The 57,671-nt window shown below is 45.3% G+C and carries 42 protein-coding genes, 1 other RNA gene and 4 pseudogenes; 29 read left to right on the top strand and 18 right to left on the bottom strand.

What is annotated here, in order from left to right:
• Nucleotides 1-419: 419 nt before the first annotated feature.
• Nucleotides 420-1,235: a pentapeptide repeat-containing protein gene (locus RIG27_RS14465; protein WP_446346194.1), complete on the bottom strand. Its 816-nt coding sequence runs from the start codon at nucleotides 1,233-1,235 to the stop codon at nucleotides 420-422.
• 529 nt (nucleotides 1,236-1,764) lie between these two features.
• On the opposite strand from RIG27_RS14465, the gene RIG27_RS14470 reads away from it, so the two are divergent.
• The 3 genes from RIG27_RS14470 to RIG27_RS14480 all read left to right on the top strand — a co-directional run bounded on the left by RIG27_RS14470 (nucleotide 1,765) and on the right by RIG27_RS14480 (nucleotide 4,505).
• Nucleotides 1,765-2,637, top strand: a complete 873-nt coding sequence (locus tag RIG27_RS14470) for a lysophospholipid acyltransferase family protein (protein ID WP_446346196.1) — start codon at nucleotides 1,765-1,767, stop codon at nucleotides 2,635-2,637.
• A gap of 125 nt (nucleotides 2,638-2,762) precedes the next feature.
• Nucleotides 2,763-4,028, top strand: coding sequence for an RNA-guided endonuclease InsQ/TnpB family protein (locus RIG27_RS14475; RefSeq protein WP_446346198.1), 1,266 nt, complete (start codon nucleotides 2,763-2,765; stop codon nucleotides 4,026-4,028).
• 273 nt (nucleotides 4,029-4,301) lie between these two features.
• Entirely contained in the window at nucleotides 4,302-4,505 is a 204-nt protein-coding gene (locus tag RIG27_RS14480; RefSeq protein WP_446346200.1) for a hypothetical protein, read from the top strand.
• Between the two features lie 756 nt (nucleotides 4,506-5,261).
• On the opposite strand, the gene acsF is transcribed toward RIG27_RS14480, so the two are convergent.
• Both acsF and psbO read right to left on the bottom strand, forming a co-directional pair.
• Complete coding sequence (acsF, locus tag RIG27_RS14485; RefSeq protein WP_446346201.1) at nucleotides 5,262-6,338, bottom strand: magnesium-protoporphyrin IX monomethyl ester (oxidative) cyclase; 1,077 nt, start codon at nucleotides 6,336-6,338, stop codon at nucleotides 5,262-5,264.
• Between the two features lie 269 nt (nucleotides 6,339-6,607).
• Nucleotides 6,608-7,441: a photosystem II manganese-stabilizing polypeptide gene (psbO, locus tag RIG27_RS14490; protein ID WP_446346203.1), complete on the bottom strand. Its 834-nt coding sequence runs from the start codon at nucleotides 7,439-7,441 to the stop codon at nucleotides 6,608-6,610.
• A 370-nt stretch (nucleotides 7,442-7,811) separates the two neighbouring features.
• Here psbO and RIG27_RS14495 point away from each other — a divergent pair, with 370 nt between their 5' ends.
• The 6 genes from RIG27_RS14495 (at nucleotide 7,812) to RIG27_RS14520 (ending at nucleotide 13,901) form a co-directional block, all read left to right on the top strand.
• Nucleotides 7,812-8,141: a hypothetical protein gene (locus RIG27_RS14495; RefSeq protein ID WP_446346205.1), complete on the top strand. Its 330-nt coding sequence runs from the start codon at nucleotides 7,812-7,814 to the stop codon at nucleotides 8,139-8,141.
• 143 nt (nucleotides 8,142-8,284) lie between these two features.
• Complete coding sequence (locus RIG27_RS14500) at nucleotides 8,285-9,721, top strand: phosphoglucomutase/phosphomannomutase family protein (protein WP_446346207.1); 1,437 nt, start codon at nucleotides 8,285-8,287, stop codon at nucleotides 9,719-9,721.
• Nucleotides 9,722-9,881: 160 nt separating this feature from the next.
• Nucleotides 9,882-10,451 (top strand): RdgB/HAM1 family non-canonical purine NTP pyrophosphatase, encoded by a 570-nt coding sequence (gene rdgB, locus RIG27_RS14505; RefSeq protein WP_446346209.1) that lies wholly within the window; start codon nucleotides 9,882-9,884, stop codon nucleotides 10,449-10,451.
• 229 nt (nucleotides 10,452-10,680) lie between these two features.
• Nucleotides 10,681-11,430, top strand: a complete 750-nt coding sequence (locus tag RIG27_RS14510; RefSeq protein WP_446346211.1) for a TauD/TfdA family dioxygenase — start codon at nucleotides 10,681-10,683, stop codon at nucleotides 11,428-11,430.
• A gap of 133 nt (nucleotides 11,431-11,563) precedes the next feature.
• Nucleotides 11,564-12,823: a diaminobutyrate--2-oxoglutarate transaminase gene (gene ectB, locus RIG27_RS14515; RefSeq protein WP_446346213.1), complete on the top strand. Its 1,260-nt coding sequence runs from the start codon at nucleotides 11,564-11,566 to the stop codon at nucleotides 12,821-12,823.
• Nucleotides 12,824-12,941: 118 nt separating this feature from the next.
• Entirely contained in the window at nucleotides 12,942-13,901 is a 960-nt protein-coding gene (locus RIG27_RS14520) for a glutamate cyclase domain-containing protein (protein ID WP_446346215.1), read from the top strand.
• On the opposite strand, the gene ectB (RIG27_RS14525) is transcribed toward RIG27_RS14520, so the two are convergent.
• Entirely contained in the window at nucleotides 13,893-15,146 is a 1,254-nt protein-coding gene (gene ectB, locus RIG27_RS14525) for a diaminobutyrate--2-oxoglutarate transaminase (protein ID WP_446346217.1), read from the bottom strand. The genes RIG27_RS14520 and ectB (RIG27_RS14525) overlap by 9 nt on opposite strands.
• Nucleotides 15,147-15,444: 298 nt before the next feature.
• Here ectB (RIG27_RS14525) and RIG27_RS14530 point away from each other — a divergent pair, with 298 nt between their 5' ends.
• The 7 genes and pseudogenes from RIG27_RS14530 (at nucleotide 15,445) to RIG27_RS14560 (ending at nucleotide 24,562) form a co-directional block, all read left to right on the top strand.
• The gene (locus tag RIG27_RS14530; protein ID WP_446346219.1) at nucleotides 15,445-16,257 is read left to right on the top strand and encodes a class I SAM-dependent methyltransferase; all 813 of its coding nucleotides are present in this window, start codon (nucleotides 15,445-15,447) and stop codon (nucleotides 16,255-16,257) included.
• Between the two features lie 93 nt (nucleotides 16,258-16,350).
• A pseudogene (locus tag RIG27_RS14535) lies at nucleotides 16,351-16,647 on the top strand (non-canonical purine NTP pyrophosphatase); the annotation flags it as partial.
• A 420-nt stretch (nucleotides 16,648-17,067) separates the two neighbouring features.
• Nucleotides 17,068-18,963 (top strand): peroxidase family protein, encoded by a 1,896-nt coding sequence (locus RIG27_RS14540; RefSeq protein ID WP_446346221.1) that lies wholly within the window; start codon nucleotides 17,068-17,070, stop codon nucleotides 18,961-18,963.
• A gap of 271 nt (nucleotides 18,964-19,234) precedes the next feature.
• Nucleotides 19,235-21,748, top strand: coding sequence for a galactose oxidase-like domain-containing protein (locus RIG27_RS14545; RefSeq protein ID WP_446346223.1), 2,514 nt, complete (start codon nucleotides 19,235-19,237; stop codon nucleotides 21,746-21,748).
• Nucleotides 21,749-21,833: 85 nt separating this feature from the next.
• Nucleotides 21,834-23,228 (top strand): annotated as a pseudogene (locus RIG27_RS14550) (Dyp-type peroxidase); the annotation flags it as partial.
• Nucleotides 23,229-23,276: 48 nt separating this feature from the next.
• Nucleotides 23,277-23,876, top strand: coding sequence for a LamG domain-containing protein (locus tag RIG27_RS14555; RefSeq protein ID WP_446346309.1), 600 nt, complete (start codon nucleotides 23,277-23,279; stop codon nucleotides 23,874-23,876).
• Between the two features lie 260 nt (nucleotides 23,877-24,136).
• Nucleotides 24,137-24,562 carry a cysteine dioxygenase gene (locus RIG27_RS14560; RefSeq protein ID WP_446346225.1) on the top strand — a complete coding sequence of 142 codons (426 nt, stop codon included), beginning with the start codon at nucleotides 24,137-24,139 and terminating at the stop codon, nucleotides 24,560-24,562.
• A 77-nt stretch (nucleotides 24,563-24,639) separates the two neighbouring features.
• Here RIG27_RS14560 and RIG27_RS14565 read toward each other — a convergent pair.
• Together RIG27_RS14565 and RIG27_RS14570 are read right to left on the bottom strand one after the other, a co-directional pair.
• A pseudogene (locus RIG27_RS14565) lies at nucleotides 24,640-24,774 on the bottom strand (glycine cleavage T C-terminal barrel domain-containing protein); the annotation flags it as partial.
• Nucleotides 24,775-25,069: 295 nt separating this feature from the next.
• Entirely contained in the window at nucleotides 25,070-25,408 is a 339-nt protein-coding gene (locus RIG27_RS14570; RefSeq protein WP_446346227.1) for a P-II family nitrogen regulator, read from the bottom strand.
• A 352-nt stretch (nucleotides 25,409-25,760) separates the two neighbouring features.
• Here RIG27_RS14570 and ssrA point away from each other — a divergent pair.
• The 3 genes from ssrA (at nucleotide 25,761) to RIG27_RS14585 (ending at nucleotide 29,650) form a co-directional block, all read left to right on the top strand.
• Nucleotides 25,761-26,152, top strand: a transfer-messenger RNA (tmRNA) gene (ssrA, locus tag RIG27_RS14575).
• 481 nt (nucleotides 26,153-26,633) lie between these two features.
• Nucleotides 26,634-27,671 (top strand): helix-turn-helix domain-containing protein, encoded by a 1,038-nt coding sequence (locus RIG27_RS14580; protein WP_446346229.1) that lies wholly within the window; start codon nucleotides 26,634-26,636, stop codon nucleotides 27,669-27,671.
• A 317-nt stretch (nucleotides 27,672-27,988) separates the two neighbouring features.
• Complete coding sequence (locus RIG27_RS14585; protein ID WP_446346231.1) at nucleotides 27,989-29,650, top strand: adenylate/guanylate cyclase domain-containing protein; 1,662 nt, start codon at nucleotides 27,989-27,991, stop codon at nucleotides 29,648-29,650.
• A 141-nt stretch (nucleotides 29,651-29,791) separates the two neighbouring features.
• Here RIG27_RS14585 and RIG27_RS14590 read toward each other — a convergent pair whose 3' ends face one another.
• Nucleotides 29,792-30,826 (bottom strand): glutathione S-transferase family protein, encoded by a 1,035-nt coding sequence (locus tag RIG27_RS14590; protein WP_446346233.1) that lies wholly within the window; start codon nucleotides 30,824-30,826, stop codon nucleotides 29,792-29,794.
• 243 nt (nucleotides 30,827-31,069) lie between these two features.
• On the opposite strand from RIG27_RS14590, the gene RIG27_RS14595 reads away from it, so the two are divergent.
• Entirely contained in the window at nucleotides 31,070-31,360 is a 291-nt protein-coding gene (locus RIG27_RS14595) for a hypothetical protein (RefSeq protein ID WP_446346235.1), read from the top strand.
• Here the strand turns inward: RIG27_RS14595 and RIG27_RS14600 are convergent.
• Entirely contained in the window at nucleotides 31,357-31,497 is a 141-nt protein-coding gene (locus RIG27_RS14600; protein WP_446346237.1) for a hypothetical protein, read from the bottom strand. The genes RIG27_RS14595 and RIG27_RS14600 overlap by 4 nt on opposite strands.
• Before the next feature lie 392 nt (nucleotides 31,498-31,889).
• Between RIG27_RS14600 and RIG27_RS14605 the strand changes: the two genes are divergently transcribed.
• The 5 genes and pseudogenes from RIG27_RS14605 to RIG27_RS14625 all read left to right on the top strand — a co-directional run bounded on the left by RIG27_RS14605 (nucleotide 31,890) and on the right by RIG27_RS14625 (nucleotide 41,634).
• Nucleotides 31,890-33,608, top strand: coding sequence for a diflavin flavoprotein (locus RIG27_RS14605; protein WP_446346239.1), 1,719 nt, complete (start codon nucleotides 31,890-31,892; stop codon nucleotides 33,606-33,608).
• A 277-nt stretch (nucleotides 33,609-33,885) separates the two neighbouring features.
• Complete coding sequence (locus RIG27_RS14610) at nucleotides 33,886-35,610, top strand: diflavin flavoprotein (protein ID WP_446346241.1); 1,725 nt, start codon at nucleotides 33,886-33,888, stop codon at nucleotides 35,608-35,610.
• 410 nt (nucleotides 35,611-36,020) lie between these two features.
• A pseudogene (locus tag RIG27_RS14615) lies at nucleotides 36,021-37,360 on the top strand (RNA-guided endonuclease InsQ/TnpB family protein).
• A gap of 226 nt (nucleotides 37,361-37,586) precedes the next feature.
• Nucleotides 37,587-39,476: an ATP-binding protein gene (locus tag RIG27_RS14620; RefSeq protein ID WP_446346243.1), complete on the top strand. Its 1,890-nt coding sequence runs from the start codon at nucleotides 37,587-37,589 to the stop codon at nucleotides 39,474-39,476.
• Nucleotides 39,477-39,567: 91 nt separating this feature from the next.
• Nucleotides 39,568-41,634 (top strand): WD40 repeat domain-containing protein, encoded by a 2,067-nt coding sequence (locus RIG27_RS14625; protein ID WP_446346245.1) that lies wholly within the window; start codon nucleotides 39,568-39,570, stop codon nucleotides 41,632-41,634.
• A gap of 146 nt (nucleotides 41,635-41,780) precedes the next feature.
• Here the strand turns inward: RIG27_RS14625 and RIG27_RS14630 are convergent, their stop codons facing one another.
• From RIG27_RS14630 to RIG27_RS14650, 5 genes are all read right to left on the bottom strand, one after another.
• Nucleotides 41,781-42,368, bottom strand: a complete 588-nt coding sequence (locus RIG27_RS14630; RefSeq protein ID WP_446346247.1) for a Uma2 family endonuclease — start codon at nucleotides 42,366-42,368, stop codon at nucleotides 41,781-41,783.
• A gap of 125 nt (nucleotides 42,369-42,493) precedes the next feature.
• The gene (locus RIG27_RS14635) at nucleotides 42,494-44,086 is read right to left on the bottom strand and encodes a vanadium-dependent haloperoxidase (RefSeq protein WP_446346249.1); all 1,593 of its coding nucleotides are present in this window, start codon (nucleotides 44,084-44,086) and stop codon (nucleotides 42,494-42,496) included.
• A 191-nt stretch (nucleotides 44,087-44,277) separates the two neighbouring features.
• Nucleotides 44,278-44,535, bottom strand: coding sequence for a hypothetical protein (locus RIG27_RS14640; protein WP_446346251.1), 258 nt, complete (start codon nucleotides 44,533-44,535; stop codon nucleotides 44,278-44,280).
• Nucleotides 44,536-44,689: 154 nt separating this feature from the next.
• Nucleotides 44,690-45,139, bottom strand: a complete 450-nt coding sequence (locus RIG27_RS14645; RefSeq protein ID WP_446346311.1) for a ferritin-like domain-containing protein — start codon at nucleotides 45,137-45,139, stop codon at nucleotides 44,690-44,692.
• A gap of 237 nt (nucleotides 45,140-45,376) precedes the next feature.
• Entirely contained in the window at nucleotides 45,377-46,132 is a 756-nt protein-coding gene (locus RIG27_RS14650) for a pentapeptide repeat-containing protein (protein ID WP_446346253.1), read from the bottom strand.
• A gap of 448 nt (nucleotides 46,133-46,580) precedes the next feature.
• Here RIG27_RS14650 and ispF point away from each other — a divergent pair, with 448 nt between their 5' ends.
• Entirely contained in the window at nucleotides 46,581-47,063 is a 483-nt protein-coding gene (gene ispF, locus RIG27_RS14655) for a 2-C-methyl-D-erythritol 2,4-cyclodiphosphate synthase (RefSeq protein WP_446346255.1), read from the top strand.
• A 37-nt stretch (nucleotides 47,064-47,100) separates the two neighbouring features.
• On the opposite strand, the gene RIG27_RS14660 is transcribed toward ispF, so the two are convergent.
• Nucleotides 47,101-49,179: a PAS domain S-box protein gene (locus RIG27_RS14660; RefSeq protein ID WP_446346257.1), complete on the bottom strand. Its 2,079-nt coding sequence runs from the start codon at nucleotides 49,177-49,179 to the stop codon at nucleotides 47,101-47,103.
• Nucleotides 49,180-49,400: 221 nt separating this feature from the next.
• Here RIG27_RS14660 and trpD point away from each other — a divergent pair, with 221 nt between their 5' ends.
• Both trpD and RIG27_RS14670 read left to right on the top strand, forming a co-directional pair.
• A complete protein-coding gene (gene trpD / locus RIG27_RS14665; protein ID WP_446346259.1) occupies nucleotides 49,401-50,444 on the top strand; it encodes an anthranilate phosphoribosyltransferase in 1,044 nt (347 codons plus the stop codon).
• A gap of 83 nt (nucleotides 50,445-50,527) precedes the next feature.
• Nucleotides 50,528-50,974, top strand: a complete 447-nt coding sequence (locus RIG27_RS14670) for a GNAT family N-acetyltransferase (RefSeq protein WP_446346261.1) — start codon at nucleotides 50,528-50,530, stop codon at nucleotides 50,972-50,974.
• A 147-nt stretch (nucleotides 50,975-51,121) separates the two neighbouring features.
• On the opposite strand, the gene RIG27_RS14675 is transcribed toward RIG27_RS14670, so the two are convergent.
• The 4 genes from RIG27_RS14675 to RIG27_RS14690 form a co-directional block, all read right to left on the bottom strand.
• Nucleotides 51,122-51,496 (bottom strand): HepT-like ribonuclease domain-containing protein, encoded by a 375-nt coding sequence (locus RIG27_RS14675; protein WP_446346263.1) that lies wholly within the window; start codon nucleotides 51,494-51,496, stop codon nucleotides 51,122-51,124.
• A complete protein-coding gene (locus tag RIG27_RS14680; RefSeq protein WP_446346265.1) occupies nucleotides 51,486-51,776 on the bottom strand; it encodes a nucleotidyltransferase family protein in 291 nt (96 codons plus the stop codon). Before RIG27_RS14680 ends, RIG27_RS14675 begins: the two co-directional genes overlap by 11 nt.
• Before the next feature lie 65 nt (nucleotides 51,777-51,841).
• The gene (locus RIG27_RS14685) at nucleotides 51,842-53,266 is read right to left on the bottom strand and encodes a protein kinase domain-containing protein (protein WP_446346267.1); all 1,425 of its coding nucleotides are present in this window, start codon (nucleotides 53,264-53,266) and stop codon (nucleotides 51,842-51,844) included.
• Between the two features lie 147 nt (nucleotides 53,267-53,413).
• Nucleotides 53,414-54,559 (bottom strand): serine/threonine protein kinase, encoded by a 1,146-nt coding sequence (locus RIG27_RS14690; RefSeq protein ID WP_446346313.1) that lies wholly within the window; start codon nucleotides 54,557-54,559, stop codon nucleotides 53,414-53,416.
• A 204-nt stretch (nucleotides 54,560-54,763) separates the two neighbouring features.
• On the opposite strand from RIG27_RS14690, the gene RIG27_RS14695 reads away from it, so the two are divergent.
• Complete coding sequence (locus tag RIG27_RS14695; RefSeq protein WP_446346269.1) at nucleotides 54,764-57,643, top strand: tetratricopeptide repeat protein; 2,880 nt, start codon at nucleotides 54,764-54,766, stop codon at nucleotides 57,641-57,643.
• Nucleotides 57,644-57,671 lie beyond the last annotated feature (28 nt).

Consider the following 57,671-nt stretch of genomic DNA (forward strand, 5'->3'; position numbering starts at 1 on the left):
TAAAACGGCTCCAAATTCAGTTATACCGTGATTTTATGCCTCCACAGTCTAAGTTAACTCGAAATAACGCCCAAAATCCTTGCTAAGCAAGGATTTTGGGCGTATTCTGATGCAATTTAGCATAACAGGTACGGAAGAGCCGGTTTTGTGGGCATTAATGGACGCCCGTCAGGTGAAATTACTGGTACTCGTTGCATTTTGGAGATAATCCAATAAATGTGACTTGCTCCTTACCACCATCTGACACAAGATGTCCTGTCTTAAAGCGACCCAAGCCAGGGGTCTTACAGCAGGCTGGACTAGGAGAACATCCCGCCGTGTGTGCCAGTGTCAGACTAATCGTGGTAGACAACTGTTATTGAAATCTGGCTCTTTCAAGCTCAGGGTTCAACGAAGTAACCCTGAGTAGTTGACCATCCCTAAGAACCTGGCATTCCCCCCACACTAAAACTCGTCATTTCCCAGATTGCCCCGCGTCGCTGCAAATCAAACTGGTTGGTTTCAGAGAGTCCCTCATTCTCTCCAAATCGAGCGTTCTCTACGTCGGTAATCTTCAGATCAACTTCTGTGAGATTAGTATTACTCAGATTGCTATAGCTTAAGTTCGCCCGATTCAAAGTAGCCTGAGTCAGATTAGCACCACTCAGATTCACACCGAACAGATCAGCACCACTGAGGTTAACCCGACTGAGATTGCTTCCTCTCAAATCAGCACCGCTGAGATTAGCGCCACTTAAGTTGGTATCGCTTAAGTCAGCACCAATTAAAAAAGCACCACTCAGATCAGCGCCCACCATAATGGCTTCCTTTAGGATGGCTCCAAATAAGTTCGCACTACTTAAGTTAGCTCGGCTGAGATTAACTTGAGTGAGATTAACTCGGCTGAGATTAACATCCGCTAAGTCAGCATCCATGAGGTTCGCCTCAATCAAAGTCGCGCCTCTGAGATCGGCATGCATCAAGAAAGTGCGGCTCAGGTTAGCTGCATTTAAATTGACACCGCTTAAGTTAGCCTGTTTCAGGTTAGCGCCACTGAGATTAACTCGGCTGAGATCCGTGTTGCTTAAATCGGCGTCAATCAGTTGAGTACCCCTGAGATCAGCACCACTCAAATCAGCACCAATCAAGTCAGCACCGTTAAGATCAGCACCCATAAGATTGATCTTCCTGAGATTAGCACCCTGAAAATTCCGTTCCCTGGCTAGATAACGCCGCAGGAGTTCGTTAGTATCCATAATGTTTGGGGAAAACTGGAGTTGTACTATCAATTTCCCAAGGATTTCCCCAAGCATTGTGATGGGTGCTACCCCTCACCCCCACTAGAGCAAAATGTGATATGAGTTACTTGATCAGGCAAAAATTCATCAAATCTTTACACGCTTTTCATCATAGCTAAACATAAAAAGCCGTTCGGGGGTGCAAACTAGGTAAGTAAGGGAGCTTAAACGCATTCCAACGTGGTCGTTATTCTCCTGTTTAGTGTTTAGGTTGTTTGGGAATCCCCTAGCGGTGTCTTCGAGGCTCACCTAGGGGGTTTTTTTTCGACTGAGAATACTGCAAGTAGAGCCTTATGCATTGAGTTCCGTTAATATTTATCAAGGATGCAAGTCATCCTGTTTCTCGAAGAAAGTCACTCAGGTTGTGCCTCTTATACTCCGAGCAGGAGAGAGGTTTGGAGAGATGTTTTCCAGATCCCGTGAAAAGTAAGCTTATACTCTTCTGCTTTTGGTCAGAATCCGCCCAACCCAACATTTTGTTTCGTTCATGAATGGTAACTCAATCCCAAACGACCAACCCGGGTGGTCACTCGATGAACGTGATCCCCAAACCATCCAATCTTTCATGCCCTTATGGGGATGGTTTTACCACTACTACTTTCGGGTGAAAACCGATGGCTGGCATCACATTCGGGATCAGGGTAACGCCTTATTTGTGGGGTCTCACAACGGCGGACTTGTCGCACCGGATATGATCATGGTCATGTATGACTGGTTTCGGCGTTTTGGTACCGAACATCCAGTTTATGGTCTGATGCACCCCAATGGCTGGAAAATTGACCCAAACACGGCACGACTAGCGGCTAAGACGGGGGCAATCAGGACTCATCCCAAAATGGCGATCGCGGCTTTGCGTCGAGGTGCTAGTGTCCTCGTCTACCCTGGGGGGGCACAGGATGTCTTTCGTCCCCATACCATGCGGAATCAAATCCATTTAGCGGGGCGTCAAGGGTTTATTAAGCTGGCATTACGGGAAGGTGTGCCGATTATACCCGTTATTTCTCATGGCGCTCATGATACATTGATTGTCCTGGCTGATTTTTACGACCAGATTCGACAATTGCACGATTGGGGACTTTTTCCCTGGTTATTTGGTCTTGATCCGGAAGTGTTTCCAGTTTATTTAGGTCTACCGTGGGGATTGGCGATTGGACCACTACCCAATATTCCCTTGCCTGTCCAGATTTACACTCGTGTTTGTGCGCCGATTGTCTTTGAACGGTATGGTCGTGATGCAGCTAGCGATCGCGAATATGTCAATGCTTGCTATGAAAAAGTCTGTACTCAGATGCAATGGGAACTGGACTGTTTAGTTAACTTTGCGAGGGGGTTTGGGGGAGCTATAAGTCCCACGCTGTAATCTTTGATGAGCGCGCCCTTGATACTTCGACAAGCTCAGTAACAACATGGACTCCCCCAAAATACGCTCAAAATATGCGTTTACTATAACTTGTCATTTACAGTAGACTAAGTTATAGTCAATATATGCTGAATCTAAATTACACTTATCGAATCTATCCTGATGCCGAACAAGTCGAATCACTGAACGAGTGGCTCGAAACTTGTAGAGGTGTTTATAATTATGCTCTTAGGGAGCTAAAAGATTGGATTGCTTCAAGGAAGTGTCCAATAGATAGGTGTAGTTTAGAATCAGAATACATAATGGCTGCTGATTATCCTTTTCCAGGGTATCAGCAACAACAGAACAATTTACCCAAAGCTAAAAAGGATTACCCAAGACTAAAGGTAGTACCTTCTCAGGTATTGCAAACAACCATCAGACGATTACATGATGCTTGGGATTTTTTCCGAAATCGGGGTTATGGATTTCCAAGGTTCAAAAAGTATGGACATAAGAAGTCGATACTTTTCCCTCAATTCAAGACAAATCCTATAACCGGATGGCAGATTAAATTACCTAAGCTTGGGAAAGTTCAGATTAATTTGCATCGACCAATCCCCGATGGTTTTGTTGTTAAACAAGTTAGGGTAATTAAAAAAGCGGTAGGTTGGTTTGTAGTCATAAGCATTCAATCTGATATTTCTATTCCTGATACCGTACCTCATGGTCATTTCATTGGGGTTGATGTTGGATTGAATAGTTATTTGGCTACCAGTGACGGCTTTGTAGAACCAGGACGCAAGTTTTTCAAGGATATGCATCGTAGGCTGAAAGTGCTACAACGCAGGTTATCTAAGAAAGAGAAGCGTTCTAAGAACTATGAAAAAGCCAGACGCAAAGTAGAACGATTGCATAATCATATTGCATTCAAGCGAAAAGACTATCAGTACAAATTGGCTCATAAACTCTGCGACATGGCGGGAACTATCTTCTTAGAGGATATTGATTTCCGAACTATGGCGAAAGGGTTTCTAGGCAAACATACAGTTGACGCCGGTTTTGGTCAGTTTAGAGATATTCTTTATTATGTGGGCAAGCAACGCGGTGTTTATATTGCTGAAGTTGACCATAGAGGAACCTCTCAGACTTGTCCAAACTGCCGCATTGAGGTCCCAAAAGAACTATCTGATAGGTGGCATAGTTGCCCGGAATGCAAATATGAAGTTGATAGGGATATAGCTTCAGCGCAAGAAATCTGTAACCGAGGCTATGAGCAATTGAGTACCCAGGGACTCTGGGGGAAAGAAATTGGCTGTCAAGTCGGGCTGTCGGGGGCTTTTAGTCTAGATAAGTGGCGCAGGGCAGCAATGTCTAACAGCGATGTTGGAAGCCCACACCATGATCTATGATTTGGTGTGGGAGGATGTCACGGTGGCTAATAAGTAGGTGGACACAATTAAAGTTCAAGGTGGAGATTGTCATACTCAAGGGAGCGAGAAGCTAGCTACGTCTTATGTCATTCGTTTATGTAAGGGTTTGCGGGCTATTTACAAAACTTCATACAATGCCGTTTTCTTTTGCCCAACTACTTAGAACTTGATCCAGCTAATGAGAATGGCAGCGATTTTTTGAAAAAGGGGATAGTGTGAGAATTGACATGGTATTGAGTTGAGGATAGTACCTTGAGTAATTCTAGCGATCAGTCTCCATCCGTCTCTCGTCAGGATTTGGATTACTGGTTAGAGCGTCAGACCGAATACCAACGGACTCTTAATGTCATCGAATCAAGAGGAGAAAACAGTGAAAGTGCGTGGAAACTGAGAGGTAAGCTCGAAGCTGTAGGAGAAATGATCACTTACCTACAACGGAAGCTCAATAAAGTCTAGAGCATTGGTTTATTAATCGCAGTTGGTGGGCAAAACAGCCGGGGAATTCTCCTTGGCAAAAAACCCAGTGATAGTATCACTGGGTTAACAAGGGCTGCTGTAATAACTGAAGAAGATGTCGTTAGCTAGTATAGTATTGACTCAACGTTAAGTCTTGTTTATTCGCAGATTAAAATTCAAAATTTAAAAACTTCAATTCTATTCTGAAAAGTCAGTCATTAAAAATTACTAATTATAACAATTAATAGTTTGCTTAAATTAGAAAACAAGCTGTAGGATTTCTCTGATTCGGTTACAGCACTTTCTAACACGGTGTAGTACAGTAACGATGAGACAGTGCTTTTCTACTCTTGAAAATGGTGTATCACATCGAGGAAAGAAAACGCTGTAAACATGATACTAATACCAAGTTGCAGTCTAAGGTAGAATCTGTCATGCTGAGTGGAGTCCGGAGCGAAGCGGAGGAACGAAACGAAGCATCTGCAGAACCCTTCACGACCTTCGAGGGCAGGCTCCGTGAAACGGAGTGACGCTCGCGCATCTGTCCAGATTCTTCGCTTCGCTCAGAATGACATGATAGAACGCAACTTGGTATAAATCCGCAGAGTTTAGTGACTGGATCTGTCACTATTATAGGAAAAACCCTCGCTATCCATCAAAAGAGGTCAGCGAGGGAAGATTTTATTAAATTAGCGGAGACAAATTTGAGGTCGTTCCAGACGCGCCATCATACCATGCTGTCTGGAACTGAGTTATTTAACGAACTACGCCCTGCTGAGAAGCAACTTCCATGGGCTTCATCAGGTAGAGTCTCAGGAACTGCCAGCCATTAGAGACATAGTAGGGCAGCTTCTTGAAAAATTGCACGAACTTTGGACTGTTGGAGTTAGCAATTTCCGTTAACTTTTCGTTATTGCCAATACAGACTTCTAGACGTTCGTAGAACTTAGGATGTTCCACATCTAAAATCACTGGAAATACCCGTGCAGCGGTTTCATTGGTCTTCTTAATCACATGCTTATCATACTCGCGGGCATCTAAACCAATCGACTGATAGAAACCAGACCGTTGGATGTCATTTAGATACATTGTCGCAAATACTGAGAGCAAGAAGAAGCGAGACCATAACTTCGCCTGCCAATCATTTAACATTTGCGGCTGGGCTTTCATGATCGCATCAAAGAAATCCCCATGACGATTTTCGTCCTGACACCAGTTTTCAAAGAACCGGAAGATGGGGTAAATGCGGTCTTCAGGATGGGCTTCAAAATGGCGATAAATGGTGATATACCGCCAGTAGCCAATCTTCTCCGACAAATACGTGGCGTAGAAGATAAACTTCGGCTGGAAGAAGGTGTACTTCTTATTCTTGGTCAAAAATCCCAAATCCAGCGCCAGATTGAAATCTGACATCGCCTTGTTCAGAAAACCCGCATGACGTGCTTCATCACGAGACATGAGCGTGAAACACTCTGCCAGCACCGGACTTTTATCTTTGATCCGACGACCCAGTTCCTTATAAAGTAAAAATCCAGAGAATTCTGCTGTACAGGAACGCTCCAGAAATTCAACAAACAAGCGGCGGGTTTCACCGTCTATATGCTCCCAAGACTGCTCAAACTCAGCGTCCCGGACGAAGTGGTGGCGATTGTAGTCCGAACGGAACTCTTCTAGAATCGCCAATAGCTCATCCTCATTCGGCGAGAGGTCCATCTGCGCCATGGCTTCAAAGTCTGTCGTGTAGAACCGAGGCGTCAGAATGGTCTCCTTCGCCGGGGATTTAACGCCAGGTCTGATTTCTTCAAAGCTAGGTTTTTTAAGGGTATCTACCATAGTTGGTTGTACTCGTTATCTCTTACTTACGATTTTGGACTTGAGAATATGGCAATTGGGGGGTGACTCGACCCGCGCCGATATTTAAAGGTGCATATTGAGTCTACCAAGGTCTTGGGTGAGTGCAAAATCCAGTTAAGGTTAAAATTTGTAAATTTGCTTAACCTTCCTTCATATTTGTCAGGCAAAAGGTAAGGTAGAGACGTTGCAGGCAACGTCTCTACTAATTAATTAGATCAAAGACGGTTTAGTACCGAAGTCCTAAGCCGTTAAGCTTCTTCAGCTTCAACGCGACCGTAAAAGATCCCTCGGATCAAGACTTCTTCAGGTTCTTCTTCGGCACCTAAGTCAGTATCAGCCGTCTGTTCGCTCTCAAAAGTACCAGCAATTTCTCCGGTGTAGCTATCAACCTTAGAAACCTGTAGAGACATTTCACCGGAGCGGGTCTCTACGCGCTTAACGTTAGCGCGAACAAATTCCTCTTCATCCGCTTTGGAAGGCAGCGCGATCGCGTTATCATAGCCAGATGCTACGCCACGACCTTTAGGATCGAGGAACACAGCCCCCCGATAAGACGGCACCTTAAATTCCCCTTCAAAGTCAGTAGACGTATTCACGCTGGTCATGTTTGGCTGACTTGTGGCAACCAAACTTTTAATTGTGAACATGAAGGGAACTTGTTCGCCTCCAGGTAGCTGTACTGTAATAGCTTGAAAGTCAATACCATCCTCTTCAGTAAAGACAAGGCTGCCATTTTCTCCAGGATTCAAGGAACCTTCAACTTGATCTAGGCTAGAGGTAGACCGGGTCAATAACTTACCTGGGATATATTCTGCCTCTCTACGCTTATTTGCAGGTTCTTCCTTGACAAAGAAGCTGGTTGGCTGTAGACACAGCTCGACAATTCGATAGGACTTATCAGACTCAATGGGAATAGAACCACGAGTTGTTTCCGAAAGCTGGGGACATAAATTCGCTAAGCCCGTATTTCTAATCTGGTCGTAGGTCAATTGATCAGGACTAGTCGCTGTTGCTTCTGAACAAGCCGTTAACACCCCCAAACACAATGCCAAAAAGGCAACAATCAATGCGCGATACCTCATGGTCAACCTCAATCGTCAATCTCTAAAGAAAGAAAAAATTTTTTATGGTGATTTGTGAATCAGGCTGTGGTTCATGACACCCATTCTCACGCTGATCAAAGATTATCGTGAGAATTTTCTAGCCGATTCTTCCTAAACCGCAACTATGCTCGTGGTATAGTTTTGGTCACACGCTGGCTGTCGGCGATCGCGCAAATCGCGCAAATCGCACAATAAGTAGATTGAACCATGACTCACTTAAGCCGTGTTCTCTACATGATGCCGAAAGCGTGAACCTTAGCTTTTCTCGCTTCATTGTACACGGGAAGCGACACGTTTACGCTTTTAATCAAGCGGGTGGCAAGAAATAACTAGGATTAACAGGGGTAGGATGAATTTGAGTAATGAGTTAGATGCCCAGGAACTACAGGTCAAACTACAAGCTCTAAAGACGGAGATTTGGGCGTTAGCCCATAGCCATAAAGGAGATACGTTAACACTGCTGACTCTGCTGCGGACGCTGGAAGAGGCGCACCGCGAGATTCGAGATAGCCTCTTTCAAGACTCGTTACCCGACAATCGACAAACTCTGTACGCGCTGCTTAAAGATATTGAAGAATTAGGGGGTTGGCCCTATGTGGCGCGGATGAAACTGCGATCGCTGCTAACCAATTTTCCGGAAGCATCAATCTCTGAGAATGAATCCACAGCCAATGATTGAGGTACAGGGAAGCTGGGGAAGCTGGGGAGAGAGTATTAAATAATGTTGTCCCAACAAGACAGTTGGCGCAACAGGTGCTAAGATTCAGCCGTCAGTCTTAGCACTTTAATCTTATTAAATTTTCTTATTTTTGAGCAAGGACTATGGATGCAATTAAGTTTGGTACAGACGGCTGGCGAGGTGTGATCGCCGCCGATTTTACGTTTGAGCGTGTGGCGTTAGTCGCGACAGCCGCCACTCAAATCCTGGCTGAGTGTTACGGCAAAACCAGGGGTAGCCGTACTGTGGTGGTGGGTTATGATCGGCGCTTTATGGCGGAAACCTTTGCCAAAAAGACGGCGGAGGTTGTCCAATCCCTGGGATTTGATGTGTTGCTTTCTGAAAGTTATGCCCCCACCCCAGCATTTAGTTGGGCGGCAAATCATCAGAATGCACTAGGTGCTTTGGTTCTCACCGCCAGCCATAATCCAGCTAATTATTTGGGACTAAAAGTGAAAGGGGCATTTGGGGGATCAGTTCCGCCAGAAATTACCCAAAAAATTGAAGCCCAACTCGCTCAACCCCCAGCCTCAGTGCCAACGCCAGGTAAAATCCAATCCTTTGATCCTTGGTCAAGTTATTGTGAGGCGCTGCGCTCAAAAGTAAATTTGGCTAGTATTCAGAACCTGATTACCCAAGGCAAATTGACAGTCTTTGCCGATGTCATGCATGGCGCAGCCGCAGGGGGCTTGAGCAAAATTTTAGATGTACCGATTCAAGAACTCAATAGTTCCCGTGATCCCTTATTTGGGGGTGGTGCGCCGGAACCGTTACCCCGTTATCTGTCTCAACTCTTCCGTCACATCCGTACTCACCGACGGCAAACTGAGGATACATTACGGGTAGGATTAGTCTTTGATGGAGATAGCGATCGCATCGCGGCAGTGGATGGACAAGGCAATTTCCTCAGTTCTCAAATTCTAATCCCGATTCTGATTGAACATTTAGCATCCCGACGGCAAGAGACAGGGGAAGTGGTAAAAACGATTAGTGGTTCGGATTTAATTCCCCAAATTGCCCAGCTTTATCAATTGCCCCTCCACGAAACCCCCATTGGGTACAAATATATTGCCGATCGCATGGTTTCTACCCAAGTCTTGCTGGGAGGTGAAGAATCCGGTGGAATTGGGTATGGGACACATATCCCAGAACGCGATGCTTTACTTTCTGCCCTGTATCTGTTGGAAGCGATCGCCCAATCAGGGATGGATTTAAGCCAACTTTACCAACGCTTACAAGAACAAACAGGTTATACCTCATTCTATGATCGCATTGATTTACATCTAGCCGGAATGGACGAGCGATCGCGTCTACTTAACCAACTGCACACCCAACCCCCGACTGAGATTAATGGTCAAGCAGTTGTTGATTGTTTAACTATCGATGGGTATAAATTCCGGTTAGCCAATGGTAGTTGGTTACTGATTCGATTTAGTGGTACTGAACCTGTCTTACGCCTTTACTGTGAAGCCTCCACTCCAGAACAAGTTCGTCAAACTCTCAATTGGGCAAAAGATTGGGCAAATAGAAATCAGGGATGAGGAATGGGGGAGCAGGGGGAGCAGGGGGAGATAGATGGGAGACAAAATTTCTATAGCCCATTACTCTATTCCCTATGACACACCGAGCGAAGCAGAGGTGTTGCCTATTGCCTATTGCCTATTGCCTGTTCCCTAACAAATGACGAATGACGAATGACAAATGACCAACCTAATTGTTGCCACAGGAAATCCCGGTAAATTGCGCGAGATGCAGGCATATCTTAAAGATTTGCCCTGGGAATTGCAGCTTAAACCACCGGATATTGAGATTGAGGAAACAGGTGATACCTTTGCAGCAAATGCTCGTCTCAAGGCGTTAGGTGTCGCCCAAGCCACGGGTGAATGGTCAATCGCCGATGATTCCGGCTTACAAGTCGATGCTTTAAATGGAGCGCCGGGGATTTATTCTGCACGCTACGGGAAAACCGATACAGAACGGATTGAGCGGTTATTGTCTGAATTAGGGGATACGTCTAATCGGGGGGCGCAGTTTGTTTGTGCGATCGCGATCGCTCGTCCTAATGGCACAATCGCAACAGAAGTGGAAGGCGTGTGTCGAGGTGAAATTCTCAAGGCTCCCCTGGGTACAGGTGGCTTTGGCTATGATCCGATTTTTTATGTACCAGAACAGGGGTTAACATTTGCCCAAATGAGTCGTAAACAAAAGCAATGCTACAGCCATCGTGGCAAAGCCTTAGAATTACTCCTTTCCCAAGTTCAACTCACCTAAATGGGTGATATCTTGTCCAATTGTCCAATTGAATCTTTGCACTTTGGGGGGGATTATGCTATGCGATCCACATCTTGTAAGCGGAGCTAAAAACTGAGTTTATTATGATTTTTTCACAATCACGCCATTGATTTTTTGTAAAAAAATATTAATATTTGGTTTTGTCTAGTATCCTCGGTCTATATAATGCTTTTGGTGAACATAAACAGTTAAATAGGATACATAATTAATGATCACGAGTTTGCTGAAAGATTTAGTGGATTGCTCAGAGACTTCAATTTCCAAGTCTCAGCAAGTCCTCCAGCAAAATAGCTTTATCTATGTAGAAACAGGAAACCCCAGTTTTAACTGGATTGAATGGGCTAAATTGGTCACAGGTGAGACGTTAAAACCGCAATACGGGCAAGAGATATTCCACGTCAAATGGGAATCTAATTTTCTGAACTTGTCCGACGCCCGAGGTCAACGGGTTGTGCTGCCTCACACCGAAGCCAGCGATTATCAAAACCCACCGAAATATCTGGCACTTTGGTGCAAAAAGCAGGCAAATTGTGGGGGGGGGATAACAACTTTAGCTTATGTAAAAGGATTTGTCAAGACGCTTACCGAAGCAGAAAAGAAAAAACTCATGGAGACGCGGCACTATTTTGGTGCCACTGGAGGCATCCATGCCAACCGTACCGAAGGCGCCATTCATCCCATCTTATCATTTTCGGGGAACAAGCCGATTTTACGCTTGTCTTGCAACTATATTAAATACGGTGACTACAGCCCCGATCCAGAGAACCTCAAGCCCTTTACTCCCGATCCATTTTTGGCAGAAATTACCGACCGATTTATCGACTATTACGAAGCAAATCACTTGGCGATTCGGATGGAGCAATACTCCTGTTTGCTTTGGGATAACGAATGTATGGCACATGCCAGAACCACCTATAGTGATTCAACCCGAGAACTAGAACGTATTTTCTTAGGCTAATCCTCCACTGATTGTTTCGGGGGGAGAATTACCTTGTATTTTTAGGATAATCACTTCACGGGTAAAGTCAGACAACTCTAGCCAAAGCTTAAGAGCGCTGGAAAAACGTATAGGAAAAACTGAGACTAATCGGATGAGAATTTTCCATGAATTGGAATCCAATGTGCGAAGCTATAGCCGTTTATTTCCCACGGTATTTAAGCAGGCACAAGGCGCTATTTTAGAAGATAAACAAGGGTGTAAGTACATTGACTTCCTCTGTGGAGTGGGTACGCTAAACTATGGACATAATAACCCCCAACTCAAAGAACGACTAATCCGTTATCTCGAGTCAGATGGTATAATTCATGGTCTGGATTTAGCAACGGTGGCGAAAGAGGAATTTCTGGAAACCTTTGCCGCCATTATTCTTGAACCTAGGCAATTAAATTATAAAGTTCAGTTTCCAGGACCAACAGGAACCAATGCGGTAGAGGCGGCGCTGAAACTGGCTCGCAAGATAACAGGGCGAGAAAATGTAATTGCCTTTTCTAATGGCTATCATGGCGTCACCCTGGGTTCCTTAGCCACAACTGCCAAAGCCTCTCAGCGAGCAGCGGCAGGAATATCAACCACAGGGGTAACGTTTATTCCCTATGATGGGTACTTGGGTGAGGCTATTGATACAACAGAGTACCTCGACAAAGTCCTTTCCGATGTAGGCAGTGGGGTAACACTTCCAGCAGCGGTGATTGTCGAAACCATTCAGGGAGCAGGTGGGGTGAATGTGGCAAGATTTGAGTGGTTGCGATCGCTCGAAAAGGTCTGTCGTAAATATGATGTCCTCTTAATTGTGGACGATATCCAAGTGGGGTGTGGACGAACCGGTACCTTTTTCAGTTTTGAAGACATTGGTATTTACCCTGACATTGTTACCCTCTCTAAATCCTTGAGTGGTTTCGGTTTGCCGTTTTCCTTGGTACTGATTAAACCTGAATTCGATCAATGGAAACCCGGACAACATAGTGGCACATTTAGAGGACCCAACCTCGCCTTTGTCACCGCTAAAGCTGCTTTGGATATCTATTGGCAAGATGACAGTTTGTCAGCCTCGGTTAAACAAAAAGGTATCTTCATGGAATCCCGATTGCAGCAGATAGCCAAAACGACAAAGAAAGCCGAGTTTTCGGTTAGAGGTAGGGGTATGATTCAGGGGTTAGACAGCAAAGATGGAAACCTCGCTAAAAAAATTATCCAGACAGCCTTTGCCCAGGGGCTAATCATGGAAACCGCTGGCGCACAAGGGGAGGTGATTCGCTGTTTGCCACCTTTAACTGTTTCGGAAGAGGTATTAGAGAAGGGACTAAATCTCCTGGAAAATGTCGTCAACGAAGTTGTCCAAAACGCCATCTAAGTGGAGATCGTCATTGGTCAATTGTCATTTGTCATTTGTCATTGGTCATTTGTCATTTGTCATTTGTCTCCCACACCCTGTAGCCATTAGTCATTAGTCAATATTAAAATAAATGCCGATGAGTGCTGTCATTGACAATTCTCCAGAAATTCTCAACCGGATCGAACAAATTGAAACTATCTGTGGACGAGATGTAGGTCATGGTATACAGCCACTGGTGCAGGCGGCTAAAGGGGGGCTGCTGGGTGCCGCTCGCTCCATCGCTGAACATCCATCCCCCCATGTCGCAATTATCACAGGATTTTTTATTCCCCATGGCACTCCTCCGGCTGCGGAAAATGATGGTCCCATCGGTTGCGCTCACCTAGCGGCGGGACTTCAAAGAGTTGGAGTACCGGTGCGTCTGGTTACCGATCCTTTATGTCTCAATGCTGTCCAAACGGCGGCGAGGGCAGCGGGAATACCGGCTAACCTGCCTTATGATGTTGTTCCTGTGGATGCGGCTAGCGCTGAAGATCCCTCAGTTTCTTCTATCGTCAAGTTATGGCAAAGTAGCGAACCACCGGTTTCCCATGTTATCTCCATTGAAAGAGCCGGTCCAAGTTCTGATGGTACTGTCCGTAATATAAACGGGGATGATATTACCGCTCATACCGCTCCGTTGCATCTGTTATTTACCCTCAATGACATTATCTCCATCGGCATTGGTGATTTGGGTAATGAACTCGGTATGGCAACCCTTTCTCAAGAGTTAATTGCTAAAACGATTAAGCATGGAGAACGAATTGCCTGTGATATTCCTTGCCATCACCCGATTATGTGCGGAGTATCAAACTGGGGCGCCGTGGGGTTACTCCTTACTTTGGCTTTGCTGCGCCCTGACTGGAAAAATCCCTTAACTGAGGGATTGACCTTAGAGAGCGATAAACATATTTTAACGACTCTGGTTAATCAGGAAGCCGCCATAGATGGCGATACGGGCTTGCCAGGTTTTACCATTGAGACTTTTCCCTGGGAATTTCATGGCAACGTATTGACAGAACTTTTAGCCGCCGCCGGTTTGAGCGAGTCAGTTTGAGAGCGCCGCCGCGATACTTTTATCCAAAATATCTAGCCCCTGGTTCAACGTATCAAAATCAATCGTTAGTGTAGACTGAAGATTAATCACTTCTTTGTCCACACCCATGGGTTCAAAGATTAAACCCCGTTGGAACGCTTCATGACTAACTTTTTTCGCTAATCCCGGTAGCTTGCAGGCAATTCCTTGAATCAAACCCAGTCCTCGATGTGCGCCGCCGAGTTCGGGATAATCAGCAATCATCTCTTGGAGTCGCTGCTTCATGACTTCACCTTTTTCAACGATTTCCTGGGAAAAAGCATCGGTTGTCCAGTATTCTTCCAAAGCCGCCGTGGCAGTAACAAAGGCGAGATTATTACCTCGGAACGTCCCGCTGTGTTCTCCAGGTTTCCAGCCGTCTAACTCCGGTCGAATCAACACCACCGCCATCGGATTTCCATAAGCGCTTAAGGATTTAGCCAGACAAACCAGATCCGGTTTTAACCCCGCCCGCTCAAAGCTAAAGAACGGTCCCGTGCGACCACACCCGACTTTGATATCATCAACAATGAGTAAAATTCCTTGCTCTTGAGTAATCTGGGCAAGACGCTTGAGCCAAGGCACACTCGCCACATTAATTCCGCCTTCAGATTGAACAGTTTCTAAGATAACGGCGGCGGGTTTTTCCTGATTTTGGCTCAAGTCATCAATTAGTTTTTCCAACTGATTAAGACTATCGTCTTTAGTGCTAGATTTATCCTCGAAGGGAACCGTTAAGACATTATCGAGGGAAATCCCGGCTGCTTTTTGATAGACTGGATTCGGTGTCACCGCTAGAGCACCTAAAGTATGACCGTGGTATCCTTTAGTGAAACAGATAACGGTTTTTCGACCTGTCACTTTACGGGCAAGCTTCAACGCCGCTTCGGCGGAATTGGTTCCCGTCGGACCGGTAAACATAATCTTATAGTTAAGTCCTCGCGGTATTAAGATTATCTCCTCGAAACATTCGAGAAACCTCCCCTTGGCAGCGGTGAACATATCCAGGCTATGAGTGATGGCATCTGACTCAATGTATTCTAGGAGAGGCTTTTTGAGTTTGGGATTATTATGTCCGTAGTTGAGAGCACCCGCACCGGCTAAGAAGTCTATGTAGATCTGCCCATTCTCATCAATTAAATGATCTCCCACTGCCTTGGTGAAAACAGTGGGAAATAATCGACAGTAGCTGCGGACTTCCGACTCAATTCTCGTAAAAACACTCATTGTCTAAACCTTGTACTTGGCTGATTCTTTCCCAGCCATAGCATGAAAGCTTTTGGCTTAATCAATCTATCGCTAGTTGAGTTTGTTCAACTTAAGTCCAATGGCACAATCCTTAAGCCTTTGATACTATACCGTAGGGTGGGCATTGCCCACCAGCTATACCGTAGGCATTGCCCACCAGCCAAAATTTCATTACCATTCCACTTAAGTTGAATGGTACTTAATTTCTACTGAACAAGACTCAGAACCCAGAATATTATATGCTTTTTAGGGTAAATCACATAAAAGCCAAGGAAACATGACACAAAGTCGATTTACAGAAGCTGACGCTGAGGCGTTGTTTGATGATCAGGAACGAGACCAACGTTTCCGCCGTTTCTGGGACCCAGAAGGCAGTCTCCACTGGGGCTACTTTGAAAACTTAGCCGAGGTTAAGCCTGAGGACTTTGTGCCAGCCTGCAAGCGCTGGGATGAATATATGTTGGCACACAGCGGTATTACTGCCGAGTCTCGGTTGCTAGAAGTTGCTTGTGGAAACGGTAAGTCTGCCATTTGGATAGCTCAGCAGACGGGATGCGAGGTCGTCGGCATCGATCTCAGTGGCAATTATATCGACAATGCTCGACGCCAGGCTAGTAATTTCCCGTCTCTGCGCCTGAGCTTCCAAAAGGAATCAGCCACTAATCTACCTTTCCCGGATGGTTCCTTTACCCATGCCTGGAGTCAAGGCGCTCTGTACCACATCCCCGAACTAAAGAAGGCTCTGGCGGAGGCTTACCGTGTTCTCAAAGAAGGAGGTATCTTTCTGTTTGATGACTTGGTAACGCCAGTCAAGGAAGTCAGCGAGACGACGCGCAAATACGTTTATGATCGGCTGCTGTTTGAGCCGAAATTTAGCCGCGAATCCTATGCCGAGAACCTCACTCAACTAGGATTTAAAGTGTTGCAGGTCAATGATTTGAGCGAACATTTGGAAAAGAGCTACGAATTGGTGTCCGAGCTGGCTCAGGAGGAATATTCAGATTTGAGCGCTGCTTTTAAGAAAACCCAAGAGGCAATCGCCGCCGGTGAGTTAGGCTGGTGCTTCTACCTCTGTGAAAAGCCAGGTTAGCGATCGCCGATAGACCGATCTCAAAGGTCAACTGAGTCAACAAACTCTTATGAATTATGAATTAGAAACGTTAATTTTTAATCCATAATTCATAAGCCACCGGATATTGAGATTGAGGAAACAGGCGATACCTTTGCAGCAAATGCTCGTCTCAAGGCGTTAGGTGTCGCCCAATCTACGGGTGAATGGTCAATCGCCGATGATTCTGGCTTACAAGTGGATGCTTTAAATGGAGTGCCGGGGATTTATTCTGCACGCTATGGCAAAACCGATACAGAACGGATTGAGCGGTTAACCTTTGCCCAAATGAGTCGTGAACTAAAGCAATGCTACAGTCATCGTGGCAAAGCCTTAGAATTACTCCTTTCCCAATTCGACCAACTCTTATGAATTTATGAGTTGTGAACAACTTAATCTATAATTCATGGTTTTTTTCAAACCCTTAATTGTTAATTTTTATTACAAAAAATCGGTAATTGTGTTACATGAATCGATGTGTGAAACAATGCCTATATAACATCAACTGGAGTTAAACATATTCTGCCTAAGTAAGAGGTTTCTGACTCGACTGGTTTAATCTGGAGTTCCCCAAGCGAAATAACGAAAATAACCTCACTGTGCAGCCTTGCGCGATTTTTAACGCGACCTGCATAGGTATCGTTTTTATTGAAAGACGGTTTAAAAGCTGAACAGCTTAGAAGGCACTCTCTCGATTAAACAGTATTTCTGGAGAATGCATTAATACAGTGTTTCTGAAGAGGTTGAGTTCTCTTCTCATCGAAACAATTGAGCATTTAGCACAAAAAAAATATGCCACAACATCACGGGATGAGCCCGTTTCAACAACTCCTTGAGGCTTCAGCCCAAAAAGGTACACATCAAGGATTTTTTGGCAGACTATTACCGAAAGGCAAAGTTGTCGAACGTCAAGCTGTCGAAGACGCCTTACTAAAACTGGCGAATAGCATGGACGAAGGGGACAATGAAGATCCCTCAGGGGATAGTGATATTCCCGATGGCTACGTCTTCTTGGGTCAATTTATCGACCATGACGTCACCTTTGATACCACCTCCGGTCTCAACAAAGTTTTTGGTGATGTTGAGTCAATCCCGAATATCCGCACCCCGATATTTGACTTAGATTCTGTCTATGGCGATGGACCCGAAGCCATCCCCTTTCTGTATCAGCGTAAACACAAGGATTTCTTTCTGATTGGCAGTGACAACAATCCCGACAATGATCTGCCGCGTAACCGTGAAGGACGGGCATTAATTCCTGAATCACGCAATGATGAAAACGGCATCATCTCTCAGTTACAGTTGCTGTTCATGAAATTCCACAACGCGGTGTTGGAAGGAATCGAAAACGAAGATATCGAAATCTTTGAACCCGTTCAGCATAAAGACGTGGAATTCGAGAAAGCTAAACGGGCGGTGCAACGGCATTATCAGTGGATTGTTCGCCACGATTTCTTGCCCCGAATAATCGTCAAAGAGGTTCTCGATCAAGCCGTTCATGATGTTTTAGACACGGACAATTACAAGTCTGATCCAATCTGGTGTGATGCACCAACCATTCCTGTCGAATTTGCTGGCGCCGCCTATCGGTTTGGTCACACGTTGACTCGTTCCCACTACCACATTAATGCCAATCGCTTAAATGTAGACCTGTTCGAGAACTTCAAAGATAAACCCGGTAATGCCTTATCGGTGTTTAATGCCGTGGCTCCCGAAAATATCGTGGATTGGCGTTTCTTCTTTGAGGTGGATAGCTCGCTTGAACCCCAGAATGCGCGGAAAATTGATACCTGGATGGCGCACGAATTCTATGATCTGCCCTTTGTGCCAAAAGCGGCAAAAGACCGGGGTGAGAATTCTCTGGCATTCCGTAATTTGTTAAGGGGAGCCGTGTCCTATAGCCTACCTAGTGGTGAAGAAGTCGCCAAGGCGTTTGGGGTAAATCCGATTCCCCTGCACCCGAAGGTACAAGCCGCCGGACTCACAGAAACGCCCCTGTGGTTCTACTGTTTAGCTGAAGCGGAAGAGCATGGTGGCAAACTTGGACCGGTGGGGGGTCGGATTGTGGCGATGACATTGCTACGGATTCTCAAGGAAGACCACGAATCTTACGTGAATGCACCCAAACCCTGGAAGCCTTATTTAGGTGAGGGAGATAACTTCACCATGGCAGACTTGGTTAAGTTTGTGCAGAAGCATGAACCGAAGAAAGAGGCGATCAAATTCGGCGACGAGTTCTACCTGAAAAGCCAAGATGGTCGATACCTAATCAGCGCCGATCACTCTGGTTATTACTTCCCCCGGTTGGACGCCAGTGGTCGGGTGAAGCTGAAACTGGGAAATGGCAATGGAGAACTAACCCATAACGCGATCGCGCAAATCCTATCGACTGAGACCGGATTGGCTCAAGGCAACATCTTGGGAGCTTTTCGCGATCGGCACAACTGCTACTATTGGTCTCTCTACAATCAGCAAATGCAAGGATGGCAGATTACTAAAGTCGATGGTGGTGATGCCAAAATTCGCTATGGGGATAAGGTCTATCTGACCAACCTCTACTGGACAAATCAACGATTGACGCGGGATACCAAATACCCTGGCTATTTTACAACAGTGGAAAATGCTCAAGAGTGGTGGGTCTTGGAAAAGGCAGAAGCATCAACAGGTAGCGGCGGTGCTTATATCTAATGGATGCAAATGTCAGGTTAAAAATTTGAAAGCATCCTCGTTTAAATCCGCTGACAGCGACCAACTAATCAGTTTTCGCGCTGTTTAGATGAGTCGTCATCATTGGCAGATTTGCATTAGCGTTTAGCTTGAATTTGCCACAAATTGAGTTGACTTTTTTGTCAAAAGGTAGCCAAAACATCCTATACTAAATCTGAGCAGAAAAAGGATGAGTTGGCTACCCCAAAACACAAAAACTCAAGCAGACACAGTTTTTTAACCTAAATAATTCATGAAGAAAAGGAAATTCCTAGCATTTCTATCGGTTTTCATGCTGGGTTTGTTGGCATTAATTGTCAACCCAACTCCAGCGCGAGCCCAAGCTGCACCCGGTGTCAAAATTGCCGATTCAATCAGTGATTTTTCCGGAACGCAAGGACAAGAGAATTGGTTCTACGGCTACGTTGGCGATCAACTGTACGTTCCTTACTTTGAGGAAATGTCCGCTTACACAGGCGGCAGTTGGCAAGTTGACCCGAACACTAAGCTATCTTCTGAGTCGGCTAAACCCAGTAAAGCGGGTAGCAAAAAATGGCCCATCCGTCGCTGGAAAAGCGAAGTCGATGGTGACATCACGATTACCGGTCAACTGGCAAAAGCTGAACTCGGTGGTGATGGCATCAAAGGCTATATCTTCGTTGATGGTGAACGAGTTTGGTCACAAAAAATTGCAGGTGATGCTCGTCAGGGCGTCAATTTCAACATCAAGGCTACTGTCAAGAAAGGCTCTGATGTCGATTTTGTTGTTGGTCCTCGGAAAGACGCTGATCTGGATGGGACTAAATTCATTGCCACGATTTTTGGGACAGCTAATGATCCCAGAGCCGAAGTGGGTGCATGGGAAACTGTTCCCTTACCCCCTAACCAAGACGATTGGATGCAAGCCGTCCATACAGCGGTTCTGCCCAATGGTAAAGTCCTGATTGCTAACGGCAGTAGTAATCGGAATACCCTGAGCAAAGACGGTGATAAAGTTGAGTTTAGTGATGGGGTCGATTCGACGGACTATGATGTCGTTAACAATACGTCTCTATTTGATCCGGAAACGGGAACCTATCAACGCATCGATTCTCCCCCCGCTGTCCAAAATGGTCAAAGTAATGATCTCTTCTGTTCCGGTCATATCCATCTATTAGATGGGAATGTTCTGTTTGTCAGTGGCACAAATCGCTACTATCCCGGCGAAAACTTTGAAGGCTCGAAACAAACCAACATCTACAACTGGAAAGAAAACAAATGGACAACCGCTGGTTTATTCAATGAAGGGCGTTGGTATCCCAGTTTAGTCCCCCTAGCTGACGGCAAAATTGTCATTTTCTCTGGACTTAAATTTGGTAAACCGGGTCAGATTGCTCACACAATTGAAATTTATGACCCCACAACCAAGAAACTGAGTTACATCGATCTCGACTACATTGAAGACAGTCCCTTTAATGTCAAAGTTGAATACGAAGACAAGTACGAATACAACGGGAAACAAATTACCAAGAAAATCGATGCTTACGACAGTATCGATGTTTATCCCCGTATCTTTCCCACTGCAGATGGTCGGTTAATGATTACGGGTGATGGTGCAGGGAAATTCCCCCTCGAAATTCACGCCAGTAACAAAAGTTATTTGATGTCCGTCATCGATAACGGTAATGGCAACTTAGATGTCAAATTTGAAGTAGCAGCTGACCGCAAGGAACTGTCTAAGGTTTATGGCTCTGGACTCCTTGACCCCTATTACCAAGGTGATGTGCTACTTGTTGGGGGTTTAGTAGACACGAATAGCATTGCCTACGGCTGGCCCCAATTCCCGGATTTGAACGAATCCCTCAAGGCAAAAGGTGCGCGGATTTCCACCAGCTTAGAACGTTGGATTTCTCCGGAAAATTCAGGTGAAACCTATGGTAAATGGGAAGCCATAGACAACTTTTTGGATCAACCCCGCGCCATGAATATGGCGGTGATTCTACCCACAAAAGAAGTCTTGGTGATTAATGGGGGTGAATATGCTGAATATGATCCCATTTATGAACCGGTGCTGATGACACCCGAGGAGAATGCACCAGGGGGTTATCATGCGAAATCCATGAGTTCAGCTCAGTTTCCTCGGCTGTATCATAATGGAGCACTCTTGTTACCCGATGCTCGTGTTTTAAGCATTGGTGGTAATCCCCGTCGAGCGGCACGGGCAAAAGATGGAAAGGTTCGGGTTGATGATTTACCTGATGCCGATGACTACTACGTCTTAGCCAAACTCAGTGATAAACCCAATCAACCCAAGGGTTCAGGAAAAGTTAATTCTGATGCTGAGTATGACAGCTTCCTGAAAAACTATTACGCTGACCCCAAAAACAGTTATTTCGCCGAGGAAGATTCCTTACCCTTTGTGCCAGCAGAGATTTGGCAAGCCGAAATCTTCAGCCCCCCCTATCTGTTTAAACCTGGGGCGCGTCCAGAAATTACCAAGGCGCCTGCCACTCTAAACTATGGTCAATCTGGCACAATTTCAGTCAAAGATGCCACTCAAGATGGCTCACTGGTTCTGGTGAAACTGGGAACTGTAACCCACAGTTTAGATTACGGACAACTGCTGGCACCAGCGACGATTAAGAACGTTGCTCTTGGTACACCGTCTGCGATTAGTTTCACCGCACCGGAAAACGCGAATCTTTACCCTCCGGGCTATTACATGATGTTCTATGTCAATGACATCGGTAAGCCCTCTAAAGCCACGATGGTGAAGCTACAAGCGTAAATCCATTTCATTCCTAATTCTCCACTGTTGCCGTTGCCAATAACGGCAGCAGTGTCATTCCCCCCGTAAAATCAGGAGTATATCCATGGCACTAACTGACCAAGATTTAACCACAGTTCATGAGTATGGCATTGACCCAGCCGACGAGAAGTACAAAACCTTACTCACCGACTTACAAGGCAATATTCTCAAAGGACATGGACGAGAGCATAGTGTCCATCTCTTCTTAAGATTTAAACCGGATCAAGTCGATGCTGCCAAGAAATGGATTCAAGGGTTTACCCGCAAATATGTGACCTCGGCAAAACAGCAGGCTGATGAAGCCGAACTTTACCGAAAATACAAAGCAAAAGGGAGTCTATTTGCCAACTTCTTTTTATCTCGTTTTGGCTATGAATATCTAGAAGTTAAACCCTTCCGCACTCCCAAGGATCAGCCGTTTCGCTTTGGCATGAAAAATGATGCCGTGAGGAACTTGATGGGTGATCCGGTTGTGGAAGAATGGGAACCGGGATATCAGGATGAAATTCATGCCTTGGTCTTAATGGCAGATGATGATGTGGTGGATTTACTCCAAGAAGTCAACCGGATGTCACAAAAGCTGCTCAAGGTTGCTGATATTGTCAATCGGGAAGATGGGTTTATTCTCAGAAACGAGAAAAATCAATCCATTGAACATTTTGGCTATGTGGATGGGACGAGTCAGCCCCTATTTTTGAAACGGGATATTGTCAAAGATAAATATAACAACTGTGAATTTGAAAAATGGGATTCCCGTGCGCCACTGAGTTTGGTGTTAGCTAAAGACCCCAATGGGACAACGGAGGATAGCTACGGCAGTTATTTAGTCTACCGGAAACTGGAACAAAATGTCAGAGCCTTCAAAGAAGAAGTGGCTCAACTGGCTGAAAAGTTAGGGGTAGACCCGGATTTAGCGGGCGCCATGGCTGTGGGTCGGTTTAAAGATGGCACACCTGTCACTCGTTCATCGATACCCGCCTCATCCGATACCAATAGTTTTGGCTTTGACGATGATACCCAAGGCACAAAATGTCCGTTCCATGCTCACGTCCGCAAAACCAATCCGCGTGGGGATACCGGACGAGTCGGTTCTTCTGTGAATTACGAGCAAGCCTTAGAAACAGAACGGGGTCATCGCATTGCCCGTCGCGGGATTAGTTATGGGGAAAATGACATTACCCGCGAATCCTCATCGGGTTCAGGATTGCTGTTTTTATGCTTCCAAGGCAATATTGAAAATCAGTTCAATTTCATGCAAGCGTCTTGGGCAAACCAGAATAATTTTGTCAATGTGAATACGGGTCCTGATCCGATTATTGGTCAACAGGCTGGAATTCAGAAATGGCCCACGGGTTGGGGAGAATCAACAACCACAGAATGTAAGTTTAAACTGTGGGTACACATGAAGGGTGGCGAATACTTTTTTGCCCCTAGTATGAGTTTCTTAAAAACGTTGAGTCCAGTTGGTGAAGAACTCACCCCAGAAACACTGGATACCTATTCGACCATGTGTTTTGATGGTAAAAATGATTATCTCGTCATCTCAGATAATCCGAGTTTGCAGGTGCAAACTTATACAGTTGAAGTTTGGCTTAAACCCAGTGATCCGAAAGACGCTTGGCAGGGTGTTATTGGCAAACCAGGTCGAAATTTTAATATCTGGTTAAATAATGCGGGATATGTTCACCACCGCTTCCATACTCCAGCCGGTGGGAATGCGGGAGCGCCAAATACGGCTAATGGTTCGATTCAATGGAATCAATGGTATCACTTAGCGATTACCAATGATGGCACAACGGCAAAAACCTACATTAATGGGGAATTGAAGGCAGAAGGACCAACGGGAGGAAATCTGATCGTTAATCATACTCCCCTCTACATCGGTCGTAGCCTCGATGGAGACAGTAGTCGTTATTTTTACGGTAACATGGCTGAAGCTCGCCTCTGGGATAGCGCCCGCTCTGAAGCAGACATTAAAGCCAATATGAACCACCGCTTAACTGGGTATGAGCCAGGTTTAGTAGGTTACTGGCTATTGGATGAACGCTACGGCAATATAATCCCGGATTGTACTCCTAATGCCAACTCCGGTATTTACCATAGTTGAAGATTAGTTTAACCTGAGTCGGGGCGGGTTTAGTCACATCTTGGTGAAACCAAAAATAGAGTAGTAAAACCCGCCCCTACACAATTTCCCAATCTTTCACTCAAAACTTACCTCCCTTCGTTGCGTCACATACCGTGAAAACTAAGAACCTACAAAGGTGATCATCTCCCGTCTTCCTTTCCCTATTGACTTAGTAGAACTGTAAATTGGCTAGATGTTTCATCATACACTTGTTGTAAATTTTAGTTGTCTTTGTTGTGATGAATTTAAGCCACCCTTCAAAACTATGTTCTTTAGAAAATCTCATTCATGGATTGAGTATTCCAGCGACGAAAAATTCATCCTATTATGACCAACTGATTCAGTCTCTTGATATACACCTAGATAATATAGACCCTTACTGTACCTGGAACGAGCGGTCTTATACTCGCAATTTAGTCCACAGCACAGACTTATATGAACTGCTGATTTTATGTTGGCATAAGGGACAAGCTAGCCCAATTCACGATCATCAAAGTCAAGATTGTTGGATTTATGTGGTCGAAGGCACAATTGAGGAAACACTCTATCAGCCAACGCTGGATCATGATCAACATTTTATCTTACGTGAGACAGATAGGATAACGTATCACCAAGGTATCTCTTCGCTGCTTCAACGGCTGCTTTGGGTAACCTGGAAAATGTGAGATTAGTAGCCCATTGAGATAGGGATGGCAAAATTTCTAAATTTTCCATGTTCTTTCCCTGTTAAGGTTGTAGGGGATTAATCCGAAGGTTTTTTGGCACGATAAAAGGGTTTTTTGACGACAACGGCGGGATAATTCTTACCGCGAAATTCTACCTCTAACGGTTGACCTATCTTGGCGAGGGATGTGGGACAATAGGCAAGTGCGATCGCGATACTTTTTGGCTGCTCTGGCGGGAGAATTATAACGACCTTTACAATTATTGCTTAACGTGGATAGCAGGCAACTCTGTAGATGCAGAAGAAGCCATGATTCGAGCTTTTATAAGGCGAAACAAGATGCGTCGGTCTTGCCGCATCTAGGAAAGAGTTGTGAGATATTTTTTAAGGAGTGCCTCAGAAGCTGTTTCTCTCCTTTTTTCATCCCACTCTAAGTTATTTCATTCGCTTAGGAACAAATCGCCCTTTTTCTTCATCTTGTCCCGCCTTATGGTTAGTAGCCGTTAGTTTAAACTGCTTCCAGATTCCGTTCACCGGTTCTGATCCGGACAATTTCCTCAACGGGACTGATGAAGATTTTCCCGTCGCCAATTTCACCCGTGCGAGCCGCATCAATCACTTTTTCAACGACCATATCAACTTGGGAATCTTCGACGACAATCTCCACCTTGAGCTTTTGCAGGAACTCGACGGTGTACTCGGAACCTCGATAACGCTCGGTTTGACCTTTTTGGCGTCCAAATCCTCGAACTTCTGAAACCGTCATGCCGACGATTCCCGCGTTGACGAGGACGATTTTAACTTCATCGAGCTTAAATGGTCGAATAATCGCTTCTACCTTTTTCAAGATTCTAGATCCTCACTTACGTTTCTTTATATTTACCAGACCAGCATGACACGTTTTACACTCCCATCAGTGAAATTTTTGTAACAAGGAGTACGGTTTTTTGAAGTACGGTATGCATTGTCGGTTCCCCATCGCCTCTTCCCCAATTCCCAGGAGGTCAACACTGAGTCGGGGCGTTTAGTCACATCGGGTTGAGGCAAGAAACAATAATAGTAACTCAGGGCGGGTTTTGTCACCAAGTTGGGTAAAACAATTCGTGTTTGTCCCTAAACCCGCCCCTACACACTCAACCCTCAACTCTTTACGGTGGTCGATCGCTAAACTTTTGATTAAAATGAGAAATATATCACGGGGGGCCTTAATGGTTTCGACGTGTTGGTGAAAGCCAACCCGCGATACAGGTCGAGAGTGAGTCTTCTCTCGTAAATCCCGGACTCAAAAAAAAGTAACTGCGAACAACATCGTTCCTTTTGCTCGTAAGGCAGCTCCTGTAGCCGCTTAAACACCTCTCATAGGTTCGAGCGTTCTTAGTCTGACTCCGTTAAGGGCTAAGGACACAACCCCAACGGATGCGCTAGGCGAGCTGTCTTTGGTCGGCTCTCTAGCAAAGACCCCAACCAAAGCATCCCGCCATCCGGGATAATGGATGGTTCCCGCCCTGAGGATGAGAAGGGCTAAGCCTGTGAATGATCGGTAGGTAAATACCCAATGCGGACACGGGTTCAATTCCCGTAGGCTCCATTTCTAAATTCAATTTTCAGATGCAATAAGACCCCTTCATCTAGCATGAAGGGGTTTAAATCATTGATCATACGTTGATTAGTTTGCCATAATTCATACCAAATCTGCTTCATTAACCTCCTGTATCACCAGGGTGCTGTTTCCTGGAAGCCTTCTGCTATCTGCCCTCTGCCATCTGCCTTGTCCTTACCAAAAAGGAAATAGTTAACCCGGATTTCGTATCAGATTATCCGGATGAATGCCTTGATGACAGAAAAAGGTAATCAAACGCCTTCAGTGCCCTGATCAATTTATTAATAATTGTTGCGGGTCAGATGAATGAACTCCAAACTCCGGCTTTGGTGTTCATTCAATAATGTTGGAGGTAAGGATGCGAGGATTTGACCGCCCAAAAGGAGTAGGGAATTCATCCTATCCAACCGAATCCCTGACTCTGGAGTACCTCATCCTTAAATATGTAAACAACAACGAGCAAGAGCAAGTTATGGTAATGCAACCTACGTATGGTAATAATTTTATCGATAGCTCAACCATTGAACTTTCTCAGGAAGGATTGCGGTCTATTCTGAATCAGATTGAGGCAGAACTCATCGATAGTGAAGTTTACCGCCGCACCATGGCTGGGTTACAAACGATGTTAGGAGAAGCCTCAAGCAACGCCCATATTCTGGTCAAGGCGGTGGGGCGAGAAGCCGTAAGGTTGACATTTCAGGAATTTGCCAGACAGTATAAGGTTGTTCCGGTGACTCCTGTGGCTTCTGACGGAATGAATCAACCGACAGAAACCGAAGAGGAGGAGTTGGAGATTCCCCAAACTGAAGAGACGGAACGTCCCATTGGCTCGAAAGAAACGATGTCCCATAGGGTTCAGACAAACTTATCGCCCAGTTTAGCGGATCGAGAGATTGGCGAAACTCGGTCGCGTCAAAAACTCACTAAAGCAGAATTAGCCGAGCAAAAGCTTTTCCTAGAACGGGAAGAGATGTTGCAGCAAATTGGTCAACAACTGCGACGAGCGCGTCAATCCCGCTCTTTGAGCCTTCAGCAACTACATCGCCAAACTTTAGTCCCCATTCATCAAATTGAAGCATTAGAAACGGGACATCTAGCTCAGCTACCAGAGGATATTTATATTCGTGGTTTTATTCGCCGGCTTGGTTATGCTCTAGGGTTAGACGGTGTAACATTAGCCTTGTCTTTGCCAAAAATTGATCCGGTCAAGTCTGTGGTTCCTTCCTGGTATAAAGATCCAGTCGCTACAGGGTTTCACCTTAAATCTGTTCATTTATATCTAGGCTACGCCACGTTGATTGCAGGAGCAGTGGGAGGACTTAACTGGATGTCGAATCAACAATCTGCCCCCCAAAACACAGCGGAACCTGAACCTGTTCCTTCTGGTCAAAACTCTATGTCTCCAAAAGCTGCAACTAGCAAATCTACTCATACGCCTGGGATTAAATCGAGTCAAACTGGTGTACAAGCAGGAGCTGATATTGCTCCCCCTGAGGCATTTCCGTGTTAATGAGATGGAGAAGATAGGGGAGATGGAGAAGATGGAGAAGATGGAGAAGCTAACAAATGACGAATAACCACTTTATAGACTCTTTGCCAATTCCTCACAAACTCCTAACACAGATATATCTGACGAAATTCCTATCGTCAGAATAGTGATATAGAAACATAAAATAAGACTCGGCTGTTACGATCATTTATTGTAATTCAGTACCGAATTGCAAGCTTGAAGCTATTTGCCTTATTCATGAGTTGATTCTGGCAAGTTAACTGAATTCTATAGTGTTTCCTTAACGATGTTTAGTAATCTTACTCCTTTTTAAGCAAGTGACTTACTTAATCTGTACTTGTGACATCTTACACAAGCAAATCTATCCATTAAGTTTAGGTGCGAATACGATTGGGCGAGAAGAGGATAACACTATTGTAGTTGACCATACCTATCTATCCCGTTACCACGCTCAGATTTTGTTTTCCCCAGACGCTGTGATACTGCGGGATCTCAATAGCCTGAATGGTACGTTTGTTAATGAGTTTAAAGTTGAACAATGTCAACTTAAGGATGGAGATTTTATTCGTTTAGGGGATGTATCGTTTAAGTTTGTACAGCAAATCCCTCAAGTTGAGAAAACTGTATCATCGGACGCTGATACGGCAATTTCAATTGTCAAGCAAGTCTCTCCGGAAAAAACTCGAATTGCCATCACTGATTTATTGCAACCAGATAGGTCAGAAAATTCTATTATTAAACTGAAGCAGCAAGATGCTGATCAACGAACGGTTGATAAATTGCAAATTTTGCTGGAAGTCAGTAAACAATTGTCCTCTCCCGAAGATCCTGATCAATTGCTGCAAAAAATCGTCGATTTGCTATTTGAAATCATGCATATCGATCGAGCCACTATTTTGATGGTTAATCAAATCAGTGGTGTTCTGGAACAAAAAGCCGTAAACTGGCGCTCTGGCATCCCGACTGACGAGAATTTTTACAGTAGCAAAATCACGAATTTTGTCCGTCATCAGGGGGATGCAATTCTCACAGACGATGCGTGTAAAGATAGTTTATTTAACGATTCAATCTCTATTGTTGAACAAGGGATTCATGCAGCAATGTGTGTTCCGCTGAAACCCGCCGATGAGGTAATTGGGGTATTGTATGTGGATAACTTATCAATGACTGATATCTATTCCGATGAAGATTTAGAGTTTTTAACTTGTCTAGCCAACCAAGCCGCGATCGCGATTGAAAATTCCCGCCTGTATAAAAAGATGCAGGAACAGGAAGTAATGAGGGCAAAGTTGGAACGATTCTTTCCTCAATCGGTGAGTCGCAAGTTACGGGAAGAAGGTAATTTAGCCACGGTGGAGACAGAAGTGACGGCTTTGTTTGCCGATATTAGCAACTATACGCAAATGTCGGCGAAAATGGAACCGCGTCAGATTGTTGAAATGCTGAATGAGTATTTCCAAGTCATTGTAGAAGAGATTGTTTTTCCTTACGAAGGAACGTTAGAAAAGTACATTGGTGATGGAATTCTAGCAATTTGGGGCGCACCGTATCGCCAACCCAATGATGTGGATTTAGCGGTACAAGCAGCGATTGAAATGCAATGGGCAGTTTCCCGCTTAAATCAAAAATGGATTCGCGAAAACCGACAACCGATTCAAATTCACATTGGTTTGAATACAGGCACAGTCGCAGCTGGAAATATTGGTTCTAAAAATATGATTCAATATGCCACAATTGGTGATACAACAAATGTGAGCAGTCGAATTTGTGACGTGGCTCAAGCTGGGCAAATTTTAATCGCTCAAAGTACGTTTGATAAGCTGAATGATCCGAGTATTCCCCTAGAAAAAATACCACCTGTTTGGGTGAAGGGTAAGACTTCGCCTTTACATCTCTATCGGGTTTTGTGGCAGCAGTATAACGCAACAGAGGTATTGTGCGAGAATGGTGGTCTAGTAACTACACTTAGCCCATCTTAACTACTGGACATTGGACAAAATTTTACCAGGAACTTTTACCATGGCAAACGTTCTTTGTAAGTCGATATGTTGAAACTATTGCAAGAAAGCCTATTGCAAGAAAGTCTATTGCCACCACAAGACTTATTCAGCAGACTCTACTTAGCTTCTCACTGAAGCTTTGCCCACAGTCTCTCGACTATGAGGTTCCATAAGGCTAGACACATCGGGACCACTCGGGATAATTCCGCCAGGATTGAGCGGAAACAGATTGCCGTAATAATCTCGCTTAACACTCTCCAAATCACAGGTATCCGCAACCCCCGGAAGCTGATACAAATCGCGCAGGTAAACGCCTAAGTTTTGATAGTCTTTAATCCGGCTACGGTTGCACTTAAAGAGTCCATAGTAAACAATATCAAAGCGGAATAGGGTTGTAAATAGACGCACATCTGCCAACGTCACTCTATCCCCACACAAATAGCGATTTGTCTCTAATACCGCATCAATTTCATTGAGTGTGGTAAACAATTCATCACAGGCTTGATCATAAGCCTCTTGAGATTGGGCAAAACCGCAGCGATAAACGCCATTATTCACCGTATGGTAAATCTTATCATTCCACTCAGCGATCGCGGACTTCAGATCCTCTGGATACAAGTCCAGTGCAGCATTCTTAGCGAACTGATTAAACTGAGAGTTGAGTATAACAATAATCTCGGCACTCTCATTATTAACTATCGTTTTCGTCTGGTTATCCCACAAGACTGGAACCGTCGAACGCCCACTGTAACCGGATTGGGCTAACTGGTATAATTCCGGCAACGTGTGACAGCCTTCTTCGGGTTTCTCAAACACCCAGATTCCCTGATCTGAAGACGGCGAGACAATCGATACTCCAATTACCTCATCCAATCCCTTCAGCGCCCTCACAACCAGCGTCCGATGCGCCCAAGGACATCCGAGTCCCACAAACAGAGTATAGCGCCCTGGGGCGGGTGGATAGGGATTTCCGGCGTCTGTACCAATTGCCTGTCTAAACTGACTCTCTGGGCGAATGTATTCTCCCTTTTTGCTGGGCGGTGCTAGTTTGGACATCATAATCTGCCACATTGTCGTCCAGACAAACTTGCCCAACCGGATAATCACGGTTGAGGGGAGAGATGTACCTTTAGGTTTCCAAGAAGATGTTGCCATGAGTGAAGAATTGAATTTTATCCTACTGGTGTAACACAGCTAAATTTGTGGCATAGAGTTCACCGTTCAATCGGGCGCACGTCGGTGCGCCCCTACAATTCCAACCCAGCAAATTAGGTGTACCACACCATTACTGTATCGAATAGCGGCGAATAGTAGCGATCGCGATCGCATCCAGGGATGATAGTCTAACTACTGTTGGGTTTTCCTGCTGATCATCCAAAACCAAAGCACACCAGACAAATGGTAGATATGGCTAACATCACCATCCAATCCGCAACTGAACGTAACAACGGCTGGTCTTATCAGGTGAAACTAGAAAATGATCGCGAGTATAACTACGATGTCACCCTCAGTCAATCCGACTATAACCAATGGTCGCAAGGTAAAGTTTCACCCGAACAATTAGTCGAGGCGGCGTTTGAATTCCTACTGGAACGTGAACCCGCCTCGTCTATTATGTCAAAATTTGATTGTGCCGTAATCCGCCGCTATTTTCCCGAAGTGGATAGCGAGTTACCGAAGAAACTTTAACGGTTAAAACTCAGGCTATTCATCATCTGATCTAACACTTGTTTATTGCGTTGATAGCGTTGACCTTGCATATCAATAGACATCTGATTGGGACGACCTTGGTAACGGCTCTCAACCCAAAGACTCCAGTGTTCCAAGGTCTGCTTCCAATTCTTCTAGATCATAGTAGTTTTAAGATGAAATTAAGCAAAAAAGAGATGAGTTATATGAAAAAGACAAAGACATTAATAAATTGCCAAGTTATTTACAAAATTTAGAAGTCATAAGTGTAATACAGTTAGTCGTGTCTTCAGCTAAATCAGGATTAATTTCTTAGCGGTTCGTGTAAGAGTTAGGTTAACGACGCATAAACTTGAATCAGTACCAAGGAAGGTTGACAAAGCGGTAACGATCGCCTTTCACAAGGTTTATAGGTATTTCTACTCAACGCCTATAAGGATTTCTGATAAAGCCCCTGGGGTTGATCGTGTAAAAATGAAGAAACTATAAATCGTTTTAATAAACGTTGCTGATACAGGAGTCAACATCAATGGTAGTACTCACCGATCGCACCCAGAAGCGCTTAACCATGCAGACGGGCGAAATCGCGCCAGATACAACGGCGATCCGTTCCTTAGACTGGGATCGCGATCGCTTCGATATTGAGTTTGGGCTGCAAAACGGCACCACCTATAACTCGTTCCTGATTCGGGGTGAGAAAATTGCCCTGGTGGATACCTCCCATGAAAAGTTTCGTGAACGTTACTTAGATACGCTTAAGGGGTTGATTAAACCCAGCCAGATTGATTATCTGATTATTAGCCACACGGAACCCGATCATAGTGGCTTAGTCAAGGATATTGTCCAACTCGCACCAGAGATTACCGTCGTCGGGTCAAAAGTGGCGATTCAATTCCTGGAAGACTTGGTGCATCACCCCTTCAAACGGCAAATCGTGAAAAATGGTGACCAACTGGATTTAGGGAAAGGGCATGTGTTGGAATTTGTCAATGCCCCCAACCTCCATTGGCCCGATACTATCTTTAGCTACGATGCCGGAACCCAAGTGATGTTTACCTGTGATGCCTTTGGTATGCATTACTGTTCTGATAGCACCTACGACGAAGACATGAGTGCCATAGAAGCCGACTTCCGCTTCTACTACGACTGCTTAATGGCACCCAATGCCCGTTCCGTTCTCTCCGCCCTGAAACGGATGGATAAACTAGGAGACATCACCACCGTCGCCACGGGTCATGGTCCTCTATTATTGCATCATGTCGGGGAATGGGTAGATCGGTATCGGCGCTGGAGTAAAGCCCAGGCAAAAGCCGAAACCTCTGTGGTTGTGTTTTACGTATCTGATTACGGCTATAGCGATCGCCTTTCCCAAGCCATTGCCCGAGGCATTACCAAAACTGGGGTGGGCGTGGAAATGATGGACTTAAAATCGGCTGATCCACAAGAAGTCCAAGAAACCGTCAGTCGCGCCGGGGGAATTGCGATCGCGATGCCTCCCGCCTCGAATAAAGCCGCCACCGCCGCTGTGAGTACCATCCTCGCTGCTGTGAAATCCAAGCAAGTCGTGGGTATCTTTGAATCCTATGGCGGAGATGACGAACCCATTGACCCCCTACTGAGTCAATTCCGCAACCTCGGACTCAAAGAAGGATTTGCCGCGATTCGGGTCAAAGAAACGCCAAGCGAAGCCACTTATCAACTCTGCGAAGAAGCCGGAACCGATATGGGGCAACTCCTCACCCGCGATCGCGAAATTAAGCAACGGAAATCCCTGGATAGTGATCTCGACAAAGCCCTAGGACGGATCAGTGGCGGACTTTATATTATTACCGCCCAAAAAGGTGACATTAAGAGTGCCATGTTAGCCTCCTGGGTATCCCAAGCCAGCTTCAAACCCCTCGGCTTAACCATTGCGGTGGCGAAAGATCGGGCAATTGAGTCTTTGATGCAAGTAAGCGATCGCTTTGTGCTGAATATTCTAGAAGAGGGGAATTATCAGGCATTAATGAAGCACTTCCTCAAGCGGTTTCCCCCAGGTGCGGATCGGTTTGAGGGGGTGAACACACAAACAGCGACGAATGGATCTCCGATTCTCACCGATGCCTTGGCTTATGTAGAGTGTAAGGTGGAAAGTCGGATGGAGTTGAGTGACCATTGGATAGTCTACGCCACTGTTGACGCCGGACGAGTATCTAAGGCGGATGCGTTGACGGCGGTTCACCATCGCAAAGTGGGGAATTATTATTAGTCATTTGTCATTTGTCATTTGTCATTTGTCGTTGGTTTGTTCCCAATGATTAATGATGTATGACTGATGAAGGTGAGGTGGCTTTCTGTTTAACTTGGCGATTGCCTGTGACAACTCCGATTTGGTATAAGGGCATGGCAGTGCCATGCCCCTACAGGATTAGGTCGATTTGTTCGTGTATTATACCCGTAGTTATTAGAACAAAAGCATTACCCTGTTACCCTCTTACCCTTCTACCCTTTTACCCTTCTTAGACAACCTTCTACGCTAAAATATTATGAACACTCCTACCCCTCGCGACGTTCAAGTCCTCCCCATCGCCTCCGATACTACTGTTCTCCGTTCCCGCACTTGGGATAGACTCAAATTTGAAATCGAATATGCCCTGCAACGCGGCACCACCGCCAATTCCTATCTCATCCAAGCGGATAAAATCGCCCTGATTGATCCTCCGGGCGAATCGTTCACCGAAATCTTTTTAACCGAACTGCAACGCCGGATTGACCCCAAACGAATCGATTATGTCATCCTCGGTCATGTTAATCCCAACCGAGGCGTTACCCTAAAAGCCTTACTCGAACTCGCCCCTCAGATTCAATTCGTCTGTTCCAATCCTGGTGCGATCGCGCTGCGTGGTATCTTAGATGCACCGGATTTAAAAGTAACGGTGGCGCGGGGGGATGAAACCCTGGATTTAGGCAAGGGTCATCATCTGCAATTTATCCCCACCCCTAATCCCCGTTGGCCCGACGCCCTTTGTACCTACGACCCCCACACTGAAGTTCTATTTACCGATAAGTTATTTGGTGCCCATCTGTGTGGTGACCAAGTAATGGATGAAGGCTGGACAACAATTAGCGAACACCGCCGCTATTATTTCGATTGCGTCATGGCGCCCCATGCGCGACAGGTGGAAAAGGCGCTGGATAAGATAGAGGAGGTGCAAGCAAGGCTTTATGCTACAGGTCATGGGCAATTGGTACGCTATAGCTTAATTCCCCTGACCCAATCCTATCGCCAATGGTGTGAACGTCAAAAAACCCAAGACATAAGCGTTGCTCTGTTGTATGCTTCAGCTTATGGGAATACTGGCACGGTTGCCCAGGCGATCGCACGGGGGATGACTAAGGCTGGAGTTGGTGTAGAATCGATTAACTGCGAAATCGCTGACCCGGAGGAGATTCGCGCTGCTGTGGAAAAGGCGGAGGGGTTTGTTATGGGTTCTCCGACGTTAGGGGGTCATGCACCCACCCAGATTCAAACCGCTTTGGGGATTGTTTTATCCACGGCGACGAAAACCAAACTGGCGGGGGTTTTTGGGTCATTTGGCTGGAGTGGTGAAGCAATTGACCTGATTGAAAATAAGTTTAAGGATGCGGGGTATAAGTTTGGCTTTGAGACGATTCGGGTCAAATTTAAACCTACTGAAGCCACACTGAAATACGCCGAAGAAGCGGGAACGGATTTTGCCCAAGCCCTGAAGAAAGCCAAGAAATCCCGCACATCCCGCCAACCCGTCAGTGATGCCCAAGTTGCCCGAACTGAACAGGCTGTGGGGCGGTTAATTGGGTCACTTTGTATTATTACGGCGAAGCAAGGAGAACTGACGGGGGCGATGTTAGCAGATTGGATTTCCCAAGCCACGTTTACTCCACCAGGGTTAACGATTGCGGTGGCGAAAGACCGGGCGATTGAGTCGTTATTGTATCAGGGTGATCAATTTGTGATGAATATTTTAGAGGAAGGGAAGCATTTGGGGTTAATGAAGCATTTCCTCAAACCCTTTGCCCCAGGGGAAGACAGATTTGCGGGGGTGGCGACGGAGGATGGTGAAAATGGTTGTCCGATTCTTAGCGATGCTTTGGCGTATGTGGAATGTACGGTGGATAATCGGATGGAATGTGGGGATCATTGGTTGATTTATGGGGTGGTGACGAATGGCAAGGTGTTATCGGAGGGGGTAACGGCGGTGCATCATCGTAAGTCGGGGACACATTATTAGTGCAGGGGGATGGGGGGATAGGGTATTTTTTTAACGCTACAGGTAGCAGAGGGAAAGCGCAGAGGAACGCAGAGGGGTTAGCGGTTGGTGTGCAAGTTTTATCAGTATGCAGGACTTACGCAAAGACTCTATGTGTAGGGTGTGTTAGCGAAGCGTAACGCACCTTTACAGGATTAGCGATGGTGAAAGCCCTGGCGATTCATCCAAGGGATGAAACCGAGCGATTCGTAAAGACTGCGGGATAAATCCCGCAGTAATGGACTGACACAGCTAAAATTGTGGAATAGATTTGACGTTTAAACCGGGCGCACGCCATACGCCCCTACAATGCTAATCCACCAATTAAGGTGTGCCACGCCAGTAATTTCCTCAAGTGATATAATAGAACCCTAAACAGGGAGGTGATATTCTTGTACGGTTGTCAGCAAGTATTGTTAAATCCAGATAAAGAGCTAGCCGCCGTTCTAGAGTTTATTTGCACTGAAGCGAATAACTTAATGAACTGCGGCATTTATTATGCTCGTCAAATCTGGTTTAAACGTCGGCGAATTATCGGCAAATATGACTTAGAAAAGGAGTACAAAAACAACAAACACTTCCAAGCTCTCTACTCTCAAGCAGCCCAACAAGCGCTAAGAACAGTTAGCGAATCTTTTAAGTCCTTCGGTGGGTTGATGAAGGCGTTCAGAAAAGGAAAGATGGCTGATCAGCCTAGACTGCCTAAAAGAAAGGTGGTCTTTCTGCTGTCAGTTATCCTAAGCAGGCTTTGAAGATTAAAGATGGTCGAATCAGAATACCGCTAGGAAAGCTGGTCAAGACATGGTTCAAGATAGCGGATTTCTTCATTCATAAGCCATCTAACCTCAACACCTCGACTCCGCTCGGTGTTGACGCTGAGCGGAGCCGAAGCGTCAACTTCAAAGACATTAAAGAGTTGAGAATCCTCCCCCGCAACGGTTGCTTCTATGCTGAGTTTGTCTACCTCCTGCCCTCTGTAACAGCAGATGTAGATTCCTCAAGAGTTCTAGGAATCGACCCCGGACTTGACAACTGGATGACCTGTGTCTCTAACGTAGAGACCAGCTTTATCGTTGATGGACGCAAGCTAAAGAGTCTTAACCAGTTCTACAACAAGCGGGTTGCAACCATTAAGTTGGGAAAAGCTGAAGGATTTTGGAATGAAGAACTAGCTTCTCTCACAGAAAGGCGCAATAGGCAAATGAGAGATGCAGTTAACAAAGCCGCTCGTGTCGTTATCAACCATTGCCTTCAACATCGAATTGGAACAGTCGTTTTCGGTTGGAATCGACGCAATAAAGACGGGATTGAGTTAGGGAAAAAGACGAACCAAGAATTCGTTCAGATTCCTACCGCTCGTCTCAAAAACAGGATTGAGCAACTGTGTGAGCAATACGGAATTCAGTTCGTAGAAACTGAAGAAAGCTACACCTCTAAAGCTAGTTTTCTCGACAACGATCCTCTACCTGTATTCGGCTCCAAGCCGGAAGGGTGGATACCGAGCGGGAAGCGAGTAAAGCGCGGAATGTACCGCACCAAAAATGGAGAATTCGTCAACGCCGATGCTAACGGTGCTGCCAATATCCTCCGCAAAGTAGAGATACAGCTAGGTCTTGACCTAGCCAAGGTCTGTAGGGCGTTTTTGACTGCGCCATCCAGAGTTTTCCTCTGGAACTCTAAGAAGACCAAACGAAGGGACGCGGCTTTAGCCCGTCCCGTAGTATCCTCTTAGAATCCCCCGCGTTTTAACCGGGGGATAAGTCAATACCATCTGTGGTGTAGCTGCGTAAGTCCTGAGTATGGAGAGATAAACTTGGGTTGATAATTGAGAGGCTTTCGGGGGGAATGTCTCTATGTTTTACTTGCCACGAATGGCTATTACTGGACATATCCTAGAGGATGGCGGTTGGGTCAATGTCAAGATAGAGGTTAAGGCTATGGGATAGGAGACTGATGGGATGGAATTGATTACCGGGTTAGGAGGGTTTGTTTTTGTCGCCGCCCTATCGGGGATTATTGGGAATAAGGCGGATTTGGGGTTGGATACTTTAATCAGGATGATGAATCGCCTGAAACCTGGGGAGACGCCGACGATACAAACGGCGGTGGGGCGGGCGTTTTTGTTGGCGCAGCAAAGTTTGGTGGAAGAGTGTCTGCGTGAATTGATTGGTGAGAATAAAAGTATTTGGGATTGTCCACCTCAGTACAAAAATGAGGTAAGTTGGCTAGACCACAAGTTAAAACGGCTAAAGGCGGATTTACAGAAGCTGGAATTGGGGGAATTTGGCGAATTAGCGGTGACACCTGTGGCTGATATTGACTCCCTGTTAACCCCAGATGGGGCGTTGGTTGGGGATACGGTTCAGGTGGTACGTCAGCAACTTAAGGTAATTTTACAGCAGGAGAATGCGATCGCACTTTACCAAACCAAGGCTGTAACTCCCCAAGTGGGCTTGTTTGAACGGATGTGTGCCTGTTTTGCAGTGGAGATGCAGACGAATCCGGTACTGCGGGAGATGATTCAGGGACAATTGCTAACTCAGATTAATGCTAATTTGAAAACGCAGCAGGTGACGGTAAAGGATTTAACTCACTCCTTGCAGAATTTGGCGCGGGATGTGGTGCGCGATATGGGAGATATTAAGGAGTCTTTGGAACGCCTCAAGCATCAAATGGCGGCTTTATCAGTACGTCAACTACCTGTTCCCGATGATTTCCGGTGGATTGTTGAGGATAAGACGAAGGGATTTGTCGGGCGGGAATTTGTCTTTGATGCCATTGAGGAATTTTTCCAGCAGCAGCGTAAAGGCTACTTTATTATCGAAGCCGAACCGGGGATGGGCAAAAGTTCTATCCTGGCAGAATTTGTGCGGCGGAATGATTGCATTGTCTATTTCAACCAGCGCAATGAAGGGATAACCAGCGCTGAACAATTCCTCCGGAGTGTCTGTATCCAGCTTATTCAAGATTACGAACTATCTCACTCTCAAGACATCCAACCCGAAAATACGTGTAATAGTAATTTTTTCAAAAACCTACTCACTGAAGCGACAGGGAAACTGAAGTCAAATGAACGATTGGTCATTGCCGTTGATGCTTTGGATGAAGTTGACTTGAGTAGCCAGAGTCGGGGTGCTAACGTCCTTTACCTACCTGAAGATTTGCCCGATAATGTCTATTTAATTGTCACAAAACGACCGTTACCACCTGACCAACTACCGTTGCGGGTGAATAATAAGCGGCTTTTTGACGTGATGCAGTATCCGGCAAGAAACCAAGAAGACGTAGAAGCTTATATTCGACAGCGCATCAATGGGGTAGGGGCTTCGGTATCCGTATCTATTCGGCAGTGGATTCAAAGTCGGGGTGCTAATGAAGAGGAATTTGTCTCGACATTGGTTGAAAAGAGCGAAGGAAACTTCATGTATCTGCGCTATGTATTGGATGACATTGAAAAAGGCGCATATCCAAAATTAGAGATTCGGGGTTTACCCAGTGGTTTGCAAGACTACTATTACAAACACTGGGAACGCATGGGCATGAATGACAAGCCCCTGTTTAAAATCAAAATTGTCTATATCCTGTCAGAATCTCCTATACCTATCCCCTTTGAGGAAATTGTGGCAATTCTCGACGCTGATGGTGAGGAAGAAAAAGGACTACCGGTGAGGGTGCAAGCGGTACTTGATGAATGGATACAGTTTTTACGGGAAGAGGAAAAGTACCGACAAACATTCTATAGCCTGTATCATAGCAGCTTCCGGGATTTTCTGCGGAATGAGAAGACAGTGAAGCGTGCGGGGATAACGCTTCAGGGAATTATTGAAATGATGGTAAATAGTAGGTAGCGAGGGGCGGTTGGTCATGGGGAAGTTAGCTGAATCGTTAAACCGCCTACCCGCAGGCAGTCGGCTGTACAGGTTACAGACGCGACCACAATTGCTGGCGCAGTCTGGTCAGGCTCACCGTTTGTTTGAGTTACTGACTGACTTTGATTTCATTGAAGCTAAGGTTTCTCATCCTGAGATCAAGTTACAAGAGCTAATTGAGGATTATGACCTAGCTTTTGAGCCTAAAGTCCTGATTTCTGGGGAGAAGGCGGAAATTCCCAGACTGATTCAAGGGGCAATTCGGCTGTCAGCGCACGTTCTGGATAAAGACAAAACGCAACTGGCTGGGCAATTGATGGGGCGGTTGATGGTGTTTGATATGCCAGAAATTCGGGCGATACTGGAACAAGTGCAGCCAATAGAACCCTGGCTGCGTCCTATGACTCCTAGCTTACACCCTCCTGGCAAGCTGTTGCTACGCACTTTTGAAGGTCACAGGAGTTCAATAAGTTCTATTGTCGTCACACCCGATGGCAAACAATTAATTTCTGGCTCACTTGATCACAGTATTAGAATCTGGAATTTTCAAACAGGAGAGCAACTACTAACTTTGACAGGTCATAGCGAATGGGTAAATGCCATAGCACTGACACCAGATAGTAAGCGAGTAATTTCTGGTTCATCAGATAAAACAATCAAAGTTTGGGATGTCAATACAGGAAGAGAAATTTTGACTCTTGAAGGTCATACAGATGCTGTCGTATCTGTCGCAGTTACGCCAGATGGCAAGCGGTTAATTTCTGGTTCATGGGATAAGACTATTAAACTATGGGATTTAGAAAACGGAAAAAATATAAAAACAATAAAGGCTCATACAGATAGAGTAAAAATTGTCTCTATCACTCCAGATGATAAGTTGCTAATCTCTTCTGGATTAGAGGAGCAACCTATCAAACACTTTCCTTGTGACACTATAAAAGGCTGGAATTTGGCAGATCTAACAGAAGTTTTTACGTTATGGAGTAATACGGAGTTTCTGGAAAATATAGCGATCAGCCCGGATGGAAAATATCTAATTTCTGCTGGAATTGACACGATCATTTGGAATCTAGAAACAAGAGAACATATTTTTACTTTCTGTCCAGAAATAGAACGGGTAGGATCATCGGTAAGTACTCTGACAGTAACCCCCGATAGTAAGTTACTAATTTCTGGCTTAGCAAACGGTGTTATCCAGATTTTAGATCTGAATACGAAAAAAGAGCTTGTCACTTGGAACGGTCATGTTGGTGCGATATTTTCTTTGGTTATGACACCAGATGGCAAACATTTGATATCTGGTTCAAGTGACCAGACGATAAAAATTTGGGATTTGGAAGCCGTTAAAGCAAAAAAAATCTTGATTCAGAATGAACGTATAGAGGCGATCAAAACCATTACAGTGACACCGGATGGTCAACGAGCAATTTCTGGTTCAGAGGATGGTTACATTAAAGTCTGGAATTTAGAAAATGGAAAAAAATTAAATACATTTACAGATGTTAATAACTTTAGAAATTCCGTACATGATTTGGTCGTCACACCAGATGGTAAGCAAGTGATTGCTGGGTTGCGTTCTGGCAACATTGAATCCTGGAATTTAAAAACAGGAAAGAACCTAAAAACCTTTAAAGGTCATACCCGTCATGTAAATGCTATAGCAGTTACACCCGATGGTAAGCAATTAATTTCAGGTTCAGCAGACATGAAAGTCAAGATTTGGAATTTAGAAACCGGAGAGGAGGCTTTTACTTTTACAGAGCATACTGACTATGTATGGCATGTGAAAGTCACACCAGATGGTAAACATATAATTTCTAGTTCGATGAATCAAACTATTTATTGGGAACTCGAAACAAAAAAAATAATTTATACCCAAAACGGTTTTGCAAACTGGAGAAAGACAATAGTAGTTGATCCACCTAGAAAATGGGAAATATATATTGTATCTGGTACAATAAAAATATTTGATTGGGAAACTAAAAAATTGATTACTAGTTTCACTGGAGATACTTGGTTAAATTGCTATGCTGTAGCACCAGATGGGATAACGATTTTAGCAGGGGATCAGTCCGGAATGGTACATTTTCTGCGGTTAGAAAATAGCAGCGCATTTGGTAGCGGATGTAACAGATAAGCCAATTTTGAGCGATCGCCTGATTGCAGATTAGATCAGCCAAACAAAGATTATCAAACACCATCTCTACACCTGCCGATCGCGGTATAATATATTCAAACTAAACAGTCGTGGCAGTAATGTTACAAAGAAATGATCAGGCTGAATTAAACATTACCACCTAATAGTTGTTCAGCCGTAAGTTCGAGGCGAGGAAATATCCCCGATTGAATCAAATCGCTGCAAACAAACTCCACCGCGTCATACCAACCTTCGACTAACGTGAGAACCGTGACTTTAGCATTTAGAGGATCAAAAATCCAATATTCAGGAATATCTAAAACGCTATATTCGGCTCGTTTTGCACGATAGTCGGTGCTTTTCGTCGATTCGCTGACGACTTCAACAACGAGTAGAGGTGGGGGTTCATTTAACTCAATAACGGCTTCGCGATTTTGCAGGTTACGCCACTGTTCTAGGGGAATCACAACGACATCGGGAATACGAACGGTATCCCATCGACCAGCGCGGGGAGAACGCACACCGACGACTCCAGCCAAGGCTGTCCATTCTTGTCCTACTTGAGCGCATTGGTTATCAAAGATGCGTTCCAAGAATTTTAAAATGGCTCCATGTTTTCCAGTACCCAAGCTCATCGGGACTAGCTCTCCATTAACCAGTTCATAGCAAGTGTCTGTCCCGTCGTCATACTTCAAGTATTCTTCAAGAGTCAGGCGGTTGGTGGTTGTCAGCATGGCAGGTTGGGGAAGATTATACCAAGTGGCGGTCAACTATAACAACTAGAGTAGTGGGCAAATAACTGGGGACAAGAGACGTTGCATGCAACGTCTCTACTAAATTCTGATGCTGCTATTCAAATTTAGATGGTAATTGCTGTACCATCAAACTTGGTCAGCGAGAAACAGCTATCCTCGTTATACGTCAGCTTTTGCTCCTGCAAAATTCCGATCGCGATCGCTTCTCCTAATTTTACCGATTCGGTGTAGTCTGTCCGCCAGTGTACACCTGCCATGTTGCGACCAATGGAAATATTTGCGGCTAGCTTATTCAACTCACCACCTACGGTGAGAACCTCTGTACCGGGTCCACTATAGGGAATGTAAGACACCAACTGCGTCCCATCTTGATTCGGCACCATTGGCTTTGGTATCTGATAAGACTCATCAAACCACGCCTTTAACATCGTCACACAAGCCCCCGCCACTGTCGCATGTCCCGCACCGTAAGCCGGATGAGTCGGTGATCCTTCGGGAAACACTTGCGGTAGCAGATAATTACCATTTTTATCAAACATCGCTTTAAGTGCCTGAGAATTGAGAATCTCTGGATGAATTGGATACTCCGCCCGTCCCGTTAAATGATTGTGAATCAGTCCACCAAAGGCTTCAGGGCGTAGCCGCCGATGCACAAACCATTTTTGATACCAAACCGCTTTTAAGGCTCGCGTCGCCACTTCTGTGACTAAACTGAGGATATGCGGTCCACCAAACGTACCAAACCCATCCTGATTCTCTGACGTGATATAGAAATTCCCCCGATCAAACGGTGCGCCCATATCCAATAAAATCAAACAAGCATTCAAATAGGCTTGATAGAGGGCATCGAAATGCACATAATTGCCTAAATCCCGCATATTCCGGATATAGCGCGGCACTTTATCAAATTTATCCTGACCACTGAAATCAAAGCCATTTTGCACCGCCAACCACATTTTATAATCGGTCATAAAGTCGCTGTTGGGAACAACCGTCCGTTGGCGTTGGTTAATGGTCAGCGTGCCATATTGGATATCTTTGAGCAGGAATTGCGAGATAAAAGGACCCACCACATCTCCCAGCGTAGACCCTCGAAAAATGACATCCGGTGTCACCTTACCCTCTTCTTTCGGTCCCCGGAAATCCGAGCAGTTTGAGAGTTCTTCCGCAGCTTTTTCAATGTCGCAGTTATCGCGAAAGTCGGTAAAATTCACTTCTCGTAATAGCGCCATCCAGTAAAGTTCGATGGCTTCACAAGCATTTTCTGCCCCATCGATACGGGGAGCAGGGCGAATCGTGACTGACTGAGCATCGGGTCCTTCTAAATCAAAGGCTAACGCGGCTTGTGGATTGATCAATCGACGACAACCCAGGCGTTTCTTTTCCTCGGAACTGGATTCGGATAACTCAGATTTGCCGCGAGTACAGCCCCGTGGTATTGCCTCAAAATCGTCAGGATTGCCACTACACAAGGCTTTGAGGAATAGGCTGTAAGCCTTTTGGTCTACTTCACCTAAATCGTTATGGGGTAAACCTTTGGAATAGTTGGCAATGTAACTGAGTTCGTTATCAGCGTTCCGATACGCCGACTCCTCACCATTATTTAAATGGTCAGGATGGGAGCGTAAAAAGGCAATTTCAGCCGCTTCTTCACGAACTTGGCGAGATAAGCTGCGACGGGAGAAAATTTTCTTCATATTAATCTATGCTTGGAACAAGAAGCTTTATTCTTCAACAGCAATAGCAACCCGCCCGGATACCTTTTAGGTTGGGTTACCCCTAAAATTTTCCAGCTCAACTTGATCCACCGTTGACCCACGGCAGACAAGGATACGGTTGCTCAGGTTAGACGATTAGACCAATGGTAGAGGCTTCAATGACTCGCTGTCTATATCCCACATTTTTCTTTACGAAAACGGGATGCCACCTGATGCGATCGCTCACAAAAATATGTATAAGGATAAAGTATTAACTGTTTTAATGCCGTAATAGGGACGCACCTACGTAGTCGGACTGGCGGTAAACTGCTAAATCCAGGTGAACTCCCTCCGTTTTGGTAGAGATCTCCTGTTTCTAACCCGGTCAGTTCATGGGCAGCAATACCCGGTGCAGCTGAGGAAGAATTCAGGAATCCGAGAAATGCCACAGCCCCCATTCCTCCTATTTCCCGTTCCCTGTTTCCTCCCCTCACCACAATAAGCTGTCATGCATTTAAATTGGGTATTAGTAGCGAGCAAGATGCTCGCACTACAAGGATTTCCCTATTATTGATATTAAGGTTTAAATGCCGAACAGCTTACTTATTCAGTAACCCCTAAGCTAAAATCACGCATCATCTTCTTAATCTCTATGTTGTGCATTTCCTCCTGGCCAATTTGACCCCGGGCAAATTCTTCGAGATAGATGGAAGCATCTTCCACGATATCCAGAAGGTCTTTATAGAGATCTAAGGCTTTTTTCTCATGATTAAGGCTTTCCTGTAAGATATCCTGCACAGAATGTTGGTAAGTTTCCTCGATGGGCGCAATCTTTTGGCTGGGATGACCTTCTAAGCCTGTGATAATTTCTCCCACCTGTTGAGCGTGGAGCAGAGACTCACTAGCCTGTGCCTTAAAAAAGTTGACAATCGGAATTCGGTTGGGACCAATGATCATCAAGGAGTAATGAGTGTAACGCACGACACCAGCCAACTCAAACTCCATAATGGTGTTGAGTACGTCAATGGTCTTTTTCAGGTCAAGTTCTTTCATCATGTTGAGGTTACGGTATGTAGATTCACTGAGATCTGTTTTAGTTTATCTTTAAAAAACTCTAACAAATCAGCCAATCTACAACAGTTGCTAGAGAACATTTGGCAACCTCGGTAAGGGGAGCTCTTGAAGCTGGGGGAGCAATGTAGAAACGTAGCATGCTACGTCTAATGTAGAAACTAGGCATGCTACGTCTGGAAGTTGGGGGAGCAAGATGCTCCCGTTACGGCGAACCGCTTATTGTTGAGCATTATTCAAGTTCGCCCCGTCTAAGTTAGCTCCCGCCATATCTGTTCCTGTGATAGTGGCGTTGTTGAGATTGGCATTGTTTAAATCGGTATTGCTCAGGTTCGCGCCTTCCAGGTTAGCACCGTCTAGGTTGGCTCCTGCCAAATTCGCTCCAGCTAAATCTGCCCCGTTGAGATTAACGCCATTTAGATTAGCATTTTCTAAGTTAGAATGACTTAGATTTGCCCCTTCGAGATTGGCTCCTGCCAAATTCGCATTGGCTAAATCGGCATTGGTACAATCGGCACCTTTGAGATTTTTGCCACTCAAATCAGCGCCGTTGATGGTTAAGCCCGCACATTTGAAGTTACTGGGTGCGACATTGGCATCACTGACAGTAGTGGGTGGGGATATCGCCGCTTCGGTTTGGGCTGACTGACTGACGGCGGCGTTGGTTACACTATTTCTCTGTAACAACCATCCGGCTACACCAAGGGCGATGATCACCGGAAGTGCGATCGCGACCCCCATAACTAAAGGTTTACCACGTTTAGCTTTTCGGAGTTGAGCTTCTGCTTGGATGTTTTCTAGCTCAATCTGGTGAATTGCCTCTTCCATAAACTCTGATGGAATTTGGGCTTCGGTTCCAGCATCAATTAGCTCTTGTACCGAATAGCTTTGGTTGTGCTGGGCATAGAGTTGAGCAGCTCGCGTCAAAACGTCTTCGGCTTGCTCTTCTGGAATTCGATGGTTTTGCAGTTTCATAGGAGAGTTAGCGTGAGTACAATGAGCAATTTCCAGATAAAATGGCTGGTTCCGAGAAACGGAGAATAAATCGTCGTTAACGGTTTCAGCGTCTGGCGCAATTCAACGGCGATAAAATTTATAAGCAGACAAACTTAAACTAGGTTGAATGCTTATTTAGATTTAAGCGGGAGTGGTTACTCTTACTATTGAGAATAGCTTACTCTTAAGAAAATTGAAGGGATTGAGGCGTATTTTTGAGAAAAAATGGTAAAATTTTACTGTTTGCTTAAAAAGGAATCGGTTAGTTAAAGCGTTGATAAAGAAAACAGCGACTAGAGATTAAGTAGGTGGGGACAATTAAAGTGAACGGTGGAGAATTCGCTGTCGCGAGAAGCAAGCTACGTTTATGTAAGGGTTTGAGGGTTGTTTACATAACTTGATTTAGATTAACCTTGGGGAAAAAGCCATGAATATCCGTATTGGGAACGGTTACGATATCCATAAACTGGGAAACGGACGCCCTTTGATTCTGGGGGGTGTAAACATTCCCCACGAATTGGGATTGCTAGGACATAGTGATGCAGATGTCCTCACCCATGCGATTATGGATGCCATGCTAGGCGCATTGAGTCTCGGCGATATAGGTCATTATTTTCCCCCCACTGACCCAAAATGGGCAGGAGCGGATAGTCTAGAGTTATTAAGTCAGGTGAATGAGTTAGTGCGATCGCACAGTTGGCAGATCAGCAACATTGATTCCGTCATCGTCGCCGAACGTCCTAAGCTGAAGCCTCATATCAAAACCATGCGCGATCGGATCAGCACGACTCTCGACTTACAACCGGATCAAATTGGGATTAAAGCCACCACGAATGAAAAATTAGGACCTGTGGGGCGGGAAGAAGGTATAGCGGCTTATGCTGTAGCGTTATTAGTTAAAGAGCATTAGTTCTTGGTCGGAAATTAATAAACTCAATTTTCCCCAATCACTGCTTGTGCGGCGGTTGTCGTATAGGAATCTCAACCACAAACTCAGCCCCTTGTTCAGGAGTTGAATTACACCACAGCTTACCGCCATGTTTTTCAACAACAATTTGGTAACTAACCGCCAACCCTAACCCCGTCCCTAAGCCTACAGGTTTTGTCGTAAAAAAGGGGTCAAATAGCCGTTTTTTGGTCTGCGGACTCATCCCGATTCCATTATCCGCAATGCGGATACAAATATAATGATTGTCCGGTTCAGAATTATCCATTTCTCCCCTGGAGTGTTCCTCGGTTAAACCATCCGTTATTGAGGGGTGTGCGGAGTCCGTTTGACTAAGACCTGTACGAATCGTAATCGTTGGTGAAAATAAGACAGTATCCTGGGAAAACTCCGCCTCAGTTTGAGACGAATCGCAATTTTCCTTGTCCTCGATCGCGTCAATCGCATTCGTCAAAATATTCATGAAAACTTGATTTAACTGTCCGGGCCAACAATCGACTGGCGGTAAATTTTCATACTCTTTAATTATACAGATTCCTGCTGCTCCCGGATTCCCCTTGAGCCGATATTGCAAAATCATCAAAGCACTTTCAATACCCGAATGAATGTCTATTGTCTTGCGCCCCGACTCATCTAAACGAGAAAACGTCCGCAACGATTGCACAATTTCCCGAATCCGTTCAGCGCCAACTTTCATCGAATATTGAAGTTTGGCAAAGTCGGTTAAAATAAAGTCCAAATCGATGCTATCTATCCGCTCTTTAATAACGGCTGGAGGATTAGGATAAGCGGTGCGGTAAAGTTGCACCAGCGCTATGAGGTCTTGGTAATATTCTTGGGCATAAATCAGATTGCCATAAATAAAATTGACCGGATTATTGATTTCGTGAGCAATACCTGCCACGAGTTGACCCAAACTGGACATTTTTTCGCTTTGGATCAACTGGGATTGGGTGCGCTGCAAGTTGTGGAGTGTTTTTGATAATTGGGCGGCTTGTTTGCGGGCGTGTTCTGTGGCTCGACAGCTAGCGGCGTAAAGTTCAGCTTGTTGGAGCGCCATGAGCAGTTGACTAATCACCGCTTGCAGGAGTTCAACTTCGCTATCTGTCCAAGGGCGAGTCTCCTGAGTGTGGCTGCAACTAATAATCCCGGTGATTCCGGACGGGGTTTCCAGGGGGATAAGCAAGAGAGACTGATAGTCGAGCGATCGCATAAATTCCTGCAATAATGGATCGCTCACCGTTTCAACGGTATCAATCCGCACAATGTCCAGATGTAATATCTGCTGCGTGAGAACGGTATTGGTATCCGCCCAATAGCAGTCTGTCAAATCGGGAAGCTGAGACTCTCGATCTTCTGTGACAACTTTCCAATAAGCCGGCGTCTGCTCAGTATGATATCGGATAAACTGACAGCGATCGATTCGCAATAGCTGGCGGATTTCCAGTACCGTTGTTTCCAGAATCGTATCTATGTCTAAACTATTGCGGATTTGCGTCGAGAGGCGATTGAGCAAGGATTCGCGGCGAGCTTTTTCGCGCCAGGGTTCTTCTGGCTGCAACGCCGATTCAGCCGTTTGACGGGCGCTCACATCTTGAACGACGAGCAAAAAGTATTTCGGATCTCCTTGAGGCGTTCGCACTAAGGATAGGGTAATTTGCACCCAGACAATGCTGCCATCTCGGTGTCGGTAGCGCTTTTGTTGGCAGTGACAGTCTAGAGTCCCCGCTAAGAGTAACTCCATTATCGCGCGATCGCTTGCCCAGTCATCAGGGTGAGTTAGGTCTTGCCAGGTGCAGGTGAGAACTTGATCACGGGTATAACCAACAATCTCACAAAATTTGGGGTTGACCTGAATGACTTTGCCATCCGTCGATAGGTGTTTGATGCCAACTGTCGCTTGCTCAAAGCTAGCGCGGAAGCGGTCTTCACGTTCATTTAGCTGTGCCTCAACAGGTTTGGATGGAGTGTCCACAACAGAGGTTCTAGCTGGATTTGGTCGGGTGAGGTTGGAAGGAAACAAGGGTTTTGAGTTAACGCTAAACCAAGTTAACCTGCCGTCAGGTTTTTGAATGCCCATGATAACATTCAGGAGGTGGAAACGTTTGCGATTGAACCTGTAAAGGTGCAGGGTCGCAGGGGGCGGATGTGAACGCTTGTACTCTAATAAAACTTTCTTTATATTTGTTTAGATTATTTAGACTCCAGTAATTATCCTCCATCATAATATCCGGTACGATATTACACTTTTTCATAGCCGCCATTAACCAAGCTCCTAGTTTTCCAGATAAACATCAACCCATGATCCAAACTCCTATCAACTGGTCTAACCTGCTGCAACAGATCCTCGACAGACAATCATTATCCCGTGACCAAGCCTCACAACTGATGCAGGGATGGCTAAATGAGGACATTCCGCCAGTTTTATCGGGAGCGATTCTGGCTGCGATTCAGGCAAAAGGCGTCTCTCCATCGGAATTGGCAGGAATGGCTCAAGTCTTGCAGGAGCAATCCTTACAGCAGGACACCATTGACCATAAAACACCAGTTATTGATACCTGTGGCACAGGCGGCGATGGTGCATCCACCTTTAATATATCGACGGCTGTAGCTTTTGTCGCGGCGGCGGCGGGTGTGCGGGTTGCCAAACATGGGAACCGTTCCGCCTCCTCGAAAGTGGGTTCTGCCGATGTTTTGGAGGCGTTGGGCGTCAATTTATCTGCCCCACCAGAAAAAGTCCAGTCCGCATTGGATGAGGTGGGCGTGACGTTTCTCTTTGCCCGGGGATGGCATCCGGCGATGAAAGCCGTAGCCCCATTGCGACAAACCCTGAAGGTGCGGACGGTATTTAATTTATTAGGACCGCTAGTCAATCCCTTGCGCCCCACCGGTCAAGTGATTGGCGTATTTGATGCTAACGTGGTGTCAACAGTTGCCCATGCGTTAAAACAAATGGGAATTCAGCAAGGAATTGTCCTCCATGGACGAGAAAACCTGGATGAAGCGGGATTGGCTGACGAAACCGACTTGGCACTTTTATCCGATGGTGGGGTGCGACTGTCTACGCTGAATCCGCAACAGTTTGGCTTAACGTCAGCACCCACAGGGGCATTGCGTGGCGGTGATGTGGCGGACAATGTGGACATTCTCACCCATGTTTTACAGGGGAAAGGAACCGCCGCCCAGCAGGATGTGGTGGCATTAAATACTTCGTTAGCGCTGCAAGTGGCTGGGGTTGTGGCGTTGGAGGATCACCAAGCTGGGATTGAACAGGCAAAGGATATTCTCAAAAGTGGGGCGGCTTGGTCGAAATTGGAACAACTTATTCAATTCTTGCAGAATTAGATCCTGTAGGGGCGACCCGCTTTCATTAATTAACAACGGCGTGTACTCAATTTGCTCGGGTCGCCCTTTACTCAATTTTTCCGATGAGCCATATCACGTTCAAGTCTGTTAACTATAAAGACTATTCAGCCGCTATTCAAGGGGTAAGACGCTCGGTTTTTCACATTGAACAGGGCGTTGATCCAGCCTTGGATTTGGATGGCAAAGATGAAACTGCCGATCATATTCTGGCGTATGTCGAGAATCAGGCTGTGGGAACCGTCAGGGTGAGATATTTGGATCATCAAACGGCTAAAATTGAACGCCTTGCTGTTTTGTCGGATTTCCGAGGACGAGGAATCGGTAATACATTGATGGAAGAAGCCCTCAACATGGCAGCCAACCAGCAAATCAATACAGTGGTTATTCACGCCCAAGATTACGTGAAATCGCTTTATCTAAAACTCGGCTTTGTACCAGAGGGAGAGAGGTTTGATGAAGCGGGTATTTCCCATGTTAAGATGATAAAATCACTTAACTCTTCGATTTAATATTTAATTCGATGGATTAGCCTTGCACCTCAAAAAAACGTAAAATCTATTTCACTTGTTTAACTGTATCATGCCGATATAGGGCGACCCGAGCAAATTGAGTGGATTCCAATCGTTCATGAAAAACAAGCGGGCATTGGTGTCAACTTAAGCTGAACCCCTCACCCCCAGCCCCTCTCCCACGCCGGGGAGAGGGGAGCGGGGAGAGGGGGATATTAATCGAGGTAGATCATCTTGAATGGTTTCCCAAATTCTGGCTAGATCAATTTGAAAATATTCGTGAGTGACAACATTTAGCATCCCCGCCATCAGACGCCAAGGGATATCCGGATAGAGGTTCTGGATTTCATCAGGTATAGTTCTAGTTGCTTCTCCAATCACAACAAAATCATAGAGAACTGCTTTAACAATGGTTTCCTTACTTTGAAACTCCTCAAAGGTTATGTTGGCTGTACGTTGCTCAATTCCAGTTATGGATTGTAGAATATCTTGAATGCGTAGCCGCCAATCTCTAGAAGGCACGAATTGAATCCTTAAGTACAGGTTCTCGCAAATGTTCTTTCAACGCTTCCTGAGTTCCCAAATCCACAGCACACCCTAAAATATCTTCTAAATAATACTGCACTTTCAATAGTTGAAACAACCCCCCTGGTCGATTAAACTCTACCAAAAAGTCTACATCACTATTTGCATCAGCCTCATCTCGTGCGACTGAGCCAAACAAATTCAGTGATTTTACTCCCATGTCCTGTAATTGTTCTCGATGTGCGGCGAGAATGGCTAGTACCTCATCTCGTTTCATGGTTTGTTTCCTGAAATCAAATCAGTCGTGTCGTTGTCTTGTCTACGTGCTATCTATCAATAGTTTCATTCAACCTCGCTTGTACCAGGAGCACAAGCTAAGTGACCCGTTTCATCATTTGGGATGGCAGGATAGATAGTACCTGGATTGTCTGCTTTACATAATATGGAAGATGTGATCTCATCGTGGATACTTATGTTAAGCACTGTCTGAAATACAAATCCTACATAGCTTCTCAAGTTATCCTGGCGAGATATTGCATAATTGACGACTTGCTCATGCTCATACGAAGGAGAGTTCGATGCTTGATTTTTTTCACGCTTAAATAAAACATAATCTGTATTGTTATATCGTATAGCTGCAAAAAGCGGACTATTAACGGTAACATGGCGAGTATAATATGTGTAATTTTCTGTTTTGGTTTCAATACCAAGTCCTAAGTCTTCAATCGAATTGGAAAATTTATTATATTCTAGATAATAGGCTTGCTGTATGCGATTCATTGATGATAAGTATTTTATTGCTTCCAATTCATTGGCTTTAATTTGTTGACTGGTTAAATAATTTGCGACAGTAAAATAAAAACTCATTCCACCAGCGACAACGGCAACCACAACAGCAATAACACTCAAAACAGCTCCCAGATTAATCGACGGCTGACTTGTCGAAGCTTCAGGAGCAACTGCTGCTGTCAACAATTCTAACGCTTGACGAGCGCTACTGAATCGTTGTTCTGTGGCGGGGTCAATTAACTTTTCTAACCAGTAGCTAAATCGGGGATTCAGGTTAACTCTATCAGCAAATTGTAAGCGTAAATTCTGCTGAGGTAAATCAGCCGGAGCTATCCCTGTCACTAAATGAATTAACGTTGCACCCAACGAATACAAATCAGACGCTGCCACGGCTCGTCCCCACAGTTGTTCGGGAGCCGCATAACCACTGGTTCCTACTACCGTAAACGTTGCCCCTTCTGCCTTGGCTCGGTCTTGTACTGCGCCAAAATCGACTAAATAAACCTGTCCCTGCTCATCTACAATTAAATTACTTGGTTTGATATCTCGATGCAAAACAGGTGGACTAAGTTCATGGAGATAGATGAGAATGGGTAAAATATCTGTGGCAATCTTTTGGGCTTCAGTTTCACTAAAACTATGACCTTGGTCTAACCGTTGGCGTAGAGATAAACCGGGAATATACTGTTGGACTAATCCAAACCAGGGTAACTCGGATTCGGTTTCCTCAATAGAAAAATAATCCCGATAGCGAGGAATTCTCGGATGGTCTAAATGTTGCAAAACTTGGGCTTCTCGCTCAAATAGTTTTAACTCCTCCCACTGCATTTGGGGACTAAATGCCAAGAGTTTTACCACAACTAATTCCTGTGGTTGAGTGTCTAAGTCTTCAGCTAACCAGGTTTGACGCCCTGCATTTTGTCCTAACTGTTGTCTGAGTTGATACCGTCCGTTGAGTATCTGTTGGGGATTCAGCATAATGTTATCCTTTATCATTCATTGAGCCAATCTTTGATTTCCTGAACTAACCAGTCTCGTTCCGGTTCGGTTAATTCTTGCGCTACCGTGCAACGAGTTGATTCGGTTTGAATCAAGATTTCTTTGAAGGGGATTGTTCTAATTGTTTCAATGTTCCGGTTCTAGCTGCTTCAGCACCCGGAATTCAATTGTCCCCAACCAACCCAGAATAATCGTTAGCGCTAGCAGTACAAAGAATAATGGATTTCCTTGACTAAAGAATAGTTTCGAGTACCATAAAATCACGACCTCGGCAATGGTTAATACGCCTAAAAACAAGGGAAAAGTTTTCCGCAAAATTCGCCCTAACCCTAATGTTATCGCCGTTGTTAATAACCCGCCGCGTGCGGGAAATTGAATCAGGAACTGCTGAGGAGACTTCTGAGAGCGAATCCGTGAATGTGCAGGCTGACGGGTAGCAGGTGGGGAACTCTGGCGAACTCGATTAAATTTCAAGTCTTCTAACGCTTGACTTGCACTGCTATAGCGTGGCTCTAATTCAGGCTCCGTTAGGGTTTCAATCCAGTGAACCAAGGTAGAATTGAGGCTGGTGTAATGGCTAAATTGAACCCGCATTTGACGTTGGGGTAAATCAGCCGGAGCAACACCTGTGGCAAGATGAATTAAGGTGGCTCCCAAAGCGTATAAATCAGACGCGGGGACAGCTTTACCCCAAAACTGTTCTAACGGCGCATAACCTGTCGTACCAACGACTGTAAAGGTTACTCCTTCAACCGCTGTCTGATCTTGCACTGCACCAAAATCGACGAGATACACCCGTTCATCTTCTCCCCAAATCAGGTTACTGGGTTTAATATCCCGATGGAGAACGGGTGGATTCAAAGTGTGCAAATAACTGAGAATTTCCAGAACTTCTGTCGCAATCTGGCGTACTTGAGCCTCCGTAAAGCGTTTTCCTTGATCTAGCCATTGTTGTAAGGAAGCACCGGGAATATAATCTTGGACGAGACCAAACCACGGTAAACCGCCTCCTGATTGCTTATCCAGGGAAAAATAGTCTCGATACCGGGGAATCCGAGGATGCTGTAACTGCTGGAGAACTTGAGCTTCGCGTTCAAAGAGTTTCAAGTCTTCCCACTGCATCTGAGGATTAAAGGCGAGGAGTTTGAGAATTACTGGCTGGCTGGGTTGCGCCGAGAGATCCATCGCCAACCAGGTTTGACGACTCGCATTCTGACCCAGCTTTTGTTGAAGCTGATAGCGCTGATGCACTACATCTGGGAGTTGTAGCATCCTCACACCTCGGTTAAGATGAGTGCCACTGACTGGTATGCTGGTGGGCAATGCCCACCCTACAATATATCAACGGTTTCGACGATTTCCTAGTGCAAATTTTCAGTGCCATTCCAGTTAAGATGACAGCTTTCTCTCTAAGGTAACTTAAGAAACTCCGCTATAGTGAGTAGTTACTGGTTATTGGACAATGAACAATCAACCATGAACAACCGATTACAGTGGTGGAAAACGGGGAACCGCAAATATTTAGGTATTCTGGGGCTAATTTGGCTAGCCAGCGCGTTGTGCGATCGCCTGTGGTTTGTGCTTGACAATTCTGTCCCGGCTTGGGATCAGGCGGATTATTTAACGGGTTCGTTAAATTATTGGCAAGCTTTACAACATCCTGAGTGGTTCTCTGGGGAATGGTGGACGAATTTATGGCAACTTTCGTCTAAGATACCACCTTTTACTTATATCGCTACGGCGATTATTCAACAGTTTTTTGGTCGGGGAACGGATCAAGCGACGCTGGTTTTGTTACTATTTAGTGCGATTCTTATCGGTTCAGTTTATGGCTTAGGTGTTCAACTTTTCAATCGTCGGGTTGGGTTATGGGCGGCTGGATTAACGGTGCTTTTACCGGGACTCTATCGCTATCGTTTAGAATTCCTGCTGGATTATCCGCTGACGGCGGTTGTTACTCTCAGTTTTTTCTGTCTCACGGTTTGGCGAAATCAACGGTTAACCTCGGTCATTGCTAAGTCACCATCCAATCACCAATTAGCAATAAGAAAAGAAAATAAAGCATCATATCCTTTAATTTCTGCCTTAAAAAGGGGAACGATTCAATCCCTAGTCTGGGCAATAATTTTCGGCGTATCCCTAGGATTAGCGTTAATGGTAAAGCAAACGGCGCTATTCTTTCTATTTATACCGATTATCTGGGTTATCGCGGGGACGATTCGACGGCGAGATTGGGCAGGTTTGGTTCAGTTAATCGTGGGATTGTTGGTATCTTGGTTTATATTTTATCCCTGGTATCGCACTAACTGGCTACTCATTTTAACGTCGGGGAAACGAGCTACGTTAGATTCCGCGATCGCAGAGGGTGATCCGGCGCTGAATACGTTAGACGCTTGGCTGTATTATGGGAAGATTTTACCCTATTTGGTGTCGTGGGTTTTGTTGCTTGTCCCGATTGTGGGTTTGATTCTTTATTGGCGGAAAAAAGAGAGGGTTTGGGGTGGGGAAGGGGAGGATGTTTTTTTAACGCAGAGGGGCGCAGAGGTTAACGCAGAGGGGCGCAGAGGGTTTCAGAAAGGATATGGGTTGGGTGGGTTAGGTTGGTCTTTCGGTTGGCTGGCTGTGTTTGGGGTCGGGGGGTATTTCTTTTGTTCTCTGAATGTGAATAAGGATGCTCGTTATATTTTGCCATTGTTGCCTGTGTTTTCGTTAGTTTTAGCATCGGGTTTGGTTTTATTGCAAGGTGGTTGGGGTAAGTCTGTTCGCTGGGGTACGGTGGGGTTGGCGTCTGTGTTAATGGGGCTGAATTTGTTTCCTTTGGGCGGTGCTTTTTTAACTGAAGTTCTTGCGCCGCGTGTTCAACATTTTCCTTATTTGGGACAACCTTTTCCTCTGGATCAGGTGATTGATGAAATTATCAAAACTTCTCCGAATTTACAGATAACTTTAGGTGTATTACCGTCAACTCCGGAAATTAATCAGCACAATTTAAATTATTATGGGGCGTTGCGGGATTTTCAGGTGTATGGGCGTCAGGTAGGGGTACGAGAGAAACAGATTGAACAGGATGCGCGATCGCTCTCTTGGTTTGTGACGAAGACAGGGGATCAAGGGTCTGTCCCTGAGGCGCAAGCGGCTATGGTGGAGAATGTTGAACAAGGGGGAGAGTTTCAACTCCAGAAGACTTGGGATTTACCTGATGGTAGTGTCTTAAAGCTTTATCATCGACATCAGCCATTTTTCCAAGTAACAAAAGTCAACAGTAAACAGTCAATTGTAGGGGCGGATTTAGACCCAATTGTAGGGGCGGGTTTAGGAACTCACTTCAGATACCCACCAATAAATGAGCAACAAAACCCGCCCTATTCACCAATAAATGAACAACAAAAACCGCCCTATTCACCAATAAATGAACAACAAAACCCGTCCTTATTCAACAGTCTGCCCTTAAGCGTAGTCGAAGGGTTAGATAAAATTCAATTAAACCGGGTGATTGTGCCAGAGACAGCTCCCCCTGGTTTACCTGTACCTGTTACTTACGAATGGGCTGGGGATTGGCAACCGTTACAATCGGGAATTGTGTTATTAACCTGGCATTCGCTGGAAGGAGGATATCAATATCAATGGTTACACGATCATGGTATTGCCATGGGAAACTTGTTTCCGAAGTCAACAAACAACCGTCAGCTATCAACCGTAACCAATCAATCGCCTAAATACCAGGTTATTGAACGAATGGCGATGTTACCTCCGGCAGATATTCCAGCAGTAACGTATACATTAAAAGCTACCTATTTGAATCGAGAAACAGGGGAAACCTATCCGATATCAGTACCACCTGTGAGGATAAAGATTGCTCCAAAAGCACCTGCAACACCTGCACCGGAATTAGACTTAATCACCCAATTTCGGACATTAGCCGCGACTTTGCCCAATGGTTCTGATTCCCTGGAGGCTATCTTTGAACAAACAGGGCGAATTAATCAGTATGACCCCATTCAAGATTATCTGGTGCAGGCAGATTTGGCGTTGACTCATCGGTTAAAATTGGAATCAAAGCGGTTAGACTGGGCGTATGCCCTAGCTTTGTCTAGGGTTTTACAAGTAGATTCCCAGAGTGCGATCGCGGCGTTAAAGCGGGTCGTCCAGCTTGATCCGCAAAATCCTTATGCTCATGCTTATCTTGCCTTCGTTTATTTATATGAATGGCGAGGTCAAGATGCCCAAAATGCGCTCAAGCCTGCCTTAAGTCTCAACCCAAATCTGCCAGAAGTTCAAGCCCTTTCTGGTGGTGCTGCCCTAATGCAAGGAAATTTAGTCAAAACCTGGTATTTTATTGAAAAATTGAGAAATTAGTCCTGACTGAAACACGGGGGAAGGGCGG

The sequence above is a fragment of the Coleofasciculus sp. F4-SAH-05 genome, assembly GCF_040222985.1.
GTDB classification, from domain to species: domain Bacteria; phylum Cyanobacteriota; class Cyanobacteriia; order Cyanobacteriales; family Coleofasciculaceae; genus Coleofasciculus; species Coleofasciculus chthonoplastes.

What these genes read in the sequence shown, in the direction of transcription:
- ectB (WP_446346213.1), top strand. Translation starts at nt 11,564, where the DNA reads ATGAGAATTTTCCATGAATTGGAATCCAATGTGCGAAGCTATAGCCGT.
- RIG27_RS14510 (WP_446346211.1), top strand. Translation starts at nt 10,681, where the DNA reads ATGATCACGAGTTTGCTGAAAGATTTAGTGGATTGCTCAGAGACTTCA.
- RIG27_RS14540 (WP_446346221.1), top strand. Translation starts at nt 17,068, where the DNA reads ATGCCACAACATCACGGGATGAGCCCGTTTCAACAACTCCTTGAGGCT.
- acsF (WP_446346201.1), bottom strand. Translation starts at nt 6,338, where the DNA reads ATGGTAGATACCCTTAAAAAACCTAGCTTTGAAGAAATCAGACCTGGC.
- rdgB (WP_446346209.1), top strand. Translation starts at nt 9,882, where the DNA reads ATGACCAACCTAATTGTTGCCACAGGAAATCCCGGTAAATTGCGCGAG.
- RIG27_RS14475 (WP_446346198.1), top strand. Translation starts at nt 2,763, where the DNA reads ATGCTGAATCTAAATTACACTTATCGAATCTATCCTGATGCCGAACAA.
- RIG27_RS14650 (WP_446346253.1), bottom strand. Translation starts at nt 46,132, where the DNA reads ATGAAACTGCAAAACCATCGAATTCCAGAAGAGCAAGCCGAAGACGTT.
- RIG27_RS14530 (WP_446346219.1), top strand. Translation starts at nt 15,445, where the DNA reads ATGACACAAAGTCGATTTACAGAAGCTGACGCTGAGGCGTTGTTTGAT.
- ectB (WP_446346217.1), bottom strand. Translation starts at nt 15,146, where the DNA reads ATGAGTGTTTTTACGAGAATTGAGTCGGAAGTCCGCAGCTACTGTCGA.
- RIG27_RS14520 (WP_446346215.1), top strand. Translation starts at nt 12,942, where the DNA reads ATGAGTGCTGTCATTGACAATTCTCCAGAAATTCTCAACCGGATCGAA.
- RIG27_RS14645 (WP_446346311.1), bottom strand. Translation starts at nt 45,139, where the DNA reads ATGAAAGAACTTGACCTGAAAAAGACCATTGACGTACTCAACACCATT.
- RIG27_RS14630 (WP_446346247.1), bottom strand. Translation starts at nt 42,368, where the DNA reads ATGCTGACAACCACCAACCGCCTGACTCTTGAAGAATACTTGAAGTAT.
- RIG27_RS14590 (WP_446346233.1), bottom strand. Translation starts at nt 30,826, where the DNA reads ATGGCAACATCTTCTTGGAAACCTAAAGGTACATCTCTCCCCTCAACC.
- RIG27_RS14680 (WP_446346265.1), bottom strand. Translation starts at nt 51,776, where the DNA reads ATGAAACGAGATGAGGTACTAGCCATTCTCGCCGCACATCGAGAACAA.
- RIG27_RS14695 (WP_446346269.1), top strand. Translation starts at nt 54,764, where the DNA reads ATGAACAACCGATTACAGTGGTGGAAAACGGGGAACCGCAAATATTTA.
- RIG27_RS14470 (WP_446346196.1), top strand. Translation starts at nt 1,765, where the DNA reads ATGAATGGTAACTCAATCCCAAACGACCAACCCGGGTGGTCACTCGAT.
- RIG27_RS14580 (WP_446346229.1), top strand. Translation starts at nt 26,634, where the DNA reads ATGGTAATGCAACCTACGTATGGTAATAATTTTATCGATAGCTCAACC.
- RIG27_RS14560 (WP_446346225.1), top strand. Translation starts at nt 24,137, where the DNA reads ATGAATTTAAGCCACCCTTCAAAACTATGTTCTTTAGAAAATCTCATT.
- RIG27_RS14670 (WP_446346261.1), top strand. Translation starts at nt 50,528, where the DNA reads ATGAGCCATATCACGTTCAAGTCTGTTAACTATAAAGACTATTCAGCC.
- trpD (WP_446346259.1), top strand. Translation starts at nt 49,401, where the DNA reads ATGATCCAAACTCCTATCAACTGGTCTAACCTGCTGCAACAGATCCTC.
- psbO (WP_446346203.1), bottom strand. Translation starts at nt 7,441, where the DNA reads ATGAGGTATCGCGCATTGATTGTTGCCTTTTTGGCATTGTGTTTGGGG.
- RIG27_RS14610 (WP_446346241.1), top strand. Translation starts at nt 33,886, where the DNA reads ATGAACACTCCTACCCCTCGCGACGTTCAAGTCCTCCCCATCGCCTCC.
- RIG27_RS14635 (WP_446346249.1), bottom strand. Translation starts at nt 44,086, where the DNA reads ATGAAGAAAATTTTCTCCCGTCGCAGCTTATCTCGCCAAGTTCGTGAA.
- RIG27_RS14660 (WP_446346257.1), bottom strand. Translation starts at nt 49,179, where the DNA reads ATGGGCATTCAAAAACCTGACGGCAGGTTAACTTGGTTTAGCGTTAAC.
- RIG27_RS14605 (WP_446346239.1), top strand. Translation starts at nt 31,890, where the DNA reads ATGGTAGTACTCACCGATCGCACCCAGAAGCGCTTAACCATGCAGACG.
- RIG27_RS14465 (WP_446346194.1), bottom strand. Translation starts at nt 1,235, where the DNA reads ATGGATACTAACGAACTCCTGCGGCGTTATCTAGCCAGGGAACGGAAT.
- RIG27_RS14500 (WP_446346207.1), top strand. Translation starts at nt 8,285, where the DNA reads ATGGATGCAATTAAGTTTGGTACAGACGGCTGGCGAGGTGTGATCGCC.
- RIG27_RS14685 (WP_446346267.1), bottom strand. Translation starts at nt 53,266, where the DNA reads ATGCTGAATCCCCAACAGATACTCAACGGACGGTATCAACTCAGACAA.
- RIG27_RS14545 (WP_446346223.1), top strand. Translation starts at nt 19,235, where the DNA reads ATGAAGAAAAGGAAATTCCTAGCATTTCTATCGGTTTTCATGCTGGGT.
- RIG27_RS14690 (WP_446346313.1), bottom strand. Translation starts at nt 54,559, where the DNA reads ATGCTACAACTCCCAGATGTAGTGCATCAGCGCTATCAGCTTCAACAA.
- RIG27_RS14620 (WP_446346243.1), top strand. Translation starts at nt 37,587, where the DNA reads ATGGAATTGATTACCGGGTTAGGAGGGTTTGTTTTTGTCGCCGCCCTA.
- RIG27_RS14495 (WP_446346205.1), top strand. Translation starts at nt 7,812, where the DNA reads ATGAATTTGAGTAATGAGTTAGATGCCCAGGAACTACAGGTCAAACTA.
- RIG27_RS14555 (WP_446346309.1), top strand. Translation starts at nt 23,277, where the DNA reads ATGTGTTTTGATGGTAAAAATGATTATCTCGTCATCTCAGATAATCCG.
- ispF (WP_446346255.1), top strand. Translation starts at nt 46,581, where the DNA reads ATGAATATCCGTATTGGGAACGGTTACGATATCCATAAACTGGGAAAC.
- RIG27_RS14595 (WP_446346235.1), top strand. Translation starts at nt 31,070, where the DNA reads ATGGTAGATATGGCTAACATCACCATCCAATCCGCAACTGAACGTAAC.